A 56,384-nucleotide genomic window follows, 5' to 3' on the forward strand; every position below is an offset into this window, starting at 1 on the left:
AGCTAAGCGACTTCCATATCTCACAGGGGGCAACCCCCAACTACTTCCGGCGTTCTAGGGCTTAACTGCTGTGTTCGGCATGGGAACAGGTGTATCTCCTAGGCTATCGTCACTTAACTTTGAGTCATACATACTCAAAATTGAATATCTTTCAAATGTCACTTAAAATCTAATCACGCTTCGTATTCTCAGTTACTTTGGATAAGTCCTCGAGCTATTAGTATTAGTCCGCTACATGTGTCGCCACACTTCCACTTCTAACCTATCTACCTGATCATCTCTCAGGGCTCTTACTGATATAAAATCATGGGAAATCTCATCTTGAGGTGGGTTTCACACTTAGATGCTTTCAGCGTTTATCCCTTCCCTACATAGCTACCCAGCGATGCCTTTGGCAAGACAACTGGTACACCAGCGGTAAGTCCACTCTGGTCCTCTCGTACTAGGAGCAGATCCTCTCAAATTTCCTACGCCCGCGACGGATAGGGACCGAACTGTCTCACGACGTTCTGAACCCAGCTCGCGTGCCGCTTTAATGGGCGAACAGCCCAACCCTTGGGACCGACTACAGCCCCAGGATGCGACGAGCCGACATCGAGGTGCCAAACCTCCCCGTCGATGTGAACTCTTGGGGGAGATAAGCCTGTTATCCCCAGGGTAGCTTTTATCCGTTGAGCGATGGCCCTTCCATACGGAACCACCGGATCACTAAGCCCGACTTTCGTCCCTGCTCGAGTTGTAGCTCTCGCAGTCAAGCTCCCTTATACCTTTACACTCTGCGAATGATTTCCAACCATTCTGAGGGAACCTTTGGGCGCCTCCGTTACCTTTTAGGAGGCGACCGCCCCAGTCAAACTGCCCGTCAGACACTGTCTCCGATAGGGATCACCTATCCGGGTTAGAGTGGCCATAACACAAGGGTAGTATCCCAACATCGTCTCCTTCGAAACTGGCGTCCCGATCTCATAGACTCCTACCTATCCTGTACATGTGGTACAGACACTCAATATCAAACTGCAGTAAAGCTCCATGGGGTCTTTCCGTCCTGTCGCGGGTAACCTGCATCTTCACAGGTACTAAAATTTCACCGAGTCTCTCGTTGAGACAGTGCCCAAATCATTACGCCTTTCGTGCGGGTCGGAACTTACCCGACAAGGAATTTCGCTACCTTAGGACCGTTATAGTTACGGCCGCCGTTTACTGGGGCTTCAATTCATACCTTCGCTTGCGCTAAGCACTCCTCTTAACCTTCCAGCACCGGGCAGGCGTCACCCCCTATACATCATCTTACGATTTAGCAGAGAGCTGTGTTTTTGATAAACAGTTGCTTGGGCCTATTCACTGCGGCTGACGTAAAGTCAGCACCCCTTCTCCCGAAGTTACGGGGTCATTTTGCCGAGTTCCTTAACGAGAGTTCTCTCGCTCACCTGAGGCTACTCGCCTCGACTACCTGTGTCGGTTTGCGGTACGGGTAGAGTATGTTAAACGCTAGAAGCTTTTCTTGGCAGTGTGACGTCACTAACTTCGCTACTAAACTTCGCTCCCCATCACAGCTCAATGTTATAGAACTAAGCATTTAACTCAATTCACACCTCACTGCTTAGACAGACTCTTCCAATCGTCTGCTTTAGTTAGCCTACTGCGTCCCTCCATCACTACATACTCTAGTACAGGAATATCAACCTGTTGTCCATCGGATACACCTTTCGGTCTCTCCTTAGGTCCCGACTAACCCAGGGCGGACGAGCCTTCCCCTGGAAACCTTAGTCTTACGGTGGACAGGATTCTCACCTGTCTTTCGCTACTCATACCGGCATTCTCACTTCTATGCGTTCCAGCACTCCTCACGGTATACCTTCTTCACACATAGAACGCTCTCCTACCATACCTATAAAGGTATCCACAGCTTCGGTAAATTGTTTTAGCCCCGGTACATTTTCGGCGCAGGGTCACTCGACTAGTGAGCTATTACGCACTCTTTGAATGAATAGCTGCTTCTAAGCTAACATCCTAGTTGTCTGTGCAACCCCACATCCTTTTCCACTTAACAATTATTTTGGGACCTTAGCTGGTGGTCTGGGCTGTTTCCCTTTCGACTACGGATCTTAGCACTCGCAGTCTGACTGCCGACCATAATTCATTGGCATTCGGAGTTTATCTGAGATTGGTAATCCGGGATGGACCCCTCACCCAAACAGTGCTCTACCTCCAAGAATCTCTATGTCGACGCTAGCCCTAAAGCTATTTCGGAGAGAACCAGCTATCTCCAAGTTCGTTTGGAATTTCTCCGCTACCCACAAGTCATCCAAGCACTTTTCAACGTGCCCTGGTTCGGTCCTCCAGTGCGTCTTACCGCACCTTCAACCTGCTCATGGGTAGGTCACATGGTTTCGGGTCTACGACATAATACTAAGGCGCCCTATTCAGACTCGGTTTCCCTACGGCTCCGTCTCTTCAACTTAACCTCGCATCATATCGTAACTCGCCGGTTCATTCTACAAAAGGCACGCTCTCACCCATTAACGGGCTCGAACTTGTTGTAGGCACACGGTTTCAGGTTCTATTTCACTCCCCTCCCGGGGTGCTTTTCACCTTTCCCTCACGGTACTGGTTCACTATCGGTCACTAGGGAGTATTTAGGGTTGGGAGATGGTCCTCCCAGATTCCGACGAGATTTCACGTGTCTCGCCGTACTCAGGATACTGCTAGGTACAAAGACTATTTTAAATACGAGGCTATCACTCTCTTTGGCTGATCTTCCCAAATCATTCTTCTATAGTCTTTGAGTCCACATCGCAGTCCTACAACCCCGAAGAGTAAACTCTTCGGTTTGCCCTCCTGCCGTTTCGCTCGCCGCTACTAAGGCAATCGCTTTTGCTTTCTCTTCCTGCAGCTACTTAGATGTTTCAGTTCACTGCGTCTTCCTCCTCATATCCTTAACAGATATGGGTAACAGGCATTACCTGTTGGGTTCCCCCATTCGGAAATCCCTGGATCATCGCTTACTTACAGCTACCCAAGGCATATCGTCGTTTGTCACGTCCTTCTTCGGCTCCTAGTGCCAAGGCATCCACCGTGCGCCCTTATTAACTTAACCTTATTTTTCTGACCTTTCAGTCATAAACTCTTTATTAATACTACAGCGTTTTCGGTTTATTTTCTTGTTACTATTTGATATAGATATTCAATTTTCAATGTGCATGACTTGGTGATCTCTCACCAATGGAGCCTAGCGGGATCGAACCGCTGACCTCCTGCGTGCAAAGCAGGCGCTCTCCCAGCTGAGCTAAGGCCCCACAAGACCTCTCAAGACTAAACAAGACCAATGTGCATTCCTTATCCTTAGAAAGGAGGTGATCCAGCCGCACCTTCCGATACGGCTACCTTGTTACGACTTCACCCCAATCATCTATCCCACCTTAGGCGGCTGGCTCCAAATGGTTACCTCACCGACTTCGGGTGTTACAAACTCTCGTGGTGTGACGGGCGGTGTGTACAAGGCCCGGGAACGTATTCACCGCGGCGTGCTGATCCGCGATTACTAGCGATTCCGACTTCATGTAGGCGAGTTGCAGCCTACAATCCGAACTGAGATTGGCTTTAAGAGATTAGCTTGCCGTCACCGGCTTGCGACTCGTTGTACCAACCATTGTAGCACGTGTGTAGCCCAGGTCATAAGGGGCATGATGATTTGACGTCATCCCCACCTTCCTCCGGTTTATTACCGGCAGTCTCGCTAGAGTGCCCAACTGAATGATGGCAACTAACAATAGGGGTTGCGCTCGTTGCGGGACTTAACCCAACATCTCACGACACGAGCTGACGACAACCATGCACCACCTGTCACCTCTGTCCCGAAGGAAAACTCTATCTCTAGAGCGGTCAGAGGGATGTCAAGACCTGGTAAGGTTCTTCGCGTTGCTTCGAATTAAACCACATGCTCCACCGCTTGTGCGGGCCCCCGTCAATTCCTTTGAGTTTCAACCTTGCGGTCGTACTCCCCAGGCGGAGTGCTTAATGCGTTAGCTACGGCACTAAACCCCGGAAAGGGTCTAACACCTAGCACTCATCGTTTACGGCGTGGACTACCAGGGTATCTAATCCTGTTTGCTCCCCACGCTTTCGAGCCTCAGCGTCAGTTACAAGCCAGAGAGCCGCTTTCGCCACCGGTGTTCCTCCATATATCTACGCATTTCACCGCTACACATGGAATTCCACTCTCCCCTCTTGCACTCAAGTTAAACAGTTTCCAAAGCGTACTATGGTTAAGCCACAGCCTTTAACTTCAGACTTATCTAACCGCCTGCGCTCGCTTTACGCCCAATAAATCCGGACAACGCTCGGGACCTACGTATTACCGCGGCTGCTGGCACGTAGTTAGCCGTCCCTTTCTGGTAAGATACCGTCACAGTGTGAACTTTCCACTCTCACACTCGTTCTTCTCTTACAACAGAGCTTTACGATCCGAAAACCTTCTTCACTCACGCGGCGTTGCTCGGTCAGACTTCCGTCCATTGCCGAAGATTCCCTACTGCTGCCTCCCGTAGGAGTCTGGGCCGTGTCTCAGTCCCAGTGTGGCCGATCACCCTCTCAGGTCGGCTATGTATCGTCGCCTTGGTGAGCCGTTACCCCACCAACTAGCTAATACAACGCAGGTCCATCTGGTAGTGGTGCAATTGCACCTTTTAATTGACTATCATGCAATAATCAATATTATGCGGTATTAGCTATCGTTTCCAATAGTTATCCCCCGCTACCAGGCAGGTTACCTACGCGTTACTCACCCGTTCGCAACTCATCCAGAGAAGCAAGCTCCTCCTTCAGCGTTCTACTTGCATGTATTAGGCACGCCGCCAGCGTTCGTCCTGAGCCAGGATCAAACTCTCATTAAAAGTTTGAGTTCTCACTCATTTCTGTCACTGACAGATTTATTGTTTTTTCATTGTTCAGTACTACAACATCAGTTGTAGTGCCCTGCACATTGGTTCGTCTTGTTCAGTTTTCAAAGGTCTTTGCCTCTCACTTCTGTCGTGAGCGACAACTATATTAGTATATCACAGCTTCTTTTCCTTGTCAATAGCTTTTTCAAACTTTTTTCAACTTCTACTGCAACATACTCATAGTCCGTACGGGATTCGAACCCGTGTTACCGCCGTGAAAAGGCGGTGTCTTAACCCCTTGACCAACGGACCTGAGCTTTTCGACTCTTTCTATTATACCTACTTTTTCTCCCTTGTCAACAGATTTAACTAAATTTTTTCTAATATGGTGAAAAATCTTTTAACAGAATACTTAGTTCTTTTAACAGCCGACGCCTTCCTTTAAATCTTTCGTCAGCCACTGATCGCTCAAATAATTCTAAATCCTTTTTATTTAGACCCTTCTTATATTTTTTTAGCATCTCGTGTAGGGCATAGTATTCATCTAGCAAGAGTCCTCCATCTGTAATTCGGTGACTTATCTCACTGACTTCTTCATATACTTGTCGATCCAATTTTCTTTTTTGGCTCTCTTGTTTTCGTATTGCATCTAGTATTCTATTTCTAAACTTCGTTTTAAAGTAAGTATATATTTTTTTATCTTTCCTTTCCATCAACTCAGGATGTTCTTCTAACAATTCATATAAACAAAGCATGCCTTCTTGATCCCAATCTTCAACTTCCCACAAGTGTAGATAGTATTCTTTTCGACATTTATGAACAATTGCTTTTACTTCTTGATATTTTTTTCTAACATATTTCCTCCTTTTTCTACAATAAGTATATCAAAGCTTCATCAGAAATAATTCTATTCTATTTCTTTTGTCTATTTTTCCTCCTCTTGTGTCGTTTTTTATATTGAATTCTTTTTAAAAACTCTAAACTGCTATAAAAGACACAGCAAAACGACAGGAAATAATTTCCTGTCGTTTTTTAAATCATTTAAATTTAGCGGAATAAATCTACAATCGTATCCCAGACTGTTTGGGCTTTTTCTTTAATTTTAGCTTCTGAAATTGCACGCCCAGCTTCATCAACTATGTTTTGAGCCTTACTGCGTATATCAGTTAACAAACCATCTGTTTGTGACTCTACACTCGGAGTTTGATTTTTAATGTTTGCTGGTGCTATACCATTTAATTCATAAGCGTTTTGAACTGTGAATGTGCTACCTGGTGTATAAGGAAGAATCGTTTCAGATATATTCCTAAATATATGTGCAGCACCATTTGAAGTTGAACCAGATAGGTAGTGGCTCTCATCTGTTGTCGGGAAGCCAAGCCAATGGCTAATAACGACATCAGGTGTATATCCAATAACCCATTGGTCACTTGTATACTCTGGATTAAAAACCGTTTCTGTTGTTCCTGTTTTCCCAGCCATGACATAATTTTCTGGAGAAGAACTAATGCCTGTCCCGTTTGTGAAAGTTCCAAGCATCATGCTTGTCATCTTATCAGCTGTAGATTTATCCATTATTCGTTTTTGGGAATTCTTATGTGTAGCGATAACTTGCCCACTGGCATTCTCAATACGAGTGATAAAGTGAGCTTCTGGCATCAAGCCTTCATTTGCAAACGCTGCATAAGCCTGAGCCATCTGAAGTGGATTGGTTTCTACTCCACCACCCAAGGCTACACCTAATACTCTATCGACACTGCTCATGTTAAGTCCAAACTTTTCTCCAGCTTCGAAGGCCTTATCAATTCCAAGTTCTTTGACAGTTGCCACTGCTGGGAGATTTAAAGATTCAGCCAAGGCTTGATACATTGGAATTTCTGGAGCTGTCTTAATCCCTGCATAGTTGTCTACCTTATAATCACCGTACTGCATGGTATGATTGTCTAACTCTTTGTTGAGGGACCATCCAGCTTCAACTGCTGGAGTATAGACCACAAGTGGTTTAATAGTAGATCCTGGGCTCCTTTTTGATTGAGTTGCGTAGTTAAAATTTCGGAAACCAGTTTTATTGCTTCCAGCAACACGACCAATAACACCTCTAACTCCCCCCGTTTTTGGCTCTAATGCAACGCTTCCTGATTCAGCATGTGTTCCATCTTCAGCCGTAGGAAACAGAGTGGTGTCTTCATAGATAACCTGCATATTTGCTTGATAATTTTGATCTAGTTCTGTATAAATGCGATAGCCGTTATTAACAATTTCTTCTTCTGTTAAATGATATTTTTCAATCGCTTCATTAACTACTGCATCAAAATATGAAGGATAACGGTAGTCTGAAATTTTTCCTTCATATGCATCATGCAACTGAGAGGCCATATCAACCCCAGCCGCTTCCGCCTCCTTTTCTTTATCAATATAGCCGGCCGCAACCATATTTTGTAAGACTGTATCTCTACGATTAGTCGAAGCCTCAATTGAATTTAATGGATTATATATTTCCGGTCCTTTAAGCATCCCTGCCAAAGTTGCTGCTTGATCTAGAGTTAATTGTGATGCTGAAACCCCGAAGTATTTTTTACTTGCATCTTCAACCCCCCAAACTCCATTACCAAAGTATGCATTATTCAAATACATAGTTAGAATCTCGTCCTTGCTATATTTTTTGGTTAATTCCAAAGCTAAGAAGAATTCTTTCGCCTTCCTTTGAACAGTTTGATCTTGTGATAAATAAGCATTTTTAGCCAACTGCTGAGTGATGGTAGAGCCCCCACCTGAGCGACCAGCTGTTAGTATAGCCATGAAGAAACGAGCGTAGTTTATCCCATCATTTTTGTAAAAACTTCGGTCTTCCGTCGCAATAACTGCCTTTTGTAAATCTTCACTAATATCTGTAAGTTCAACATAGGTTCCTTTTTGACCAGATAAGGCTCCTGCTTCATTCTCCTCTCGGTCTAAAATCACTGTTCGAGTTTTCAATGCATTTTGTAAGTCAGTTACATTTGTTGATTTCGCCAAGGCGAATAGATAGACACCAACAAACAAACTGACACTAAGGCCCAGAATAAGTAAGATTTTTGTCAGATGGTAGCGACGCCAAAACTTGCGAATAGGACCAAATTGCCCAGCTTTCTTACGATTACCTCTCGACCGCCGCAAGTCACTCTGCTCACTTTCTTCTATTTCAATATCATTAATCTCAATGTCTTGAGTTTCAGTCTCTTGAATTTCAATATCCTCTTTCTTAAATAAAGAAAGAAATCTTTCAAATAAATTATCTAATTTCATGCGTTTATTTTATCATCTTCACTTTAGTATGACAAGAATTTAGCTAGTTCCCCTATCCAAATGATTTGATTTTTGTTACAATATCTGTATGAAATTTACCTTTATAATTCCAGATTCTTTACCTGAGATGACGGTTAAAACTTTCTTAGAAGAACAGTTACTTATTCCTAGAAAAATCCGCCATTTCCTAAGGACAAAAAAGAACATTCTTATCAATCAAAAAGAGGTTCACTGGCAACAAATCATCAAATCAGGAGATAAATGCCAATTAACTTTCGATGAAGAAGATTATCCAACAAAGGAAATCTCACTAGGAAATCCTGATCTCGTACAAGAAGTTTATCAAGATCAGCATTTAATTGTCGTTAACAAACCTGAGGGCATGAAAACTCACGGTAATCAACCGAATGAAATAGCCCTTCTCAATCATGTATCAGCTTATGTCGGTCAAACATGCTATGTTGTCCATCGTCTTGATATGGAAACCAGTGGCCTCGTTCTCTTTGCTAAAAATCCTTTTATCCTTCCTATTCTCAACCGTTTACTAGAGAAAAAAGAGATTTCTCGTGAGTATTTGGCTCTAGTCGAAGGGGCATTTAGAAGTAAGGAACTTGTTTTTCGAGATAAAATTGGTCGCGATCGCCACGATCGTAGAAAACGACTTGTTGATCCAAAAAACGGTCAATTCGCTGAAACGATTGTTGCTCGATTAAAGAAGTTTGAAGACGGTTCTTCACTCATTCGTTGTAGGCTAAAAACTGGACGGACACATCAAATTCGTGTACATCTTTCCCACCACAATCATCCTATCCTAGGCGACCCTCTATATCATCCAAAATCTAAAACACCTCGACTAATGTTACATGCATATAGGCTATCTTTTACTCATCCTTTAACTATGGAGAAATTAAAATTAAGTGCTTTATCCGACTCCTTCGAGGCAATATTAAAAACAAAGGATGACCGTTAATTCATCCTTTTTCTAAATTAAAAAAGCAAGGTATGAAACCTTGCTTTTTATGTCTCAAGAATTATTTAGCAATTTTAGCGAAGTATTCAAGAGTACGAACAAGTTGTGCAGTGTATGACATTTCGTTGTCGTACCATGATACAACTTTAACCAATTGTTTACCGTCAACGTCAAGAACTTTAGTTTGAGTTGCGTCGAACAATGAACCGTAAGACATACCTACGATATCTGAAGAAACGATTTGATCTTCAGTGTAACCGTATGATTCGTTAGCTGCTGCTTTCATAGCTGCGTTTACTTCATCAACAGTAACGTTCTTTTCAAGAACTGCTACCAATTCAGTAACTGATCCAGTTGCAGTTGGAACGCGTTGTGCAGATCCGTCAAGTTTACCGTTCAATTCTGGGATTACAAGACCGATAGCTTTAGCAGCACCAGTTGAGTTAGGAACGATGTTAGCCGCACCAGCGCGAGCACGACGAAGGTCACCACCACGGTGTGGTCCGTCAAGGATCATTTGGTCACCTGTGTAAGCGTGGATAGTTGTCATCAATCCTTCTACAACACCAAAGTTGTCTTGAAGAGCTTTAGCCATTGGCGCCAAACAGTTTGTAGTACATGAAGCACCTGAGATAACTGTTTCAGTACCGTCAAGAATGTCGTGGTTAGTGTTAAATACAACTGTTTTAACGTCGTTTCCACCAGGAGCAGTGATAACAACTTTCTTAGCTCCACCTTTAAGGTGTTTTTCAGCTGCATCTTTCTTAGCAAAGAAACCAGTTGCTTCAAGAACGATTTCTACACCGTCAGTAGCCCAGTCGATTTGTTCTGGATCACGTTCAGCAGAAACTTTAACGAATTTACCGTTAACTTCGAATCCGCCTTCTTTAACTTCTACAGTACCGTCGAAACGACCTTGAGTTGTGTCATATTTCAACAAGTGTGCAAGCATAACTGGATCTGTAAGGTCGTTGATGCGAGTAACTTCAACACCTTCTACGTTTTGGATACGACGGAAAGCAAGACGACCGATACGGCCGAAACCGTTAATACCAACTTTAACTACCATTAGTGATTTCCTCCTTATGAAAATCATGAAATTTTTATTGTGAAAAGAGTAACTTGAATCACTACAAATCACCTTTCAACGTTCTTATTATATAACTATTTGAGTTAAATTGCAAGCGCTGGCCTTGATTTTCTCTCTTGCTTTTCAATTTCTTTCATTTATTAAATCAGTCTTTTGTCTTGTTTGCAAATTCTCTATTTCCGAGAGATTACCTTCTTCAATGCCACTAACCTATGGGAAGAAAAATAATAAAAGAGACAGGATTTCTCCTGCCTCTAGGCTGATAAACGATTATTTACGACGTCCTGGACGTTCTGCATAGCCATAGTAAGCATCTGCCATGATTTCTTCCATGTCAGCTACCATTGGCAAGCGTGGGTTTGCAGGTGAACATTGGTCTTCATATGCGAGCAAGGCAATTTCATGCAAACTGTCTTTCCAAGCTTTTTCATCAATTCCTTGATCCTTGAAGTTCATCTTGATACCTACTGCAACACCAAGGTCGTAAACAGCTTTAGCGTATGCTTCAACTGCTTCTTCTGGAGTTGAGTGAGGCAAGCCAAGCATTTTCGCGATGTCTTGGAATTTCTCATCAGCTTTCCAGTAGTTGTATTTAGGCCATGTAGTAGTCTTAGATGGACGAGTTCCATTGTAACGGATAACGTATGGAAGCAAGATAGCATTTGTACGTCCGTGAACAGTGTGGTGAACCGCACCTATCTTGTGGGCCATTGAGTGGCTCATTCCAAGGAAGGCATTGGCGAAGGCCATACCTGCCATTGTAGACGCATTATGCATTTTCTCACGAGCTTCTGGATCAGCTGTTTTAACTGATTTTTCTAACCATTCAAATACAAGTTTGATTGATTGAAGGGCGATACCATCTGTGTAGTCGTTAGCGAAGTTTGAAGTGTAGGCTTCAGTTGCGTGAGTCAAGACGTCCATACCTGTATCAGCAGTGATGAAATCTGGAACTGATTCAACCAAAGCAGGGTCAACAATCGCAATTGTTGGTGTCAATGAGTAGTCAGCCAATGGGTATTTACGGTTGTTTTTCTTATCAGAAATAACAGCAAATGGTGTTACTTCTGAACCTGTACCTGAAGTTGTCGGGATACCGATGTACTTCGCTTTCTTACCAAGTGATGGGAAGCGGAAGGCACGTTTACGGATATCCATGAATTTTTGAACCAAGTCACGGAAGTCGACTTCTGGTTGTTCGTAGAAGAGCCACATAACTTTAGCCGCATCCATTGGTGAACCACCACCAAGAGCAATGATTGTATCTGGTTCAAATGCTCTCATAACCTCAGTACCACGTTCTACAGTTGTGATATCTGGATCTGGTTCAACATCTGAGAAGACTTGGACAGTTACACGGTTGTTACGAGCGTTCAATTGATCGATAACACGTTGAACAAAACCAAGTTTTTCGATCGATTTGTCAGTAACGATCATAACGCGTTCAATATCTTCACAGGTTTGAAGATATTGGATAGAATTGCGTTCGAAGTAAATTTTTGAAGGAACTTTAAACCACTGCATATTATTTCTACGTTTCCCTACTTTCTTGATGTTTAGAAGGTTAATAGCGCTCACGTTATCACCAACTGAATTGCGTCCGTATGAACCACATCCAAGTGTCAATGATGGGATGAAGGCATTGTAAACATCACCGATACCACCAAAAGTAGATGGAGAGTTCCAAATAATACGCATTGCTTTGATTTCTGTACCAAAGCGTTTAGCTAGGTCCTCGTCTTTTGTATGGATAGCTGCTGAGTGACCAAGACCATTGAACTCAACCATTTGACGAGCTTTCTTAAGTCCGTCTTCAGTATCTTCAGCTTTCAATACTGCGATGACTGGTGACAATTTTTCACGAGTCAAAGGCTCGTTTTCTCCAACTTCCTTACATTCTGCTGCAAGGATATTTGTTCCTTCTGGCACTGAGAAACCTGCTTGTTCTGCAATCCATGTTGCTGGTTTACCAACGATGTCAGCGTTCAATTTTGCTCCAGCACAGTTCTTGCTATTTGCTTTAGCACCAAAACAGAATTCTTCTAGGAGAGCTTTTTCTTTTTTGTTTACAAAGTAAGTGTGGTAAGATTTAAATTCTGCTACAAATTCATCATACACTTCTTTGTCAATGATAACTGCTTGCTCTGATGCACAGACCATACCATTGTCAAATGATTTAGACATAACGATGTCATGAGCTGCTTGACGAAGGTCAGCTGATTTTTCGATGTAGGCAGGAACGTTTCCGGCACCTACCCCAAGAGCTGGTTTACCACATGAGTAAGCTGCCTTAACCATGGCATTCCCACCAGTAGCAAGGATAGTTGCAATACCATCATGATTCATAAGAGCAGCTGTTGCTTCCATAGATGGTTCTGTAATCCATTGTACACAGTTTTCAGGAGCTCCAGCAGCAATCGCAGCATCACGAACAATTTGAGCAGCATGCGCAGAAGATTCTTGAGCAGACGGGTGGAAAGCAAAGACGATTGGATTACGCGTCTTCAATGAGATTAAAGCTTTAAAGATTGCTGTAGATGTTGGGTTTGTTGTAGGAGTAACTCCACAGATAACCCCAACAGGTTCTGCAATTTTAGTCAAGCCAGTAATTGGATCATCTTCGATAACTCCAACAGTTTTCACACCACGCATGTTGTTTACAACGTGTTCACAGGCAAACAAGTTCTTTGTAGCCTTATCTTCAAATACACCACGCTCAGTTTCTTCAATTGCGTGTTGAGCAAGAATTCCGTGTGCATCAAGTGCTGCAACAGATGCTTTAGCTACAATGTAGTCCACTTGCTCTTGATTTAATTTACGCATTTCTTCAAGTGCAACTAAACCTTTTTGTACCAAACCATCTACGTGCTTCTCTGCAGCAAGTTGTCTTTGTTCAGGGGTTACAGTTTTTTTATCAGCCATATTTTCCTCCATAGCTTTAAAGGAATTTATCCCTTTGTTAAATTTTTCACAATTTCATTATAACTCTTTTTTAGAATTTTGTAAATAGTTTCACATAGATTTTCATAAATTTTTTTAGGAGTTGGTTTTATTATGGGGGATTAAGTTTCTCTAAAACTATTTGGGCAATCAAAAAAGCTCCTTTAGAAAGAAGCTATTTTGATTGTTGGAATAGGCCTTGCTTGAAGTCACCTTCATAAACCAATTGTTGTTCAGTTGTTAATTTTCCTTTTCCCTCTGCCTGCCCATTCACAAAGTCACCCTCATACACCCAACCATCTTTGGATTGGTAAGTTCCCTTTCCGTTGAAGGCGCCATTGCTAAAATCTCCAGTATAGGTATCTCCATTAGGAAAAGTGAGTGTCCCTTGTCCATTCATTTTGCCACGGACCAGACTTCCATCGTATACGATTGTATCTCCGTCAAGTTTGAGAACAGCCTTTTTAGGTAGACTGCTGTATATAACAAAGATGGCACACAAGCCTATAACCACTACTGTTGCAATCTCTAAACGAGGGCGTGTTAGGTAAACACGATATTTTTCATAGAGTTTTTTTATATTATCCATTTTTAGTCTCATTTTCTAAACGAGCTAACCAAGCTTGGCAGCCAGTTAGTACTCGATTGTAAGTTTCTTCAAAATCACCTGTGTACCAAGGATCTGGAACACTTTCCTCAGCAAAAGGATATATCTTGTGTCGATAAGCGCTAGGACACATCTTAAGTAAATCAGAAACATTAGACTCATCCATTCCAAGAATATAGTCAAAATGTTCAAAATCATCTTTTGAGATTTGTTGCGAAGACTTGGTTACATCATAGTCGACACCATGTGTCTTGAAAATGCCTTGAGTCCCCTTGTGAATAGGGTTTCCATGTTCCCAAGATGATGTAGCCCTGCTTTCAATCTGGTAATGATCTGTTAAGGATTTCATGACAAATTCTGCCATGGGGCTACGACAAATATTGCCCAAACACACAAAGACAATTTTTTTCATTATTTTTCCTTTATATTTATAGAAAAACGGGAATGATTCCACCCCGTTTTAGTCTTCAATTGCACTACCCTCTTCGATCACTGCTCCCTCAGGAGTAATAGCTTCTTTGATTGGTAACACAGTTTTAATAGCTGCTAGTTCAAAAGTCAAGTATACACCATCAATATCCAATACAATTGTTTTATTTTCAATATCTACTTCATCAACTGTACCGTACAGCCCACCAATAGTAATAACTTCATAACCTTTTTCAAGCTTACTTAGACTCTCCATACGTTTTTCAGCTTGTTTACGTTGAGAACGTTGCATGAAAAACATCAAGGCTAGCATCCCTGCGAGCACTATAAAGAATGTAAAATTCCCGCCACCCATTATTTTTACTCCTTTGTATTTCAGATAGAACTACTATATCAAATTTTAACTGTTTTTACAAGATTGCACATTGTATTTATCAGAAGAAAAAATCAGAGCAAAGCCCTGATTTTTCTCATTACAAGTTTTTAACAATATTTACAAGATTCTCAACGGTAAAGCCGTATTCTGCTAAAACTTTTGGTGCTGGAGCGGATGCCCCAAAGCTATCGATACCAAGAACATAGCCATCAAGCCCAACATATTTATACCAGTTTTGGCTAGCACCCATCTCAATTGCTACGCGACGACGAACTGTATTTGGTAGGATTTCTTCTTTATAAGCTGCATCTTGAACATCAAAAACATCCGTTGAAGGCATACTTACCACGCGCACCTTACCACCTTGACCTGCTAATTCTTTAGCTGCAGAAACTGCAAGATTCACTTCTGAACCCGTTGCAATCAAGATAGTGTCAAAATCTGCTGCGTTTTCGTATACAACATAGGCTCCCTTAGCAACCTTGTTAAAGTCTGTTCCTTCTTCTACAGTCAAGTTTTGACGCGATAAAACCAAAGCTGTTGGTGTAGTTTTGCTTTTCGTAGCCAAATACCAAGCTGCTTGTGTTTCACGTGCATCTGCTGGACGGAAAACATTAAGGTTTGGAATAGCACGAAGACCTGCTAAATGTTCAATAGGTTCATGAGTTGGTCCATCTTCACCGACCGCAATAGAATCATGAGTAAGGACATAGGTTACAGGAAGACCTTGTAATGCTGACAAGCGTACAGCAGCTTTCAAGTAGTCAGAGAAGACAAAGAATGTTCCACCATAAACTCGAAGTCCACCATGGAGAGCCATCCCGTTCAAAACTGTACCCATGGCAAATTCACGAACACCGAATTGGATATTGCGATTCAAACGATTCGCATCGTCTTGAAGACCATCAGTCTTAATATAAGTCATATTTGAATGAGCAAGATCGGCAGAACCACCTAAAAAGTTTGGCATTTTTTCTGCTATAACATTCAAAGCATCTTGGCTAGAATTACGAGTTGCTTGAGAGAAATCATTTTCTAAGGCTGGGAAATCTTCTGGCTTCAATTCAACTGGATCACATCCATCAATGATTGCTTCCACTTCTGCTGCCAGTTCTGGGTAAGTTTCCTTATAAGCAGCAACAAGTTTTGTCCAAGTTTGGTATGCTTCAGTACCTCGGTCCGCCACATTTTCTTTGAAGTCTGCATAAACTTCCGCTGGGATTTCAAAAGGCTCATAGTCCCAACCAAGCGCTTGACGGGTTGCTGCAGTTTCATCAGCACCAAGAGGAGCACCGTGTACTCCATTTGTCCCTTGCTTATTAGGAGAACCATAACCAATGATTGTTTTAACTTCAATCAATGATGGTTTACCTGAAGCCTTAGCTTCATCGATAGCTGCTTGAATAGCTTCTAAGTCTGTCCCATCTTTTACTAAAACTGTATGCCAACCATAAGCATCGTAACGAGCGCGAACATTTTCTGTAAATGAATCTTTTGTTTCACCATCTAAGTTAATGTCATTTGAATCGTAGAGAACAATCAACTTGTCTAGTTTTTGCAAACCTGCGTATGAAGCTGCTTCACTTGATACACCTTCCATCAAGTCCCCATCTCCACAGATCACATAAGTATAATGATCAAAGATATTGTACCCTTCACGATTATATTTGGCTGCTAAGAAACGTTCTGCTTGTGCAAAACCTGTCGCAGTCGCAATTCCTTGTCCAAGAGGACCTGTAGTCGCATCGACTCCTGCTGTATGACCGAACTCTGGATGCCCTGGGGTTTTTGAGCCCCATTGACGGAAGTTCTTCACTTCATCCATGTTTACATCTTCAAATCCAGATAGGTGAAGAAGAGCATAGAGGAGCATTGATCCATGACCTGCTGAAAGAATAAAACGGTCACGGTTGATCCAGTTTGGCTGTGCTGGATTGATACGAAGATTTTTTGTAAAAAGATTGTAAGCCATCGGAGCTGCACCCATAACCACCCCTGGGTGACCTGAATTAGCTTTATTAATAGCGTCAATACCTAAGAAACGAATAGCATTAACAGATAGATTTGACATAGAATTTCCTTTCTATTTAAGGTGATAAGTTTATCACATACCCTATTCTACTATTATATGAAAAAACAGATAGAATAGCAATAATACAATTTACTATAAAATGGCTAGCCCGAAGAGCCTAACTCCTAGTAGCTTGATAGTAGGGCAATAACCTCTGATAAGCTTTTTCTAAATCTACTAGTAACGCTTCAATTCTAGTTTCAGAACTAATAGGAACATTGGTCTTAACTAATACTTTACGAATCCTACGACTATCCAGCTGACTCTGTAAGAAGTTTCTATTTTCTTCAGTAGCTTCTATTCTATAGCTCTCACCATTTTCCTGAACCCAATAATATACCCCTTGGGCCACTGGAATAGTCAATACCTTTGCTTGTTTCATTAATGAATTCTCATCCCTCTTCCTTTCAATAAAGCTGACTTCAAGGGAAATCCCAAAATTATTCGTATTTCCGTATAAACGGAGTGCTAGCATTGGCTCTGCAACTGATCCATCTGCCTGTAAATAGGCCCAAAAATGAGGGCGAAGACGTTGAGCTTGATTCATCCACTGACTTGTTGGATGCAAGTTCCAATCAGAATGCATTTCTTGAAAAAGTTTGGCTATTTGAGTAAATGTTTTTCGTGCCACCTGACCTTTTTTTCTTAGAGATAGCATTCTATCTTTGGCATCCCCAGCCTTCTCAGGACTCCGATACTGCTCTCCTTCGTGAATAAGATAATCCTTTATTTCTCTCATTTGCTTCCTTCTATATTAGAAAAATCAGGGAAACCCTGATTTTTATTTCTATTTTACTCTGTATCGACAACTACGTAACGGTTCGGTTCGTCACCTTCTGAATAACTAGTGAGTCCCTCCATACGTGAAATAATACGGTGGATAATTTTTCGTTCACTACTTGACATCGGATCTGTCATTTGACTACGCCCTTCTTCAAGAACTCGTGTCGCTAATTTTTGAGCATAACTCTGTAAAACTTCTGCACGATGCTCTACATAATCATTAACATTGATGGTGATGTAGAAAGTTTTTGAATAACGGTTATAAAGATAATTTTGTGCCAAAAGTTGAAGAGATTTCAAAACTTTACCATGGTATCCAATGATACGCCCTGGCTCATTTGTATCAATCTGCATATTGATTGAACGACGATTAGAAGTGCTTGAAATGGTCCCTTCAACATCCATATCATCAATGATTCCTTGAACATAACCAGTAACATCTTCAACGACGTGATCTATATCATAGGTTGCCTCTACCTGAATGCCAAGGTCCTCAAGATTAGAGTTCTCATCAGCTTCCGTAACTTGGTTAGCTTCTGATTGTTCTTCAACTTCTTCAGGTTGCAAATCTTTCAAAATTTCGATATGTCCAGTTTCTTCCAAAATAGTGCTAGCTTCTTTATCGTTTTTCAAAATTTCAGCCTTAACTTCGTCAGAAACCCCTTGACCTTCTTCTTCAATTTTCTTAATAGCTTCAACCACATGACCTAAGTCAACTGTTGCTTCACTCACTGTTTTAACGGGTTCATTTTGTTCATTGATTTCTTTTGGAACACCTTTGATAGCTTGCTGATTAGCTTTTACGACAGTTGTCTCACTGATTGGCTCAATATCAACCTGGGCTGGTTTCTTACCAAAGAGACCTAAAAAACCTTTTTTCTCTCTAGAAATAACTTTGATATGAGCTTTCATTCTAGGAATTTCTAATTCGTTTAATCCATTCTGGATTGCTTCTTCAACAGTTGAACCTGTAAATAATACCATTACTAGATTCCTCCTTACTTTTTCTTTTTCTGCGCTTTTTTCAAAGCTTTTCTTTTCTTAATTTCTAGATCTTTCTTAGCTTGAACCCCGGCTTCGCGTTCAGCAATAATCTTGAAAGGATTGTTCAAAATATAGGTTTGCAATACTTGGTAAGCATTTGAAACTGCCCAGTAAAGAGCAACACCACTTGGAGCAGATATTGCAAAAAAGAAGATTATAACAGGCATCCCATACATCATACCCGTCATGGCACCGTTTTTCTCAGGCAAGGATTTGTTAGAAAGCCAACTACTGAGGAAGGTAAATAGGGCAGCCAAAATAGGTAATACGAAAGTTGTATCAGCTCCACCTAGATTGAACCACAAGAAATGGCCAGTCTTCAAAAAATCTACGTTTGATAAAGCTTGGAAAAGAGCCAATAGAATTGGCATTTGAATCAAGAGTGGCCAAAATGATGCAGATTGCTTTATGCCTAATTCTTTAAATAGTTTACGTGTTTCCTGATCCAGCTTGGTACGACTTTCCATATCGCGACCCGGGTAACGCTCGCGTAATTCTTTTATAAGAGGTTGCGCCTCTTGCATTTTTCTGGATGCCACCATTTGTGTTTGAAAAACTGGTAATAGTATTGTTCTGATCAAGACTGTGAACAGAATAATCCCTAGACCAATACTTACATCAAATGACAAAAAACGAATGGTTTCAGCAAAAAAATAAACAAGTCTACTCCAAAAGTCTGTCGAATCAGCAGACACTTCACTAGTTGTACAAGCAGTCATTACCAACAAGGACAAACCTAACAAACTAGTCAATTGTAATTTCTTCTTCACTCTCATTTCCTTCCTGGTATATATTTGCTAATCTCAGTACATGTAGTAGGTTTTTCTCTAGCTCAGTGTAGTTCATTTCTTCTACACCTTTGCGGGCAATTACAACAAAATCAAGATTCTCGATTATCTGATCCTTATGTGTAATCAGAACATGACGAATTCTTCTTTTAATTTGGTTCCTCGTCACAGCATTTCCTAATTTTTTGCTGACAGATAAACCAACTCTAAAATGTTGCTCACTGTTTTCTAATCGGTAAACAACAAATTTACGATTAGCTACACTTTTCCCTTCTTGGAATATTGCATTAAAATCTTTCTCTTTTTTTACACGAAAGCTTTTTCTCAAAAATCCTACTCCATCTAATAAAACTACTACTATTATACCATAATTTTTCAAAAAGCCAATCATGGCAAGGTTTTAGACTACTTTGACTACAAAAAGTAACCATTTTAAAAAAATTAACCAGAATAAATGACATTTTCCTACTTTTTTTGAAAATACAAAACAAAAGCCACTCTTACGAGCGGCTTTTGTAGGAGATTATTATGAAAAAGTTTAGGATTTCTATTAAATAAAGTTAGGAGGTCTTTATTTAATGATTATAGTATACACGCTTATCCTTAAATTGACCTTAAACCATTTCACTTTTTTATTAATTTTTAAAACTATGAATTGGAGCTGGAATTTGACCTCCACGAGCAATGAAGTCAGCTGATGAAGCCCCATTGACTTTCATAACTGGAGCTGTACCCAGCAAGCCGCCAAACTCAATCATATCGCCTTCTTGGCCTTTTGGAATGATACGAACAGCCGTTGTTTTCATATTAATGACACCAATTGCTGCCTCGTCAGCGATCATAGCCGCAATGGTTTCGGCAGGTGTATCTTCAGGGATAGCAATCATATCCAAACCAACTGAACAGATAGCAGTCATAGCTTCTAATTTTTCAAGATTGAGAGAACCATTCTGCACTGCTGTTATCATACCCTCATCTTCTGAAACTGGGATAAAAGCACCTGACAGACCGCCAACTTGGTTGCAAGCCATCACTCCGCCTTTTTTTACTTGGTCATTTAAAAGAGCTAAAGCGGCAGTGGTCCCATGAGTCCCAACTGTTTCAAGCCCCATTTCTTCCAGAACTCGAGCTACAGAGTCCCCAACTGCTGGAGTCGGAGCTAAACTTAAATCAACAATACCAAAATCAACACCTAGTCTTTCGCTAGCCATCTGTCCAACTAATTGACCTATTCGAGTAATCTTGAAAGCTGTCTTCTTAACAGTCTCAGCTACTACATCAAAGCTTTGGCCACGAACTTTCTCTAAGGCACGTTTGACTACACCAGGACCTGACACACCGACATTAATAATAACATCAGCTTCGCCAACTCCATGAAAAGCTCCTGCCATAAAGGGATTGTCTTCAACTGCATTGGCAAAAACGACTAATTTAGCAACTCCCATATCAGAAAGATTAGCAGTTTCCTTAATGATTCGTCCCATATCAGCAACTGCGGTCATATTGATTCCAGACTTAGTTGATCCAATATTTACTGAAGAACAAACTTTATCAGTTTCAGCTAAAGCACGTGGAATCGAGTTTATGAGGATTTCATCACCTTTTTGATAGCCTTTTTGAACTAAGGCAGAAAAGCCTCCAATAAAATCAACACCAATTTCTTTTGCTGCTCTATCCAAAGCTTTGGCTAACGGTACATAGTCTGTTGCATCTGTAGCAGCACCAATTAGGGAGATTGGTGTTACTGATACACGTTTATTGACAATGGGTATACCTAACTCAGCAGAGATTTCATCACCGACAGCAACTAAATTAGCCGCCTTAGTAGTAATTTTTTTATATATTTTATCTGCAGCCTTATCAATATCTGGATCAATACAATCCAAGAGCGAAATACCCATGGTAATGGTACGAATATCGAAATTTTGCTCTTCAATCATTGCAATTGTTTCGGTAACTTGTCTAATATCCATAAACGCCTCCTAGATATTATACATAGCATCGAAAATTGCTGCACTTTGAATATTAATTTTAACATTCAAGGTCTGGCCAAAGGCTTCAAACTCATTTCTTAGTTGAGTAAAATCTTGTTTTTCATCACTGGATACTACAGCCATCATGGTAAAGAACTCATCCAAGACAGTTTGTGAAATATCATCAATATTTAATCCTAATTCAGCAATCTTAGTCGCAACACCTGCAACAATACCACCCTTATCTTTTCCGACAACAGTTATAATAGCTTTCATATTGTTCCTCCATCTTTGAAATCATCGAAAAATAACCATATCTAAATTTTTCTTTTTTCTCAGTATAGCACATTTACTTCAAAAAAACTTAAAAACGCCTGCTTACGAAATTGTTCTTAAGCTAAAAACAATTTCGTAAACAAGCGTCTACCCTATCATCTTATGATGAGTGTTCCCGCTAGGATATAAATCCTAGCGGTAGACCAGAGCTAGACTAAGAGCCACACGGCTCCATCATCATAACACTCAACAAAATTGATGATTTTATACTAATTCGATGATCGCCATTGGCGCTGCATCACCACGACGTGGTTCAGTCTTAAGGATACGAGTGTATCCACCGTTACGCTCAGCATAACGAGGTGCGATTTCTGAGAACAATTTTTGAAGTGCTGTAGTAGAAGTATACTTATCAGTTGCTTCATCATAGTTTTCAGATGCGATTTCATTACGTACAAAAGCAGCAGCTTGACGACGTGCATGCAAATCACCACGTTTACCTAGAGTAATCATTTTTTCAACAGTTTTACGGATTTCTTTAGCACGAGCTTCAGTTGTCACGATTGATTCATTGATCAAAAGGTCAGTTGTCAAATCGCGAAGCATTGCTTTACGTTGTGAGCTAGTGCGTCCTAGTTTACGGTAAGCCATGTATTCCTCCTTTATTTATCTTTTAATCCAAGACCCAAATCAATGAGTTTGAGTTTCACTTCTTCTAAACTCTTGCGTCCAAGATTTCTTACTTTCATCATCTCTGCTTCAGATTTTTCTGTCAAATCATGCACAGTATTGATACCAGCACGTTTCAAACAGTTATATGAACGCACAGACAAATCAAGTTCCTCAATCGTACGTTCCAAAATACGGTCGTCCGATTCAGTATCTGCTTCTTTCATCACTTCTGCTGACTTAGCAATTTCTGTAAGATTTGTAAACAAATCAAGATGTTCAGTCAAAATACGTGCTGAAAGCCCTAAAGCATCTTCTGGAATAATTGTTCCATTTGTCAAGATTTCAAGGGTTAATTTGTCGAAACCATCATTGCTTCCTACACGAGCAGGTTCAACTTGATAGTTGACTTTTGTAACTGGTGTATAAATAGAATCTACAGCAAGTGTTCCAACAGGTGCATTATCTCTCTTGTTTTCATCAGCAGGTACATATCCACGACCAATATTAACAGTCATAGTGGCTTTAAGCGATGAACCCTCACCGATTGTGAAAAGATAATGATCTGGATTTACGATTTCAATATCGCTATCAGTTAAAATATCCCCAGCTGTTACTTCAGCAGGTCCTTCAACATCAAGTTCAATGATCTTTTCGTCTTTTACATAAGATTTAACCGCAATTCCTTTAATGTTCAGAATGATTTGCATCACGTCTTCGCGAACACCTGGAATGGTATCAAATTCATGTAATACACCATCGATATCGATAGAGGTAACAGCCGCTCCTGGAAGAGAAGCAAGTAGTACACGACGAAGAGAGTTACCAAGTGTTGTACCGTATCCACGTTCTAGTGGTTCGATTACAAACTTGCCATAATCTTTATTTTCATCAATTTTTGTTATATTTGGTTTTTCAAACTCGATCATTTAGTTACTCCCTCTTAAACGAAAAGCAGTGTAAAGGTAATGATTATACACGGCGACGTTTTGGAGGACGAGCACCATTGTGTGGCACTGGAGTCACATCACGAATTGCTGTTACTTCAAGACCAGCGGCAGCAAGAGCACGAATAGCTGACTCACGACCAGAACCTGGACCTTTTACAGTAACTTCAACTGATTTAAGACCGTGTTCTTGTGCAGATTTAGCAGCAGCTTCTGAAGCCATTTGAGCAGCAAATGGTGTAGATTTACGAGAACCTTTGAAACCAAGAGCACCAGCTGATGACCAAGAAATTGCATTACCATGCACATCAGTAATCATAACAATAGTGTTATTAAATGTAGCGTGAATATGAGCAATACCAGATTCGATATTCTTCTTCACACGACGTTTACGTGTTGGTTTAGCCAAGACTTTTACCTCCTATATTATTTTTTCTTACCAGCAATCGCAACAGCTTTACCTTTACGAGTGCGAGCGTTGTTTTTAGTGTTTTGTCCACGGACAGGAAGTCCACGACGGTGACGGATTCCACGGTATGAACCGATTTCCATCAAACGTTTGATGTTCAAGTTCACTTCACGACGAAGGTCACCTTCAACTTTAATTGCATCCACTTCACGACGGATAGCATCTTCTTGATCAGATGTAAGATCACGAACACGAATATCTTCTGAAATTCCAGCAGCTGCTAAAATCTTTTGAGATGTTGCAAGTCCGATACCATAGACATAAGTCAATGAGATAACTACGCGTTTGTCATTTGGAATATCAACTCCAGCAATACGAGCCATGTTTTCTCCTTTCTATCTTATCCTTGACGTTGTTTGTGTTTTGGATTCGCTGGGCAAATTACCATAACACGACCATTACGACGAATTACTTTACAGTATTCGCAAATTGGTTTGACCGATGGTCTTACTTTCATTTCTTATCCCTCCAAGTTTTTCGATTATTTAAAGCGGTAAGTGATGCGTCCACGTGTCAAGTCGTATGGACTCATTTCAACAGTAACACGATCTCCCGCTAAAATACGAATATAGTTTTTACGAATTTTACCAGAAACTGTTGCTAAAATCTGATGTCCATTTTCAAGTTCAACCGTAAACATTGCATTCGGCATAGTATCAACTACTTTACCTTCAACTTCAATCACATCGTCTTTTGCCACGCAAAAGTACCTCCATAAATTTCGATTTGATGCCTCTAGACACAGAGACAACAATTATAAGTCAGACTAACTCAGTATAACATTTGTAGAGACATTTTGCAAGCATGAAAAACGCTTTTATTTCAATTTTGTCAATACTTTTTCGATATCTGCAAAGACTTCATCAATATCCTTGTTTCCTTGAATATCATGAACTAAACCTTTGTTGCGATAGTAAGCAATAATAGGTTCACCTTGAGCAATGTTCACATCTAAACGACGCTTAACAGTCTCTGGTTTATCATCTTCACGTTGGTAGTAATCTTCCTCTTTGTAATCAACTGGTGGGTTAAATACTTTGTGGAAAGTTTCTCCAGTGACACGGTGAATAATACGACCGCTCAAACGTTCCAAAAGGGAATCTGGGTTCACTTCAATATTAATAACCCCTTCAAGTTCAATACCAAGATCTGCTAAAATTTGATCCAACGCATGGGCTTGTTCAATAGTACGTGGGAACCCATCCAAAAGGAATCCTTTTTCCTTAATATCATCCTGAGCCAAACGTTCTTTGACGATACCATTTGTAACTTCATCTGGAACTAGCTCCCCTTTATCGATATAAGATTTAGCAAGAACACCCATTTCAGTTTGATTGGCCATAGCTGCACGGAACATATCCCCTGTAGAGATATGGGCAACGTTAAATTGTTCTACAATTTTTGCTGCTTGGGTACCTTTACCTGCCCCAGGTAATCCCATAATCAAAAGATTCATGATTCAATCTCCTTATTTTATTTTTAAGTAGAAGTACAAAGATTTTCTACTCTTACTTAAAAACAAAATAGAAGAGAGGAGTAAAAAATCTGACAAGGTCTTTGATTTTTACACTCCACTCTCTAAGTAATAGTGAATGAATATTTCTATTACATTTATTCTGTTCTATCCATGAAACCAACATATTTACGTTTCAATAGATATCCTTCTAACTGCTTAATTCCTTCAATACCTGTAGAGATAATGATTAGCAAACTTGTTCCCCCAAAAGCGACAACTTCTGAAAGACCAAATAAATCTTTAGCTACAATTGGTAAGATAGAAATAACACCAAGGAAAAGTGAACCTACTGTTGCAAGGCGACGAAGAAGTTTTGACATATACTCTTCTGTTCCTTTACCAGGACGGACACCGTGGATATAGGCTCCACTCTTTTGTAAGTTTTCTGCAGCTTTCTCTGGATTAATCTGTACGAAGGTATAGAAGAAAGTAAAGAGAATAATTAGCAGAGCATACAAAGCAATTCCTGTAGGTGCTGTTGTAGATAACATCTCTTGAGCAGTACGAACCCATTCCCAGTTTAGTCCAGTTGCACTTACAAACTGAAGTATTGCCGCTGGCGCTGCTGTAATGGAACTAGCAAAGATAACAGGAATAACTCCAGCTGGGTTTATCTTCAATGGAAGATATGAACTAGATGGTGCACCCTGTGCTACCTTTGTATATTGGATTGGGATTTTGTATTCAGCTTGTTGGACGTACGTTGTGAAATAGATAATCAACAAGACTGCAACAATTAAAATACCAACAAAGATTAGTGACGAAGTGAAACGATCGCTTGGTACATTGACAAAGTAATCAACATAGATACCTTTAATCATGTCAGGAATTGAAGCAACAATCCCGGCAAAGATGATCATTGACACACCGTTACCATATCCTTTATCTGTAATCTGCTCTCCCAACCAAGTTACTATCATACTTCCCGCAGTTAAAATGATACCAATCATAATAAACACTTGCGGAGTCAAGGCAGTAGTTAAAAGTTTAGCTCCTGAAAGAGCGTTAAATCCAGCAGTAATTCCGATAGATTGAACAAATGCAAGTACAAGCGCAATGTATCGAGTTGCTTGATTTAACTTTCTTCGACCAACTTCCCCTTGTTTCCCCCACTCTACAAACTTCGGTAATAAATCCATTTGTAGAAGTTGAACAACGATTGAAGCGGTAATGTAAGGACTAACACCAAGTGCAAAAACTGAGAAGTTTTTCATGGCATTACCTGACACCAAGCTTAACATGTTTAAGAAGGATAAACCGCTCAAAGCGTTTAAGCTATTGGCATTTACCCAAGGAACAGTGATACTAGTTCCGATACGAAATACAAGGACTATAAAAATTGTAAATAAAATTTTTGATCGCACTTGTTTAACTTTGAGTGCTTCTTTCAGTAATTTAAAAAACATAGGTCACCTCTCTTAGATGACTTCAACTGAACCACCTTTAGCAGTGATAGCTTCTTCAGCTGATTTAGAGAATTTAGCAGCTTTAACAGTCAACTTCTTAGTCAACTCACCGTTACCAAGAATCTTAATACCTGATTTTTCAGCTTTAACAATTCCTGATTCTACAAGTACCACTGGAGTTACTTCAGCACCGTCATCAAAGGCGTTCAATTGGTCAAGGTTAACAATTGCATATTCTTTAGCGTTGATGTTAGTGAATCCACGTTTTGGAAGACGACGGAACAATGGAGTTTGTCCACCCTCAAAACCAAGGCGAACTCCGCCACCGCTACGAGCTTTTTGACCTTTTTGACCACGACCAGATGTTTTACCGTTACCTGATGAAGTACCACGACCTACGCGGTTACGTGTTTTACGAGAACCTTCTGCAGGTTTCAATTCATGAAGTTTCATTTATATTTCTCCTCTTTTTGTAAAATGCTAGCGCCGATAAGAAAGAAAAGGTTGTCTCTCTTATCAACTCGCCTATACGTTTGTCATCTAAAATGACTATATCTAGTTTTAGGGGATGAGTAGATGCACATCCCCTAAATATTATTATTTTACTTCTTCAACTGTTACCAAGTGAGATACTGCAGTGATCATACCACGGATTGCAGCGTTATCTTCTTTAATAACAGAGCTGTTCAATTTGCCAAGTCCAAGTGCTACAACAGTTTTACGTTGTGATGGAATGCGTCCGATTGGAGACTTAGTCAAAGTAATTTTAATTTGAGCCATTTTATCCCCTTTCTTATGCCAAATCAGAAACTGAGATACCACGTAGGGCAGCAACTTCTTCAGCGCGTTTCAATTGTTTCAAACCTTCAACAGTTGCACGAACAATGTTGATTGGAGTGTTAGAGCCAAGTGATTTAGATGTAATATCAGCAACACCTGCTAATTCCACAACGGCACGAACCGCACCACCTGCGGCAACTCCAGAACCTTCTACAGCTGGTTTCAACAATACTTTAGCTCCACCGAATTCTGAAAGAACTTCATGTGGGATTGTTGTTCCAACCATAGGAACTTCGATCAAGTTTTTCTTAGCATCGTCTACTGCTTTACGGATTGCTTCTGGAACTTCTTGAGCTTTACCAGTACCAAATCCTACGCGACCATTGTGGTCACCAACAACTACAAGAGCTGCAAAACGTAGACGGCGTCCACCTTTAACAACTTTTGTAACACGGTTAACAGCAACTACGCGTTCTTCAAATTCAACTGCATTGTCTTTAAATGCCATTTTCTAGTGTCCTCCTATTAGAATTTCAATCCGTTTTCACGAGCTGCATCAGCCAAAGCTTTCACACGTCCGTGATATAGATATCCACCGCGGTCGAACACCACTTCTGAAATACCTTTAGCACTTGCACGTTCTGCAACGAGTTTACCGACAGCAACGGCTTGTTCAGTTTTAGTTCCTTTTGAAACTTCTTTGTCAAGAGTTGAAGCACTTGCGAGCGTTACACCCGCTACGTCATCAATAACTTGAGCGTAGATGCCTGTATTAGAACGGAATACGTTCAAACGTGGGCGATCAGCAGTTCCAGAGAGTTTTCCGCGAACGCGACGGTGGCGTTTCTGACGGAGTTTGTTTTTATCTGGTTTAGAAATCACAGTTTTCACCTCTTTAGTTTTAATTGTGTGCTATGCACAAAGTTGGAAAATACCAGGGTGGTTGAAAATCAACCACTCAAGATTATTTACCAGTTTTACCTTCTTTAAGACGAACATATTCGCCAACGTAACGGATACCTTTACCTTTGTATGGTTCTGGTGAACGAAGGCTACGTACGTAAGCAGCTGTTTGACCAACTACTTCTTTTGAAATTCCGCTGATAACGATAGTCGTTGGGTTTGGAAGTTCAAAAGTAATTCCTGCTGGAGCTTCAACTTCATCTGGATGTGATTTACCAACAGCCAAAACAAGTTTGTTTCCTTGAAGTTGAGCACGGTAACCAACCCCACGCATTTCAAGTTCTTTCTTGAATCCTTCTGAAACACCAATAACCATGTTGTTCAAAAGTGCACGAGTAGTTCCGTGGATAGTTTTCATTTCTTTTGAATCGTTTGGACGGTGAAGAGTTACTTCAGTACCTTCCACACGGATTTCAATATCTTTTGAGAACTCACGAGTAAGTTCTCCTTTAGGTCCTTTTACAGTTACAACGTTGTCATTGTTAGTGAGTTCAACACCAGCAGGCAACACGATAACTTTATTACCAATACGTGACATGTTTTTATTCTCCTGTTAAATTGTCAGGCCATAAAGGCCAGTTTTCACGGGGTTAAATCGATTTCTCGATTTAAAGGAACATTTAGATTTCAATTTCAAAGTGAATCGAGGCATCGCCTCTCAGGCATAACTTTGGGTTAAGCAAGAGACGATAACGAAGAGTCACAACGAAATCGGGAGCTAAATATTACCAAACGTAAGCGATAACCTCACCACCAACATTCTTTTGGCGAGCTTCTTTATCAGTAAGCAAACCTTCTGAAGTTGAAAGGATAGCAATTCCAAGACCGTTAAGTACTTTTGGAAGATCTTCACGTTTTTTGTAGACACGAAGTCCTGGTTTAGAAACACGTTTCAAGTTAGTGATAACTTTTTCACCGTTTGGTCCGTATTTAAGGAATACACGGATGATGCCTTGTTTGTCATCTTCGATGATTTCTACGTTCTTTACAAAACCTTCGCGTTTAAGGATTTCAGCAATCCCTTTTTTGATGTTTGATGCAGGTACTTCAAGTACTTCGTGTTTTGCTTGGTTAGCGTTACGAATACGAGTTAAGAAGTCTGCGATTGGATCAGTCATAACCATTTTATTTTTCTCCTCTTACTAGTAGTTTGCAAGTTGCACTTGCTAGTTAATGTTTGAGCTAGGCTCAGAAAGTTTTGATACTTGCAAACGAGAGCATACTCATTTGAACACGAGCTACAACCTGGGCAAAAAAGATAGATTTGTCTTGGAGCATCGATCCTGCACTAAATCTCCTATTTTTACTGGGGTTGTTACGCTCTTTGTATCATGATATTACCAAGATGCTTTTGTTACACCAGGGATTTGACCTTTATATGCCAATTCACGGAAGCAAACACGGCAAAGTTTAAACTTGCGGTAAACTGAGTGTGGACGTCCACAACGTTCACAGCGAGTGTATGCTTGAGTAGAGAACTTCGCTGGGCGTTTGTTCTTAGCAATCATAGATTTTTTAGCCATTAGTTATACCTCCTATATTATTTTGCAAAAGGCATTCCAAGGCCTGTAAGCAATGCACGTGACTCTTCGTCAGTGTTAGCAGTAGTTACGATAACGATGTCAAGACCGCGAGTTTTGTCAACGTCATCAAAGTTGATTTCTGGGAAAATCAATTGCTCTTTCACACCAAGTGTGTAGTTTCCGCGTCCGTCAAATGATTTTGTTGGTACACCGTGGAAGTCACGTACACGTGGAAGTGATACTGAAACCAATTTATCCAAGAATTCGTACATACGTTCACCACGAAGGGTAACTTTTGCACCGATCGCAACACCTTCACGAAGACGGAAGCCGGCGATAGATTTTTTAGCTTTAGTGATAAGTGGTTTTTGACCTGAGATAAGCGCCAATTCTTCAGCAGCTTTTTCAAGGCTTTTAGCGTTTGATACTGCTTCACCAACACCCATGTTCAAAACGATCTTATCCACTTTAGGAACAGCCATCACTGATGAGTAGTTAAATTGTTCTGTCAAAGCAGGAACTACTTCATTAAGATATTTTTCTTTTAAACGATTTGCCATTATACTTCTCCTTTCCTTCGTGATTAATCAAGCACTTCGCCTGATTTTTTGTTGTAGCGAACTTTTTTACCGTCTACAAATTTGTAACCAACACGACCAGCTACACCATTTTTGTCCAAAACTTGAACGTTTGATACGTGGATAGCCGCTTCCTTCTCGATGATACCACCTTGAGGAAGTTCGTTAGTTGGACGTTGGTGTTTCTTAACGATGTTAACACCCTCAACGATAACTTTGTTTACTTTTGGAAGGGCAGTAAGGACAACAGCTTCTGTTCCCTTATCTTTACCAGCGATTACGCGAACTTTGTCGCCTTTTTTTACAAACATTTTTTTCTCCTTTTATTCTTACGCCCAATGGGCACCCTGGCTAGGCCAGGGGACTGTGTTTGTTTTTATTGATTAAAGTACTTCTGGAGCAAGTGACACGATCTTCATGAAGCCACCTTCACGCAATTCACGTGCAACTGGGCCAAAGATACGTGTTCCGCGAGGAGTTTTGTCGTCACGGATGATAACTGCTGCGTTTTCGTCAAATTTGATGTATGAACCATCAGCACGACGAGCACCTGATTTAGTACGAACGATAACTGCTTTAACAACGTCACCTTTTTTAACCGCACCACCAGGAGTAGCTTGTTTTACAGATGCCACAATAACATCACCGATGTTTGCAAATTTACGTCCTGAACCACCAAGAACTTTGATAGTCAAGATTTCGCGAGCACCGCTGTTGTCTGCGACTTTCAAACGAGTTTCTGTTTGAATCATTTCAGTTTTCTCCTTTCAGGTTTGATTAGATGATTACCGCTTCTTCAACAACTTCTACAAGACGGAAGCGTTTTGTAGCTGAAAGCGGGCGAGTTTCCATGATACGTACGATATCGCCTTCTTTGGCAACATTGTTTTCATCATGTGCTTTGTATTTTTTAGAGTAGTTAATACGTTTACCATAGACTGGGTGGTTACGTTTTGTTTCAACTACAACTGTGATTGTCTTGTCCATTTTGTCAGATACAACACGTCCAACAAGAACTTTACGATTATTGCGTTCCATTGAAATTTCTCCTTCCCTAGTCTATTATTTCGCTTCAGATTGAACTGTTTTGATACGAGCGATTTGTTTTTTAACTTCTTTCAAGCGAGCTGTTTGTTCTAATTGACCAGTAGCAGCTTGGAAACGAAGTTCAAACAATTCTTTTTTCAATTCGTTTTCGCGCTTCGCGAGTTCTTCTTGAGAAAGACCACGAAGTTCTTTAACAAATTCTTTTACTTCATTAAGTTTCATGCCTTCTCCTTATTCTGCTTCACGTTTTACGAATTTACATTTAACTGGCAATTTGTGGCTTGCAAGACGAAGCGCTTCGCGAGCGATCTCTTCAGATACACCAGCAACTTCAAACATTACTTTACCACGTTTAACTGGTGCTACCCAACCTTCAGGTGCCCCTTTACCAGATCCCATACGAACCCCGATAGCTTTAGCTGTGTATGATTTGTGTGGGAAGATTTTAATCCAAACTTTACCACCACGTTTCATGTAACGAGTCATGGCGATACGAGCAGCCTCGATTTGGCGGTTAGTGATCCAGTGGCTAGTTGTAGCTTGAAGACCGTATTCACCAAATGCTACTTCTTTTCCACCTTTTGCTTCACCGCGCATTTTACCACGGAATTCACGACGGTGTTTAACACGTTTAGGTACTAACATTGGTTATTTACCTCCTTTAGTGTTTTTACGAGCTGGAAGAACTTCACCACGATAGATCCATACTTTAACACCAAGTTTACCGTATGTAGTGTCTGCTTCTTCCCAAGCGTAATCGATATCTGCACGAAGTGTGTGAAGTGGAACAGTTCCTTCAGAGTATCCTTCAGCACGGGCGATATCTGCACCGTTCAAACGACCTGATACTTGAGTTTTAATTCCTTTAGCTCCAGCACGCATTGCACGTTGGATTGCTTGTTTTTGTGCACGACGGAAAGCAACACGTTGCTCCAATTGACGAGCAATACCCTCACCAACAAGGTGAGCATCCAAATCAGGTTGTTTGATTTCGATGATGTTGATGTGTACTTGTTTACCAGTCAATTTGTTAAGTTTTGCACGGAGTGCATCAACGTTAGCACCACCTTTACCGATAACCATACCTGGTTTAGCAGTGTGAAGTGAAACGTTAACTTTGTTTACTGCACGTTCGATTTCAATAGTTGAAACTGCTGCGTCAGCTAGTTCTTTTTGAACGAATTTACGGATTGCAAGATCTTCATGAAGGTAATCCGCGTATTCTTTTTCAGCATACCATTTGGCATCCCAATCACGGATGATGCCGACACGCATACCAATTGGATGTACTTTTTGACCCACGATTTTACCTCCTTATTTTTCTGCAACAGCTACAGTGATGTGAGCTGTACGTTTGTTGATTGGTGAAGCTGAACCTTTCGCACGTGGACGGAAACGTTTCATAGTTGGTCCTTCATTTGCGAATGCTTCAGATACTACCAAGTTAGCTTTATCCAAACCAAAGTTGTTTTCAGCGTTAGCTACAGCTGAGTTCAAAACTTTCAAGATGATTTCAGCAGCTTTGTTTGGAGTGAATGTCAAAATTGCGATTGCATCGGCTACACTTTTACCACGGATGTTGTCAAGAACAAGACGTGATTTACGAGGTGAAACACGTACTGTGCGAGCCATTGCTTTAGCTGAAGTAATTTCTGCCATTTATGTTCTCCTTATTTTCTACGTGTCTTCTTGTCGTCTGCGGCGTGACCTTTGTAAGTACGAGTTGGTGCAAATTCACCAAGCTTGTGACCTACCATGTCTTCTTGGATGTAAACAGGTACGTGTTTACGTCCATCATAAACTGCGATAGTGTAACCAATGAAACTTGGGAAGATCGTTGAACGACGTGACCAAGTTTTGATAACTTTTTTCTTTTCGTCGTTAGCTTGAGCTTCAACTTTTTTCATCAAATGCTCATCGACGAAAGGTCCTTTTTTAAGACTGCGTCCCATTTTTGTTTTTTCTCCTTTAAATATAGTACCACAGCGGCTTGCGCTCTCAACGAGCGCTACCGAGCTGGCGGATTATCTAGCGCTTAAGCGACTAGTTTTAAATTATTTCTCGTTGCGACGACGAACGATAAGTTTGTCAGATTTCGCTTTCTTGTTACGAGTTTTAAGACCAAGAGCAGGTTTGCCCCATGGAGTTGATGGTGCTTTACGACCAACTGGTGCTTTACCTTCACCACCACCGTGTGGGTGATCGTTAGGGTTCATTACAGAACCACGAACTGTTGGGCGGATACCTTTCCAACGGCTACGTCCTGCTTTACCAAGGTTTACAAGTCCATGTTGTTCGTTTCCGACAACACCAACTGTAGCTCGACAAGTTCCAAGAATCATGCGAACTTCACCTGATTGAAGACGAACAAGAACGTATTTACCTTCTTGACCCAATACTTGAGCAGAAGCTCCAGCAGCACGTACCAATTCTCCACCACGACCTGGTTTCAATTCGATGTTGTGGATCAAAGTACCAACTGGGATGTTAGCAAGTGGAAGAGCGTTTCCGACTTTGATATCTGCTTCTGGACCTGAAACGATACGTTGACCTACTTCAAGACCTTTTGGAGCGATGATGTATGCTTTCACTCCGTCAGTGTAGTGTACAAGAGCGATGTTTGCAGAACGGTTTGGATCGTACTCGATAGTTTTAACAACTGCTTCAACGTTGTCTTTGTTACGTTTAAAGTCAACCAAACGGTAGAAACGTTTGTGCCCACCACCTTGGTGACGAACTGTGATACGACCGTTGTTGTTACGACCAGCCTTGCTCTTCAATGCAACAAGCAATGATTTTTCAGGAGTGCTTGTTGTGATTTCAGCGAAATCCAAAGAAGTCATATTACGGCGACCGTTTGTTGTTGGTTTATAAACACGAATTCCCACGATATTTCCTCCTTAGATTATTCAGCTTCAGCTGCAAACAACTCGATTGCTTTTGAATCAGCTGTAAGAGTGATGATAGCTTTTTTAGTTTTGTTAGTAAAACCAGTGTAACGTCCAACACGTTTAGCTTTAGGTTTTACGTTGATTGTGTTAACATTTGCAACTTTAACACCTTCGAAAGCAGCTTCAACAGCTTGCTTGATCAAAAGTTTGTGTGCACGAGTGTCAACTTCAAATACATATTTCCCTGCTTCAAGTTGAGCCATTGAGCTTTCAGTGATAACAGGTTTTTTGATAACATCATACAAATTCATTATGCAAGAACCTCCTCGATTTTAGAGATAGCTGCTTGAGTAACAAGAAGTTTGTCACTATTTGCGATGTCAAGAACACTTGCAGTTGTAGCAGTCGCAACTTTCACGTTTGGAAGGTTACGAGCTGAGAGAGCTGCGAATTCGTTTCCTTCTTCAAGAATAACAAGGACTTTAGAATCGATGCTCAAAGCTGCAAGAACTTTTGCAAATTCAGCAGTTTTTGGAGCTGTAAATTCAAGAGAATCAACGGCTACAAATTTGTTTTCAGCAACTTTTTCTGAGTAAACAGATTTAAGTGCAAGGCGACGAACTTTTTGAGGAAGTTTGTACGCATAGCTACGTGGAGTTGGTCCGAAGACGATTCCACCACCACGCCATTGTGGAGAGCGGATAGAACCTTGACGAGCACGTCCAGTTCCTTTTTGACGCCATGGTTTGCGTCCGCCACCTGAAACAGCTGAGCGGTTTTTAACTGCGTGAGTTCCTTGACGAAGGCTAGCACGTTGGCTGATGATCACATCAAACACAACAGATTGGTTTGGTTCGATACCAAAGATTGCATCGTTAAGAACAACTTCGCCCGCTTGTTTACCAGTTTGGTCGAATAATGTTACATTTGCCATTTTGACTGTATTCCCCTTTCCTTATTATTTACCAGCTTTAACTGCTGACTTGATAGTGATAAGAGATTTCTTAGCACCTGGTACGTTACCTTTGATAAGGATAACGTTCTTTTCTGGAACAACTTGTACAACCTCAAGGTTTTGAATTGTTACGCGGTCACCACCCATACGTCCTGCAAGGTTTTTACCTTTGAATACGCGGTTAGGTGCAACAGGTCCCATAGAACCTGGACGACGGTGGTAACGAGAACCGTGAGCCATAGGTCCACGTGATTGTCCGTGGCGTTTGATAACACCTTGGAAACCTTTACCTTTAGATGTACCAGTTACATCAACAATGTCTCCAGCTGCGAAAGTTTCAACTGTGATTTCAGCACCAACTTCCAAGCCTTCAACGTTTTTGAATTCACGAATGAAGCGCTTAGGAGCCGTGTTAGCTTTTGCTACATGTCCTTTAGCAGGTTTGTTGCTCAATACTTCGCGTTTGTCATCGAAACCAACTTGGATAGCGTTGTAACCATCTGTTTCAACAGTTTTAACTTGAAGAACAACGTTTGGAGTTGCTTCGATAACTGTTACAGGGATCAATTCGCCAGCTTCAGTGAAGATTTGAGTCATTCCCACTTTTTTCCCTAAGATTCCTTTTGTCATGAGAAAATAGTTCCTTTTCTATATTTTTTATTCAAAAAGTTTTTAACGAGCGTTTTTTATGCTCAAGGTATCAAGCTTTAAATTAAAGTTTGATTTCTACGTTTACACCACTTGGAAGATCCAATTTCATCAAAGCGTCAACTGTTTTTTGAGTTGGGTTGATGATATCGATCAAACGTTTGTGTGTACGCATTTCAAATTGTTCGCGAGAGTCTTTATATTTGTGAGTCGCACGAATAATTGTGTAGAGGCTACGTTCAGTTGGAAGTGGGATTGGACCTGCAACTTCTGCACCTGTGCGAGTAGCTGATTCTACGATTTTAGCAGCCGCTGTGTCAAGCGTACGGTGTTCGTAAGCTTTCAAACGGATACGGATTTTTTTGTTTGCCATCTTTTTCTCCTTTTCGTCTATTTAAGATAATAGGCTAGCTCCACAAGAAAACCGACGCGCGTTGCGTGGCAATGCAACCGAGCGTGTCGCAACCTCTTGCATCAAAGCTAAGGCTGTAATTTACAGCACCATAATAGAATAACACAAAGCCCCTGCGATTGCAAGGGATTTGACAGGATTTTTTTAATTTTTCGAATGAAACTGTTTTCTTATCGCTCCTTATCTCAAAAAAGCATGAATGAAGAGCAAATTTTTATTTTTTCTTCTATATAATATTCATAATATTCGTTTTGATCTGAAATTTATCATTTGATTGATTTATCAAGATATCCGCTTTTGACTCGGTTTCTTTATAGTATTGCAGATACTGTTCTCGTCTCATTTGCTGACTAGCCAATATAAAGGATGCATCGCCATTTCTCACAGTCGTATCTCGAGCTAGACGCCTCTTTAATTCTGTCTCTTCATTCGTGTAAAAACAGACAGTTTTGTCAAAGAGTTCCTTTGGTAGAAAACCCACAGACATCCCTTCTACTATCAGAATTGGTTTAGAACCAGACAAGATTTCACTAGCTTTCCAAGGTTCTTCGATTGTCAAGACATCCATACCCGCCTGTAAGGCTAGGATGTCTCTCTGCAAACTTGCCAGTTCATGCGCCACTGGCAGACAGGCTGTCACCTTTTGATCAGTTGCTTGCTTTGGTACTACCAGGTGACGTTCTGAGGTGATATAGGGATCTGTTTCTAGCAAATTTACTGTAGTAGAATCTAGGGCTTGATATAATTCCTGAGCAAAAGTTGATTTCCCTGAAGCTCCATGGCCGTAGATACCCAGCGTTTTTACTTTTCCAGACTCTATTTCTGATACTAGTCTTTCAATTAAGTCTTTTTTCTTCATTCTCTCTTCACCTGTTCATAGCTTTGCTTCCCATCATTAAGCTTGTCCCAAATAACTACTTTTCCACTTTGCAGAGATTTTTGTACATCGATAATTCGTTGATTGGACGAGCCTCGGAATTGAAGCATGAGATTACGCTTGCTTTTATCATACCGTCCATCAACCAAGATATCAATCATTGACAAGAGCTCCAGTTTATCAGGTGTCTCCAACATCATCTCTTCCCATGTGTATCCCGTCCATGACCAGATATCTTTTTCTGGCAATTCTTTCCGTATACGTTTCACGAGAGGCAAGAGGATTCCTGTATTTATGAAGGGTTCTCCTCCTAATAAAGTCAAGCCTTGAACATAGGGTTGGGCTAAGTCTGCCATGATTTGTTCTTCCAATTCTGGTGTATAAGGTATGCCTGCATTAAAGGACCAGGTCGCTACGTTGTAACAGCCCTCACAGTGGAACATACAGCCTGCTACGTAAAGGGAGTTGCGCACTCCCTCTCCATCGACAAAGTTAAAGGCCTTGTAGTCGATAATTCGACCTTGACTGAGCTCTTCACTTTTCCACTCGCCTGGTTTTGGTGTATTCCATGTCATGCTGTCTACTCCAAGTCTATCCAATAGCGCTCCGTTCCGTTTCGAACATCCTCCAACTCCCCACCATTAGCTAAGATAACAGCTCGGCTTGCTGGATTTTCTGTGCTACAGGTCACTAAAGCTCGTTTGATATTCTTTTCCTTGGCAATTTGTAGACCTTGTTGGAGGGACTCTTTGGCGTAGCCCTTGCCTCTTTCAGACGGTCGGATGGAATAACCAATGTGACCACCTTCTTCCAATAAGAAGTCTCTAAGACGCAATCTCAGATTGAGAAAACCTACGGCTTGTCTATCTCTCGAAAAAGCAACTAACTGAATATCAGGCACCCACCCTTCAGGCAAATTAATCCCCATTTCATGATTCTGATTACTTTCCAACCACTCTTCATAAATAAAATTCTCAGCATCCCAAAATCCGCCATCGTGGGCTGATTGAGTCTGTTCAAACTCTGCCATCATCTCTAAAACTGTTTCTTTATCTGCTAATCTTGGTCTGCGTAGTATCATTTTTACCTCCAATTAAGAGAAAAGCGAGAGGCAACTCTCACTTTTTCTTGTTTTTGTTTAAAAACTGTTCTCTAAGGCTAGCTACTCGGTCTTTTTTATTGCCTCCACCTTTCGAATGCTTTTCGTGGAATCGTTGGACCAAGGCCTTGCCTTTATCATCTAATTGATATTTTCCCATGCTATTTCTTTCTAATTTCTTACTTCATGTCCTGCCGTTTTAATAGTAGAACCGTTCATATGTTTGACACGCGCAGCAATTTCCTTGTGGCGTCCATTAACCATTGGACGTGCTTGTGGATTTCCAAGATAACCACAAGTTCGTTTAACAACGTCTACTGTTTTAGGATCATTATTACCACAGTTAGGACAAGCAAATCCTCTCTCAGTCGGTTCAAAATCTCCTTCAAAATCACACTTGTAGCAACGGTCAATCGGAGTATTAGTTCCTAAATAACCTACACGGTCATAAGCATAGTCCCACACAGCTTCCAAAGCCTTTGGATTTTGTTGGAGAACTGGGTACTCGCAGTAGTGGATAAAGCCACCAGATGCACCCGCTTCTGGGTAGACTTTCTCAAAGTCCAATTTTTCAAAAGGTGTTGGATTTTTGCGGACATCATAATGGAAGGAATTTGTGTAGTATTCTTTATCTGTAATATCTGGAATAGAGCCGAATTTCTCCGTATCCAAGCGACAGAAACGGTCTGTCAAACTTTCAGATGGTGTCGAATAGATAGAGAAGTGATAACCGTATTGGTCAGACCACTCTTCCACCCGACGTTTCATGTCGCGAATGATATCCAGTGTAAATTCTTTGGCTTCTGGATTGCTTTCCCAACGATTGCCAAAGAAAACGGTCGCCACTTCGTACAAGCCGATATAGCCTAGAGAGATGGTCGCACGACGATTCTTAAAGAGTTGGTCAACACTTTCTTCCTTCCCAAGTCGACGTCCGAAGGCTCCGTATTGATAAAGAATTGGTGCGTTAGCCGGAATAGCTTCCTTGGTTCGCTCTACACGATAAACAAGAGCATCTTCCGCGATATTCATACGCTCGTTGAAGATTTCCCAGAACTTATCCATGTCACCTTCGGACTCAAGAGCGATACGAGGAAGATTGACTGTCACGACCCCTAGGTTCATACGGCCAGAATTAACCTCTACTCCATTCTCATCCTTCCAACCTTGAAGGAATGAACGACAGCCCATCGGAACCTTGAAAGAGCCTGTTAACTCGACAATCTTATCATAAGATAAAACGTCTGGATACATCCGTTTGGTTGCACACTCAAGAGCCAACTGCTTGATATCGTAGTTAGGTGAACCCTCTTCCAAGTTAAGTCCTCTTTTTAGGGTGAAGATGAGTTTAGGGAAGATAGCTGTACGGTGTTCTGAGCCAAGACCCTTGATTCGAATGTTCAAAATTGCCTTTTGAATTTCACGTTCAAAACGATTGATTCCTAGACCGAAACCAAGAGAGGTAAATGGTGTTTGCCCATTTGAAGTGAAGAGGGTATTGATTTCATACTCCAAAGATTGCATGGCATCATAGATGTCCTTTTGCGTTTTCTTCCAGGCGTATTCCTCACGCTTGTCAGGCAGAACCCATTCCTCCGCATCCTTGAGGTGCTTTTGATGATTCTTCTCTGCATAAGGAGCCAAGACTTCATCAATACGGTCTGCTGAACAGCCTCCATACTGACTTGATGCAACGTTGGCGATGATTTGCGAAATCTGTGCTGTCGCAGTTTGGATAGATTTAGGACTCTCTACCTCAGCATTTCCAATCTTAAAACCATTTTCCAACATGCCCTTGAAATCAATCAAACAGCAGTTGGTCATTGAAGTATAAGGACTATAGTCCAAATCATGATAGTGGATATCCCCTTTTTGATGGGCATTAGCCACATGTTTAGGAAGCATTTGAAGTCCAATAGACTTCCCAACAATCCCCGCAGTCAAGTCACGTTGCGTGTTAAAAACATTACTATCCTTATTGGCATTTTCATTGACAACCGCCTGATCTTTACTGAGAAGCTTATGAATGCTGAAGTTGATATCTGTCGCTTTTGAGCGCTCAAAATCCCTCTGAGTCCGATAGGTGATATACTCCTCTGCCAAAGCATATTCTCTAGCCTCTAGCAATTCATGTTCTACGATATTTTGAATTTCATATATTTTAACGTCTTTGGGAAAACGGCTATGAATCTCAGCAACAATCCGTTCAACCAAGCCATTCAAACGCTTTTCTACCAAAGGAGTGACATCCATAACCTTTTCTGCAGCCTTACGAAGTGCCTTTTCTATTTTTTCTACATCAAAGACTACTCGTCTCCCGTCTCGCTTTTCTACAAATAAAGTCGGACTAGGAGCAGTTTTTTCTTCCAATACAATCATATCCAGACTCTTTTCTAAAATGTAATATCTAAGAAGTATTATATCACTAAAAAAATAAAAATCAATATCTTGTGTGTTTTTTTGAAAAAATGATTTTTTTACACAAGATATTGATTATTTTATTTTAATTTATAAAGTTTGAAATCTGCAAGATCACTCTGAACCTGCTGATAATTTTGAGCTAACAACTGCTCCACTTCTTTCCAAAGATTCAATTTTGTATTGACTACAATCATCTTCGGCTTATTTTCACGCAGATCATTAAGCAGTATCGTCTGATTCTCAGCTAGACTTGTATGTAGATTCGGGGCCAATAAATGACTGGCTGATAGACGCTCGCTAGACTGATACATATCAATCTGATTGTCCCAAATATAAATAGAATCACTTTCCTTAGTTTGTTCTTTCACTATTGATTCTATACGTCCACGTTCTTGATAAAGATCTTGATGGAGGACATATCGACCAACAATGGGGGCAGCCACTAAATAAATGAGGGCAAAAATCGGTAAATAGACATTAATTCTAAGAAAGTCTCCCAGCAGAGTCGATTCTCTTCTATGTCTTCTACGGCGATCAGCTCCCTTTAATTCCTTCTCCCCGATTCTTGCTAATAAGAGGATTGTCATAAAGGGCAGATACACTACTAAACGACTCCCATGAATCGGTTCTGTAGAGAATATCAATAAACCAACCAGGAGTATTAACGCAATACCTGCAAAGATAGCAAAATATTCTATTTCAACTGGCTTAGACTGGAAAAATCCAGTAAAAACAAGTACTACGGCACCAAGGGAAAGCGTTAGTAAGCCGTAAAAGAGAAGGTTATCTAATAAAGCAGGGTTTGAAAATACATTCAAACTATCTACTGGATAGAGAATTTGACCAATGGCATTCCCAAAACTTCCCTTATACACTGTATAATAGCCAATTGGGTAGAATAAAAGTGAAAATCCAAGCCCAGCAGCAAAAAATTGATAAAGACCATGACTTAAGCGACGACGAACAATATTGAAGGCTGATAAAGCCAAAAATAGGATCAAAGAATACAAAGCGGCTGGCAAAGGAGCTAAGAAAAATGCTAGAGCCATGCTCATCCCAATTCGTAAAAAAACTTTGTCATTATTGGAATCTACCATATAAGCTAGAGCCAAATCAAGCCCATAAAACAAGAATGGCAAGGCCAAAATAGTTGCATAGCCCCCACCAAAACTCAAACCTCCTGCAAGAAGGTAGAATCCTATCAACAATTGATGAACCTGTTTATCTATCTTAGATATAGCTGTTGCTGCTCTGAAAAGGAAGATTCCCGAACCCAGCAAAGCCAACCAGTAGAAGGCAGCAAATACTATACTGCCTTTAACAATGAACTGGAGCAAGTAATATAACAAACCTTCACTTCCAAAAAAGTTTGTGTAAATATCCCCACCTTGATGCAAAGCCCAGCCAATATATGAGTCAGCTGAATGTTGCAGACTTGTTACCCCTAATAGCACTGGAGTAATTGCTGACAAAAGGGTAACCAAGGTAGTCCAGATAATAATTCTTAAAAATGGAATCGGAGATAATTGTTGAGAATTTTCCTCTAATCCTTCCACTTCTTCTCCTTGATAATCCTCCACTTCTGTCCAAGACGGTGTCAGAGCATCTTCTAAGTTATCATTTACATTCATTCTCTCTCTCCTACAATCTGATTTGTTCTAGTATATCAAAAACTCTAGTGCTTGTCAGCTTGTGGTTGACACTTGTTCAACTTGTCACATAAATAAACAAAACGTTCAATCTCATAAAAACGATGGTAGGAAGCCTTTTTATAAATGTCTAAAAAAGTTTTTTCTTCTATCGTTAACATCCCTTTCCCCCTATACTCTCTATTCGAAAAATAAGGAAAAATCTATCAAAAAACTGAATCCCCAAAGAGAATTCAGTTTTTTTAAATTAGTCAACTTTCTTTTCTAAGTTTTTAGAAATACTTCGATTTTTCCCCTCCAGATACACCATAAGAATGGAAATATCTGCTGGGTTTACACCTGAAATACGGCTAGCTTGGCCAATGGTTTCTGGATTGATGAGCTTGAACTTCTGACGAGCTTCAGTCGCGATAGAGTCAATATCATCCCAGTCAATATTCGCTGGAATCCGTTTTTCTTCCATGCGTTTCATCTTGGCAACCTGATCCATGGCTTTTGAGATATAGCCTTCGTACTTGATTTCTGTTTCAATCAATTCGATAATCTTGTCATCTAACTCTTCAGCAGCAGGTCCGATGAAAGCCACCACATCTTGGTAAGAGACTTCTGGGCGACGAAGGAATTCCTTGGCTGTCACCGCATCTGTCAAGGGCTTGAAGCCCATCTCCTCAACCTTAGCATTTGTTTCCTTGACTGGCTTGAGTTTGATGCTGTCTAAACGCTTCATTTCATTTTCAAATTGATTTTTCTTGATTTCAAAACGAGCCCAACGTTCATCGTCAACAAGCCCAATCTCGCGCCCCATCTCAGTCAAACGCATATCGGCATTGTCATGACGGAGAATGAGGCGGTATTCTGCACGACTGGTCAAGAGACGGTAAGGTTCAATGGTCCCCTTGGTCACCAAGTCATCAATCATCACTCCGATATAACCGTCGCTTCGTTTTAGAATTAACTCAGGCTTACCTTGGATTTTCAGCGCTGCGTTGATACCCGCGATAATCCCTTGACCTGCTGCCTCTTCGTAACCAGATGTACCATTTGTTTGACCAGCTGTGAAAAGTCCTGAGATTTTCTTGGTTTCCAGAGTTGCACGCAACTGATGAGGCAAAACCATGTCATACTCAATAGCATAACCAGTTCGCATCATCTCTGCATTTTCCAAACCTTTGATAGAATGAACCAAGTCACGTTGGACATCCTCAGGAAGACTTGTTGAAAGCCCTTGGACATAAACTTCTTCTGTGTTTCGTCCTTCTGGCTCTAGGAAGAGTTGGTGGCGTTCCTTGTCTGCAAAACGCACAATCTTGTCCTCAATCGACGGACAGTAACGAGGTCCCACTCCCTTAACCACACCTGTAAACATAGGCGCACGATGGAGGTTATTCTGGATAATCTCATGACTGGTACCATTGGTGTAGGTCAACCAGCACGGCACTTGGTCTTTGACATAATCTTCATCACGTGAAGTGTAAGAGAAGTGATTTGGCGCCTCGTCCCCTGGCTGAATCTCTGTCACATCATAGTTGATAGAGGAAGCCTTGACGCGCGGTGGAGTTCCTGTCTTGAAACGACCGATTTCAAGTCCAAGTTCCTTGAGATTATCAGCTAGATTAATAGAAGCTAGACTGTGGTTTGGCCCTGATGAGTACTTGAGATCTCCGATGATGATTTCCCCACGGAGGGCTGTCCCTGTGGTTACGATAACGGCCTTGGCAGCATACTCTTGATGGGTAGCTGTACGAACACCGACAACCTTGCCATCTTCCACCAAAATCTCATCAATCATGGTTTGACGAAGGGTTAGATTTTCTTGATTTTCAACCGTCTTGCGCATTTCCTTAGAGTAAAGTTCCTTATCAGCCTGCGCACGAAGGGCACGGACAGCTGGCCCCTTCCCAGTGTTAAGCATCTTCATCTGGATGTAAGTCTTGTCAATGGTCTTAGCCATTTCGCCACCAAGGGCATCTACCTCACGCACGACAATCCCCTTGGCAGAACCACCAATAGACGGATTACATGGCATGAAAGCCAACATTTCAATGTTAATAGTCGCAAGCAAGACCTTGCAACCCATACGGCTAGCTGCTAAGGAAGCCTCGACCCCAGCGTGTCCTGCACCGATAACAATAATATCGTATTCTTCCGTAAAATTATAAGTCATTTTCTCTCCTATTCCTCAAAATGAATGTGTCTTAGTTGGCCGTCCCAAGCTGGCAGGGCTGTTTTTAAAAAGGCTGGAACTAGTTGGAAATCCTCAAGCTTGTCCAAGTCAATCCACTCACAGGGCTGCCTTTTCTCATCTTCCTGCATGGTCAATGGGGCATCCTCTAGCAGGTTCACCAGATAATGAAACTCGATGTTGTGATAGGAAACACCGTCCTGTTCAAAACGATTTTCAACCACAAAAGCTAGCTGCAAAGCCTCTGCTTTGACACCAAGTTCTTCCTTTACTTCGCGAACTACCGCATCTTCCGTTCTTTCATTGACTTGAATAGCGCCGCCAATGGTGTAATACTGGTCCTTATCTTGGGTGACTAGGAGCTTGCGGTTTTGAAGAATCAAAGCTGTCGCCCGAACGCCAAAAACCGTATTCCCCACTTTTGTCCGAAAGTCTTGTTGAGTCATTTTGTCCTTTCCTTTAAACGACACAAAAACAGTCAAAACTCGTAAGAAGTGCAGGACAAAAAGACCTGCAACATCCATGAGCTTTGACCATCATTTCTATTGCTTTTATTATTGTAGCAAATTGAGAACATTTGTCAATCTAAATGTACTGACAAACCTTGCCATCGCGGTAGGCATTATCAATCAAACCACCACCAAGACATTCTTCACCATCATAAAAGACAACTGCCTGTCCTGGTGTAATGGCGCGCTGTGGCTCCGCAAAGATGACCTCTGCCTTATCCCCTTTGACATGAACAGTCACCTTGGAGTCAGGCTGACGGTAGCGGAATTTAGCTGTACATTCTAGCGTAAACTCTTCTGGCATCTCACGAGTAAAGTGGACCTGACTGGCTTCTAAGCTAGTTGACATAAGCGAGTCATGGTAGAATCCTTGACCTACATAGAGAATGTTCTGACTCAGATCTTTGCCGACAACGAACCAAGGAGCATTGTCCCCGCCGTGTTGTCCACCGATCCCGAGTCCACCACGCTGACCAATCGTATAGTACATCAGACCAGCATGCTCACCCATATCGCGACCATCCACAGTCATCATTCGACCAGGCTGAGCTGGCAAGTAGTTGCTGAGAAATTCTTTAAAGTTCTTTTCTCCGATAAAGCAAATCCCTGTCGAGTCTTTCTTCTTAGCAGTCGCGAGGCCTGCTTCTTCTGCTAGTCTGCGAACTTCAGGCTTTTCCAAATGTCCCAATGGGAACATAGTCTTTTGTAATTGTTCTTGTGAAAGTTGGCTGAGGAAATAGGTCTGATCCTTGCCATTGTCCACGCCACGAAGCATGTGAACAATGCCATCCTCATCACGCGACACACGGGCATAGTGCCCAGTTGCCACATAGTCTGCTCCCAAGGTCATCGCATAGTCCAAAAAGGCCTTAAACTTGATTTCCTTGTTACACATCACGTCTGGATTTGGCGTGCGTCCTGCACGGTATTCCGCTAGGAAGTACTCAAAAACGCGGTCCCAGTACTCTTTTTCAAAATTGACAGAGTAGTAAGGAATGCCAAGTTGGTCTGCCACTGCAGCCACATCCTTGTAATCTTCGGTCGCCGTACAGACGCCGTTTTCATCTGTGTCATCCCAGTTCTTCATGAAGATACCGATCACATCGTAGCCCTGCTCCTTGAGAAGAAGAGCCGTCACCGACGAATCGACACCACCACTCATCCCCACGACAACACGTGTTTTAGAGTTATCACTCATGGTAGTTCTCCCATCTATTCGTTTATTCACGATTGAAGGTCGTGTTTGCTATCACGATTGAAGGTCGTTTGAGCAGTTTTCATTATAACATGCTTAAATAGAGAAGACAAGAAAGAGGCTGATAATCTATCAAGATCTTCCATAAATGCATGAAGATAGGATACAAAAGAAATTAATTCATCCCTAAATCTCTATTCTCTTTAAAAACTTATTTTTAAAATCAACTAAAAATGATATACTGTTATAAGGAGGAATACGCACATGATTCCTTACATATACCATCATCCATGTGCGTAAAACGATTGTGAACAACTACAAAGACATACTAAAATCAAAAAATACCATTTTTACTATTATAGTTGTTGCAGGTTTTGGACTTTTGGCAGGCTTAGTCATTCATCAAGAACGTGTTCAAGCAGAGAGAGGAAACATTGCTCTCATCAAACAACAACAAAATCAACAAGATGTTGAACAAGTAAAAAACGCTATTAAAGACTTTAATATCGATTCTGAAACCATTATAGAAGATTGGAAAAAAATTCAAGAATTAAAACCAACTACTGATGAAGGCAAAAAGACATTAGCAGACTTTCTCGCTTCTACTGCCGATAAAGTCACAAATCATTATAGTGAAAAAGCTTTGAAATTAGATATAAAGGATTCTGATAGCCAGTTTCAGGATAAACAAAAACTTGAAGCAGCCATCACTTCCTTACAAAAAATACTAGGAATCATTACAAACATTAACTCTGCTAACGGACAAACTTCTATTGAAGAAAAGACAAAACCAATTCAAGAACTCATCTCTAAATTCAAAAAACAAGTTGAAACCTTGACTAAAAAAGAAGAGCAAAAGGAAACAGAAACGACTAGTAGCGTTCAGGGAGTAGAAGCCAACAATTCAGAAGATAGAAACTACACTCCAACCTACACTGAATCATCTGGAAGTATCAATAATTCCCAGGCACCTGCAGTTGAGCACTATTCTTCTGATAGTGCTAGTAATGCAGGAAATCAAGCTGCTGATTCTTCTGGTTCTCAAGCAGAGTCTAATAGCCATAGTGATTAGGTTGAAATTCACGATACAAACAGTTCATCTTGCTAATTCAGGTGGAACCATTCAGTAAAAGCGCCAGACTTAATACTTTTGTCATCACTAATGTTTAAAGATTATCTTTTATCAAATAAAAGTACAAAAAAGAGCCTTTCAAGGCTCTTTTTTTTATTTCTTAATACCAACCGTTGTTAAGCCAGAAGTTCTTAGCAGCTGTCCATGAACCGTAACGTCCTGCAACATAAGCATCTGCTACACGTTCTTGGTTTTCAGCTGAGTAGTCACCGTTTAAGTATGAATCTGTCAATTGGTAACGTCCGATGTAACGTCCGTTTGTAGCTGTGTAGCTACCGCCTGATTCTTTTTGAGCAATCCATTCTTTAGCTTCTGCTTCTGATCCGCTTACAGTCGCAGCTGGGGCTGGAGTGCTCTCTGCTGCTGGAGTTGGTGTTGCAGCTGCTGGGGCAGAAGTTTCTTCTACAGCTGGAGTTTCTTCTACAGCAGCTGGGGCTGGAGCTTCAGTAGTAGCAGATGCATCAGTTGTAGCAGGTGCTGCTGGTTTTGTCGTCGCTGGTGTTGCAGCAACTACTGGAGCTTCACCGTCGATAACCAATACTTGGTCAACATAGATGAGGTGAATGTTTTTAATGTTGTTCAATTTAGCTAATTTTTCAACTGTTGTGTTGTGAGTTTCAGCAATCTCTGAAAGAGTATCTCCAGGTTTAACAATATAAGTTTTTGATTCTTGTGCAAAAGTTAATGATGGTGCAAGAAAAGCAAGTACAACTGCTAATCCAGCAAATTTAGTTCTAATATTTGATTTCATTTAAAAAAGTTTCTCCTTCTTTCTTATAATTCTATGATACCCTAGAAATATTACTATTTCTTAACATTTTTGTGTAGAAATGTTACAAGACTGTTTTTTATTTACCCCTAAAAGACATTTTTTGTCACAAAAGGCCCTAATTTACACCATTTAAGTAGGAAAAAGATATTTCGTGATGGATTCAAGCCAAGGAAAGCAATCTTTGATATAATAGAAGCAAGAATTTTTTTAAGGGGAAACAGATGCAATCACTTCGTTTTCAATCTGTCTTTGATATTATTGGTCCTGTAATGATTGGGCCGTCTAGTAGTCACACGGCAGGAGCTGTTCGTATCGGAAAAATCGTCTCTTCTATCTTTGATGATACTCCGACCGAAGTCGAATTCCAGCTTTTTAACTCTTTTGCAAAAACCTATCGTGGACACGGAACAGACCTTGCCCTTGTAGCTGGTATTTTGGGAATGGATACGGATGATCCTGAAATTCCAAACAGCTTAGAGATTGCTCATAAGCGTGGAATCAAGATTGTTTGGACGATTCAAAAGGATAGTAACGCCCCTCACCCTAACACCACTAAAATTACTGTAAAAAATGCTCATAAGAGCATTAGTGTTACTGGTATTTCAATCGGTGGTGGCAATATCCAGGTGACAGAATTAAATGGTTTTGCCGTATCTCTCAACATGAACACCCCTACCATCATCATCGTTCATCAAGATGTTCCAGGTATGATTGCTCATGTGACAGAAGCTCTTTCTCGCTTTGGTATCAACATCGCTCAAATGAATGTAACTCGAGAAAAAGCTGGTGAGAAAGCAATTATGATTATCGAAGTTGATAGTCGCAACTGTGAAGAATCTATCGAAGAAATTCGTAAAATTCCTCATTTACACAATGTCAATTTCTTTCAATAGGAGAAAATATGTTTTACTCTATCAAAGAATTAGTTGAACAAGCCGAACTAGATTTCCAAGGCAATGTTGCTGAGCTCATGATTACTACTGAGTATGAGCTAACTGGACGAGAGAGAGAGGAAGTTCTTCTACTCATGAAACGTAACCTTGAAGTCATGAAAGCTTCTGTCGAGCTTGGTCTCAGCGAAAACAAATCCCGTAGTGGTTTAACCGGAGGAGATGCAGCCAAGCTCGATCACTATATCAAACAAGGAAAGACCCTGTCAGACTTGACAGTTTTATCTGCCGCTCGTAATGCCATTGCAGTTAATGAACACAATGCCAAGATGGGACTCGTTTGTGCAACACCTACTGCAGGAAGTGCAGGATGCCTCCCAGCAGTTCTAACTTCTGCCATTGAAAAGTTAGATTTAACACACGAACAACAACTCGATTTTCTATTTGCAGCTGGGGCTTTTGGACTTGTCATTGCTAACAATGCCTCCATTTCCGGAGCTGAAGGAGGATGCCAAGCTGAAGTCGGTTCTGCTTCAGCCATGAGTGCTGCTGCTCTTACCTTAGCCGCTGGTGGAACTCCTTACCAAGCTAGCCAGGCGATTGCCTTTGTTATTAAAAACATGTTGGGCCTTATCTGTGACCCCGTTGCAGGATTAGTTGAAGTACCATGTGTCAAGAGAAACGCTATGGGGGCAAGCTTTGCCTTTATTGCAGCTGACATGGCCCTAGCAGGTATTGAATCAAAAATTCCAGTTGATGAAGTCATTGATGCCATGTATCAAGTTGGCTCTAGTCTCCCAACTGCCTTCCGTGAGACTGCAGAGGGAGGACTTGCTGCTACCCCTACAGGCCGACGCCTTCAAAAAGAAATCTTCGGCGACTAATTTCAAGACTACTAGGAGAATCTATGCCATCTCTATCAGCCATCTTTTTTGATTTGGACGGAACACTTGTTGATAGCTCTATCGGCATTCATAATGGTTTCACTTATGCATTTAACCAACTTGGTGTCCCTAGTCCGGACGCCAAGACTATCAGAGGTTTTATGGGACCTCCACTTGAAACAAGCTTTGCTAGTTGTTTACCACAGAATCAGATCGAACTAGCTGTCCAGCTTTATCGTTTCTACTATAAGGATAAGGGAGTTTACGAAGCTAAGCTTTTCCCAAACATAGAAAGTATACTTTCAGAATTATCCAAGGATTATCCCCTCTATATAACAACCACCAAAAACACTCCAATAGCAGAAAATATGGTTCGTAATTTTGGTATTGACCACTTCTTTGACGGCATCTATGGTTCAAGTCCTCAGGCTTTACATAAGGCAGATGTCATTCGCCAAGCTCTCCAAACTCATAACCTAGACCCAGATAGGGTCGTCATTATAGGAGATACCAAATATGATATGATTGGAGCCCAGGAAACAGGGATAAAAACATTGGCCGTAACCTGGGGATTCGGTGAAGAAGAAGAGTTGATGAGCTACCAACCTGATTGGGTTGCCCATCAGTCAACAGATCTTTTATCTCATCTTCAGAAGAAAAACTAATAAAAAGACTCCCAAATGAAGATTTGGGAGTCTTTTAGACTTGTTTACCAGAATTAAGAGACTAGTAAATAAGATATAACAACAGAGCTTAGTTACCTTTATTTATTGTCTGTCTCTTCAAAAGGTGAAGCTTCGATAACTTCTTCAACTCGAACTTCTTGAGCCTCACTGATTGCAGGAGTTGCTTCTTCCTTTGTCGGCATAGCCAAAAGTACAAGAAGAACAATGCTACCCAGTGGAACGAATAAAATAAAGATAAGTGCCCAGTGGAAACCAGCGTCTCGAAGGCGACGGACCATCAAAGCAAGTGACGGCAAGAGAAGTGCTAGTCCTATGACCATATAGATAATAGCAGTTCCACCCAAACCTATAAGAGCCCCCTCATCCTGTGGGTTAGATATAGCATTTCCGTATGCGAAGAAGAAAGGAATATACAAAATCATATTTCCTAACCAAATCCACCAGTAGTCGGAACGTGTTGAACGGCCTGCAAAATCAACATAGCCTTTAAAGAAATTTTTATAAGCGTTAATCATCATAGACTCCCTATATATTTTTTATTTAGTATCAGTTTATCACACATAGTCACTATTGACAAGTCTGTCCAAAATTGAGAATAGATAAAGCGACTACATAGGATAATACTCACATAAAAACTGCACTCTTTTTAAGAATGCAGTTCAGTTTAATCAACATGTGTCGTTTCGTTAGCAAAGCTAATAATAGCTCTCTTCAATTCAGCTCCTCGCAAAGCTCGGAATTCCTCAATTTTTTGATCGATTTTGTCTAGAGGCATAACATTAACCTTACCAACAAAAATCTTATCCATAACTTGGTTTTCAACTAACTCAGTAGATACAAGCAACTCTTCATAAAGCTTCTCACCTGGGCGAATACCTACTTCTACGATTGGAATTTCATTTTCAGTATGGCCACTGAGTAGAACCATTTTCTTAGCCAAATCGTAAATGCGTACTGGTTTGCCCATATCAAGGATAAAGACTTCTCCATCCTTTGCATAAGCGCCCGCATGAATTACCAAGCGACTAGCTTCTGGAATGGTCATAAAGTAACGAGTCATTCGGAAATCCGTCACCGTTACAGGCCCACCTTCAGCAATCTGACGCTCAAAGACAGGAATTACACTACCCCGACTACCAAGTACATTCCCGAAACGCACCGCACAATAGGTTGATTTGCTACGCTGGTTAAATCCAGTAACAATCAACTCTGCAACACGTTTGGTGGCTCCCATTACGTTTGGTGGATTGACGGCCTTATCAGTTGAAATCATGACCATTTTTGGCACTTTCGCTGCATCAACTGCCTTGGCAACATTGTATGTTCCAAGGATATTATTTTTAAAGGCTTCTTTTGGATTACGCTCCATCATAGGAACATGTTTGTGGGCTGCGGCATGGTAGACAATGGCTGGTTCATACTGTTCAAAAACTTGAAGCAAGCGCTCATAATCTTGAATATCCGCAATGATAGGAACATAATTAATTCCTTGGAAACTACGAATTAATTCATGATAAATCAAATAAATGGAGTTTTCTCCATGTCCAAGCAAGACAACTCGCTCCGGACTGAAACGACTAACCTGACGGCAGATTTCCGAACCGATTGAGCCCCCTGCGCCAGTAACTAAAATCGTCTTGCCGTGTATCTCATCTCCGATACGTGACTCATCTAAACGAATCTCCTGTCTTCCCAACAAGTCTGCAAGGTCCAGTTTTTGGAAACTACTAACAGACGGATGAAGGCCCTGTACGACAGATTCGACTTTGGGCATCTTGAAACATTTAATATTAAGCTGGTTACACATCTGCAAAATACGTTCGTACTCAGATGGATCCAAGGAAGGAATCGCAACAATCACTTTTTCAACCCTGTAACGTTTAGCAAGTTCAGGGAGCTCATTGTAAGAACCTAATACCGGAATCTTCCCAAGTTTCTGGCCTTTTTTCTTTTCATCATTATCTAAAATCCCAACTAGTTCAAGGTCACTAGTAGGATGTTGGTAGCTGTTCATAAAGAGCGCGCCACCATCACCAGCACCAATCAAGAAGGTACGACGGTGTTCTCCAGCTCCATTTCCCTTTTTACGTCTTGAGTAAATCAACTGCCAAGTGATACGAGGAAGTAGAATCAAGAAAGTTGTTAATAGGATAAAAAGTACGATAAAGCGGATAGAAAAGAGCGGCAAGAAAGCATAGCAGATAACATAAGATAAGATACTACTGATAGTTACTCCGAAGAAAATCTTCATGAAATCTGTTATTTTGCTATATCGACTAATACTAGCATTAAGCCCCCAGAATCCAATCATCAGTTGGTAGAAAAGGAAGGTTAGACCTGTATAAATGACATAGTCTACCGGGGCTGGATTAATCAAGCCATAAAATAGAATATAGGAAACAATAATTGATAAGACCATACTGGCAATATCAAAAAATCCCCAAAAAATTTGTTTCTGTTGTTTATTTAATACTTCAACCAGATCAATTACATAATCTGTCATTTTTTTATTCATGTGAATGGTATCCTCCTATACAGAGAAAATGTTTAATTGAGCATGAGATAAGGAGTCTTAATTTAAATACTGAATTTCAGATTTATAACTTTTTCTCCATTTAAAACCTTTAATCAACCCAACTATTGTGCCTATGCCGTAGGCAAAATGGATTGAAAACAACATAAATGGCATTAAGAGCAATGCTACATTTTTATGTTTCAATAAGGTAAGTATAGTCAATGAAATTACAAATAGGCTATAAACTGCTACTAGAAACATTAAAAAGAATGGAGAAAAAGGTAGTAATATAGTACTGACAATAATACTTAACACAAAAGCAAAGGGAACATAATGAAAAATAGATAGACATTTTGGTTTAACATGAGTTGTCAATCCAATCCATAGACCATTTGAATACTTTTGGTGGAGCATCTTTTTAAATGTGGGTCGAATATATTGATAAGATAAAACGTTAGGACTAAATCTTATCTTATATCCGTGATTTCTGATACGATAATGAAGTTCATTGTCTTCTGTTCTTCCAAGCTGTTCATCGACTAGACCAGCTTTCTCAAAAACTTCTCGTCGGTACATACCATGAAAAATTGAAGAAACATATCTGTCTTGAGAGCTGTTTCGATAATCTGCGATGCTACTTCCAAACATATTTTCTTCAACGATATGTAAAGCTTCTGACCATTTCCCTTCGCCTTCAACAATCGTCGGTCTAGGGCCACCACAGATATATTCTCCCTGATTGATTAGCTCAACATTATTCCTCACAAAATTCTCTGTGACTTTGGAGTGCGCATCAATCTTCAAAATAAGGTCTCCATTAGAATTCTTAATCCCTAAATTAAAGCCACTTGCTTGATTCTTTTTAGGGTTATCATACAATCTAATTGACCTAAATTCAGTATTCTCAGAGATAAATCGCTGAATAATATCGGTTGTATTATCTGTGGATATTGCATTAATAAATAGAATTTCAATATTTTCTTTATTATATGTCTGTCTTTTTAAATCTTCAATTAAGCCCGGTAAATATTTTTCTTCATTATAAGCACTAATCACAATAGAGACGATTAAATTATCGATTTGTTGAATCACTTACAGTCTCCTAAATATTTTCTTTCACTATTTTATCACAATTTCCCTGACTTTCCTATTTTTATTTGAATCCCAGAAAAAAACTAGTAAAGCTAATCTAGTTTTTGGGAGTAGCTGAATCCTTTCATAGCATAGCTTTTTGTCCCTTAACTTGACATCTATAGGAAAAAAACTTAAAATAAGCTGTTATTAAAATCGTCTTATCGAGGTTCACATGAAAAAACGATCACTCTTTTTTATTCTAGGAATTATCTTAATCGGAGCGGTCTTAAGAGCTCCTTTTACAGCCCTACCGACTATTTTAGGAGATATTGCTCAAGGTTTAGGAGTAGAAGTCAGTTCCCTTGGGGTTTTGACTAGCCTTCCTCTCTTGATGTTTGCCCTCTTCTCCTCTTTTGCGACCCGTTTGGCTCAAAAGATTGGGCTCGAGCTTCTTTTTACATATAGCCTGATACTCTTGACTCTCGGGTCAGTGATTCGTATCTTTAATCTGCCACTTCTCTATCTAGGAACTCTACTTATCGGGGCAAGTATTGCCATCTTTAACGTGCTCCTTCCTAGTGTTATTCAGGCAAATCACCCACAAAAGATTGGCTTTCTGACAACAATCTATGTGACCTCTATGGGGATTGCAACGGCTCTTGCTTCCTATCTTTCTGTACCCATTACTCAAGCAAGCTCTTGGAAAGGCTTGATCCTCTGCCTATCCTTGGTCTGCCTACTAACTTTAGTGGTCTGGTTGCCCAACCATCGTCACAATCATTTTCTAAAAGGAAGTGAGAAAAAACAAAAGAAAGAGAATATCTTAAAAAACAAGCAAGTTTGGGCTATTATTGTATTCGGTGGACTTCAGTCCTTACTCTTCTATACCAGCATGACCTGGTTACCTACCATTGCAATCAGCGCTGGCTTATCTCACACAGATGCCGGTCTTTTAGCTTCGATCTTTTCTCTGACTAGTATCCCCTTTTCGATGACTATTCCAAGTTTAACGACTCGTTTGCCCAATCGTCACCGTCAAATCATGCTGACAGTCATCTCTATCGCTGGATTGCTTGGAATTGCCATGCTCTTATACCCGAGCAAGAGTTTCCTCTACTGGTTAGTAGCGCATCTCTTGATTGGTACTGCCTGTAGCGCTCTTTTCCCTTATCTCATGGTTTGCTTCTCCATCAAAACAAGCTCGCCTGAAAAGACGGCCCAATTGTCTGGACTTGCCCAGACCGGCGGCTACATTTTGGCAGCTGTCGGCCCAGCCCTCTTTGGTTACAGCTTTGACATGTTCCATTCCTGGATCCCAGCTGTATTGGCTCTTCTAGTTATTGATATCATCATGACAATCTCCCTATTTATGGTAGATCGAGCAGATAAAATCCTCTAAAAAGGTTTTAGAATTTATCACAGATAAACACACTTTTCAAGCCAGACTGAGTCTGGTTTTTTTGGATCTTAACAACATTTTACAAAGTATAGATTTACCAAGCATACTACTCTTACTATGCGCAAAAATGATATAATAAAGCTAGGAAAACTTCGGTTACAATTTATTAGGAGTAGCACTGTTTGGGTACATAAAAGGTTATTACTTTCGGAATTGATAGTTGAAGCGATGCTAAAGTTGAAATTATAAACGTCTACATTTATAATTGTTTTAACACCATTAAGAAATTTTGATTAGATAAAAAATCTCGATTAACCAAGGACCATCGAATCATATAAGGAGAAATTTGTATGCTAGCAAAAGCAGGGGACGTCTATTGTGTTTACAATTTCCATCTAAAAAAATACACAGCTTGTCAGATAACCAAGATAGAAGAGGGGGAGAAAAAGCCGCAGGCTGTCCTACTGTCTTTAGACTGGTCGGGAAAACAACCTCTTAGAGAAGAAGAACTATCTTCTTTGAAACCACTCTATATAGATTTTATGTACTGGGAAAGAAACTTACATCTCAGTAATGTTGATATTCATGTACCGTCACATTATATTTTTATTGGTAATACAACACCATTAACAACCGAAAGCACAAACACATATGCTATGTTTTGGGGGAATGGTTACGATATTTATAGGCAACTGAAATGGCAAGAAATACCAAAAGAAAAAAGAGATTTATTTAAGAAAGCAGATAAAAGCAAGGAAAAAGTTTCATTTACAGGAAATGAGTG

At 40.7% G+C, this 56,384-nt stretch carries 64 protein-coding genes, 2 tRNA genes and 3 rRNA genes (1 of these 69 running past the window's edge); 7 read left to right on the top strand and 62 right to left on the bottom strand.

Annotation, left to right across the window (positions count from 1 at the left end; genetic code table 11):
• Nucleotide 1 precedes the first annotated feature (1 nt).
• From rrf to pbp2a, 7 genes are all read right to left on the bottom strand, one after another.
• A 5S ribosomal RNA gene (rrf, locus tag BQ2679_RS00295) occupies nt 2-117 on the bottom strand.
• Nucleotides 118-197: 80 nt separating this feature from the next.
• Nucleotides 198-3,097 (bottom strand): 23S ribosomal RNA (locus BQ2679_RS00300).
• A gap of 126 nt (nt 3,098-3,223) precedes the next feature.
• Nucleotides 3,224-3,296, bottom strand: a tRNA-Ala gene (locus BQ2679_RS00305).
• Nucleotides 3,297-3,346: 50 nt separating this feature from the next.
• A 16S ribosomal RNA gene (locus BQ2679_RS00310) occupies nt 3,347-4,892 on the bottom strand.
• The 16S, 23S and 5S rRNA genes sit together here with 2 tRNA genes alongside, the layout of an rRNA operon.
• A 228-nt stretch (nt 4,893-5,120) precedes the next feature.
• Nucleotides 5,121-5,192: transfer RNA gene (locus BQ2679_RS00315), tRNA-Glu, on the bottom strand.
• A gap of 68 nt (nt 5,193-5,260) precedes the next feature.
• The gene (locus BQ2679_RS00320; protein ID WP_244491688.1) at nt 5,261-5,668 is read right to left on the bottom strand and encodes a sigma-70 family RNA polymerase sigma factor; all 408 of its coding nucleotides are present in this window, start codon (nt 5,666-5,668) and stop codon (nt 5,261-5,263) included.
• Nucleotides 5,669-5,927: 259 nt separating this feature from the next.
• On the bottom strand, nt 5,928-8,165 hold the full coding sequence (gene pbp2a / locus BQ2679_RS00325; protein WP_075565021.1) for a penicillin-binding protein PBP2A: 2,238 nt from the start codon (nt 8,163-8,165) through the stop codon (nt 5,928-5,930).
• Between the two features lie 88 nt (nt 8,166-8,253).
• Here pbp2a and BQ2679_RS00330 point away from each other — a divergent pair, with 88 nt between their 5' ends.
• Nucleotides 8,254-9,135, top strand: coding sequence for an RluA family pseudouridine synthase (locus BQ2679_RS00330; RefSeq protein ID WP_075565024.1), 882 nt, complete (start codon nt 8,254-8,256; stop codon nt 9,133-9,135).
• Between the two features lie 61 nt (nt 9,136-9,196).
• Here BQ2679_RS00330 and gap read toward each other — a convergent pair whose 3' ends face one another.
• The 51 genes from gap to mnmA all read right to left on the bottom strand — a co-directional run bounded on the left by gap (nt 9,197) and on the right by mnmA (nt 46,251).
• Entirely contained in the window at nt 9,197-10,204 is a 1,008-nt protein-coding gene (gene gap / locus BQ2679_RS00335; RefSeq protein ID WP_075565026.1) for a type I glyceraldehyde-3-phosphate dehydrogenase, read from the bottom strand.
• Nucleotides 10,205-10,495: 291 nt separating this feature from the next.
• On the bottom strand, nt 10,496-13,147 hold the full coding sequence (gene adhE / locus BQ2679_RS00340) for a bifunctional acetaldehyde-CoA/alcohol dehydrogenase (RefSeq protein WP_075565028.1): 2,652 nt from the start codon (nt 13,145-13,147) through the stop codon (nt 10,496-10,498).
• A gap of 193 nt (nt 13,148-13,340) precedes the next feature.
• Nucleotides 13,341-13,754: an MORN repeat-containing protein gene (locus tag BQ2679_RS00345; RefSeq protein ID WP_075565030.1), complete on the bottom strand. Its 414-nt coding sequence runs from the start codon at nt 13,752-13,754 to the stop codon at nt 13,341-13,343.
• Entirely contained in the window at nt 13,747-14,184 is a 438-nt protein-coding gene (locus tag BQ2679_RS00350) for a low molecular weight protein-tyrosine-phosphatase (RefSeq protein WP_075565036.1), read from the bottom strand. Before BQ2679_RS00350 ends, BQ2679_RS00345 begins: the two co-directional genes overlap by 8 nt.
• Before the next feature lie 48 nt (nt 14,185-14,232).
• Nucleotides 14,233-14,556, bottom strand: a complete 324-nt coding sequence (gene yajC, locus BQ2679_RS00355) for a preprotein translocase subunit YajC (RefSeq protein WP_075565038.1) — start codon at nt 14,554-14,556, stop codon at nt 14,233-14,235.
• A 118-nt stretch (nt 14,557-14,674) separates the two neighbouring features.
• Nucleotides 14,675-16,648, bottom strand: coding sequence for a transketolase (gene tkt, locus BQ2679_RS00360; protein WP_075565041.1), 1,974 nt, complete (start codon nt 16,646-16,648; stop codon nt 14,675-14,677).
• A 118-nt stretch (nt 16,649-16,766) separates the two neighbouring features.
• Nucleotides 16,767-17,387: a ribonuclease P gene (locus BQ2679_RS00365; RefSeq protein WP_075565043.1), complete on the bottom strand. Its 621-nt coding sequence runs from the start codon at nt 17,385-17,387 to the stop codon at nt 16,767-16,769.
• A 53-nt stretch (nt 17,388-17,440) separates the two neighbouring features.
• Nucleotides 17,441-18,415: an RNA-binding cell elongation regulator Jag/EloR gene (gene jag / locus BQ2679_RS00370; protein WP_075565045.1), complete on the bottom strand. Its 975-nt coding sequence runs from the start codon at nt 18,413-18,415 to the stop codon at nt 17,441-17,443.
• Nucleotides 18,416-18,429: 14 nt separating this feature from the next.
• Nucleotides 18,430-19,245 carry a YidC/Oxa1 family membrane protein insertase gene (locus tag BQ2679_RS00375; RefSeq protein WP_167350212.1) on the bottom strand — a complete coding sequence of 272 codons (816 nt, stop codon included), beginning with the start codon at nt 19,243-19,245 and terminating at the stop codon, nt 18,430-18,432.
• Complete coding sequence (gene rnpA, locus BQ2679_RS00380) at nt 19,220-19,591, bottom strand: ribonuclease P protein component (protein WP_075565262.1); 372 nt, start codon at nt 19,589-19,591, stop codon at nt 19,220-19,222. Before rnpA ends, BQ2679_RS00375 begins: the two co-directional genes overlap by 26 nt.
• A gap of 307 nt (nt 19,592-19,898) precedes the next feature.
• Entirely contained in the window at nt 19,899-21,236 is a 1,338-nt protein-coding gene (locus BQ2679_RS00385) for a PFL family protein (RefSeq protein WP_075565050.1), read from the bottom strand.
• Between the two features lie 9 nt (nt 21,237-21,245).
• A complete protein-coding gene (locus BQ2679_RS00390; protein ID WP_024054117.1) occupies nt 21,246-21,512 on the bottom strand; it encodes an ACT domain-containing protein in 267 nt (88 codons plus the stop codon).
• 264 nt (nt 21,513-21,776) lie between these two features.
• A complete protein-coding gene (gene rplQ / locus BQ2679_RS00395; protein ID WP_000331493.1) occupies nt 21,777-22,163 on the bottom strand; it encodes a 50S ribosomal protein L17 in 387 nt (128 codons plus the stop codon).
• Between the two features lie 11 nt (nt 22,164-22,174).
• Nucleotides 22,175-23,110 (bottom strand): DNA-directed RNA polymerase subunit alpha, encoded by a 936-nt coding sequence (locus tag BQ2679_RS00400; protein ID WP_075565052.1) that lies wholly within the window; start codon nt 23,108-23,110, stop codon nt 22,175-22,177.
• Between the two features lie 43 nt (nt 23,111-23,153).
• The gene (rpsK, locus tag BQ2679_RS00405) at nt 23,154-23,537 is read right to left on the bottom strand and encodes a 30S ribosomal protein S11 (protein WP_001118386.1); all 384 of its coding nucleotides are present in this window, start codon (nt 23,535-23,537) and stop codon (nt 23,154-23,156) included.
• Between the two features lie 17 nt (nt 23,538-23,554).
• On the bottom strand, nt 23,555-23,920 hold the full coding sequence (gene rpsM, locus BQ2679_RS00410) for a 30S ribosomal protein S13 (protein WP_075565054.1): 366 nt from the start codon (nt 23,918-23,920) through the stop codon (nt 23,555-23,557).
• 17 nt (nt 23,921-23,937) lie between these two features.
• Nucleotides 23,938-24,054: a 50S ribosomal protein L36 gene (gene rpmJ / locus BQ2679_RS00415; RefSeq protein ID WP_001808836.1), complete on the bottom strand. Its 117-nt coding sequence runs from the start codon at nt 24,052-24,054 to the stop codon at nt 23,938-23,940.
• A 24-nt stretch (nt 24,055-24,078) separates the two neighbouring features.
• Nucleotides 24,079-24,297, bottom strand: a complete 219-nt coding sequence (gene infA / locus BQ2679_RS00420) for a translation initiation factor IF-1 (RefSeq protein ID WP_001029883.1) — start codon at nt 24,295-24,297, stop codon at nt 24,079-24,081.
• A gap of 117 nt (nt 24,298-24,414) precedes the next feature.
• On the bottom strand, nt 24,415-25,053 hold the full coding sequence (locus BQ2679_RS00425; RefSeq protein WP_075565056.1) for an adenylate kinase: 639 nt from the start codon (nt 25,051-25,053) through the stop codon (nt 24,415-24,417).
• A gap of 155 nt (nt 25,054-25,208) precedes the next feature.
• Entirely contained in the window at nt 25,209-26,519 is a 1,311-nt protein-coding gene (gene secY, locus BQ2679_RS00430) for a preprotein translocase subunit SecY (protein WP_075565058.1), read from the bottom strand.
• Between the two features lie 12 nt (nt 26,520-26,531).
• Nucleotides 26,532-26,972 (bottom strand): 50S ribosomal protein L15, encoded by a 441-nt coding sequence (gene rplO / locus BQ2679_RS00435; RefSeq protein WP_006154715.1) that lies wholly within the window; start codon nt 26,970-26,972, stop codon nt 26,532-26,534.
• Nucleotides 26,973-27,116: 144 nt separating this feature from the next.
• Nucleotides 27,117-27,299: a 50S ribosomal protein L30 gene (rpmD, locus tag BQ2679_RS00440; RefSeq protein WP_006154793.1), complete on the bottom strand. Its 183-nt coding sequence runs from the start codon at nt 27,297-27,299 to the stop codon at nt 27,117-27,119.
• A 13-nt stretch (nt 27,300-27,312) separates the two neighbouring features.
• Nucleotides 27,313-27,807, bottom strand: coding sequence for a 30S ribosomal protein S5 (gene rpsE, locus BQ2679_RS00445; protein ID WP_000874196.1), 495 nt, complete (start codon nt 27,805-27,807; stop codon nt 27,313-27,315).
• Between the two features lie 17 nt (nt 27,808-27,824).
• Entirely contained in the window at nt 27,825-28,181 is a 357-nt protein-coding gene (gene rplR / locus BQ2679_RS00450; protein WP_004251098.1) for a 50S ribosomal protein L18, read from the bottom strand.
• Between the two features lie 82 nt (nt 28,182-28,263).
• Nucleotides 28,264-28,800, bottom strand: coding sequence for a 50S ribosomal protein L6 (gene rplF / locus BQ2679_RS00455; RefSeq protein ID WP_075565061.1), 537 nt, complete (start codon nt 28,798-28,800; stop codon nt 28,264-28,266).
• A gap of 187 nt (nt 28,801-28,987) precedes the next feature.
• Nucleotides 28,988-29,386: a 30S ribosomal protein S8 gene (gene rpsH, locus BQ2679_RS00460; protein ID WP_000245504.1), complete on the bottom strand. Its 399-nt coding sequence runs from the start codon at nt 29,384-29,386 to the stop codon at nt 28,988-28,990.
• Between the two features lie 213 nt (nt 29,387-29,599).
• On the bottom strand, nt 29,600-29,785 hold the full coding sequence (locus tag BQ2679_RS00465; RefSeq protein ID WP_001085699.1) for a type Z 30S ribosomal protein S14: 186 nt from the start codon (nt 29,783-29,785) through the stop codon (nt 29,600-29,602).
• 17 nt (nt 29,786-29,802) lie between these two features.
• Nucleotides 29,803-30,345 carry a 50S ribosomal protein L5 gene (gene rplE, locus BQ2679_RS00470; protein ID WP_000013542.1) on the bottom strand — a complete coding sequence of 181 codons (543 nt, stop codon included), beginning with the start codon at nt 30,343-30,345 and terminating at the stop codon, nt 29,803-29,805.
• 23 nt (nt 30,346-30,368) lie between these two features.
• Nucleotides 30,369-30,674: a 50S ribosomal protein L24 gene (gene rplX / locus BQ2679_RS00475; RefSeq protein WP_000497691.1), complete on the bottom strand. Its 306-nt coding sequence runs from the start codon at nt 30,672-30,674 to the stop codon at nt 30,369-30,371.
• A 72-nt stretch (nt 30,675-30,746) separates the two neighbouring features.
• Nucleotides 30,747-31,115, bottom strand: coding sequence for a 50S ribosomal protein L14 (rplN, locus tag BQ2679_RS00480; protein ID WP_002928796.1), 369 nt, complete (start codon nt 31,113-31,115; stop codon nt 30,747-30,749).
• A gap of 25 nt (nt 31,116-31,140) precedes the next feature.
• A complete protein-coding gene (gene rpsQ / locus BQ2679_RS00485; RefSeq protein ID WP_000440801.1) occupies nt 31,141-31,401 on the bottom strand; it encodes a 30S ribosomal protein S17 in 261 nt (86 codons plus the stop codon).
• Between the two features lie 24 nt (nt 31,402-31,425).
• Nucleotides 31,426-31,632: a 50S ribosomal protein L29 gene (gene rpmC / locus BQ2679_RS00490; RefSeq protein ID WP_000772918.1), complete on the bottom strand. Its 207-nt coding sequence runs from the start codon at nt 31,630-31,632 to the stop codon at nt 31,426-31,428.
• Between the two features lie 9 nt (nt 31,633-31,641).
• Nucleotides 31,642-32,055 (bottom strand): 50S ribosomal protein L16, encoded by a 414-nt coding sequence (rplP, locus tag BQ2679_RS00495; protein WP_000960948.1) that lies wholly within the window; start codon nt 32,053-32,055, stop codon nt 31,642-31,644.
• Between the two features lie 3 nt (nt 32,056-32,058).
• Nucleotides 32,059-32,712 carry a 30S ribosomal protein S3 gene (rpsC, locus tag BQ2679_RS00500; RefSeq protein WP_000529936.1) on the bottom strand — a complete coding sequence of 218 codons (654 nt, stop codon included), beginning with the start codon at nt 32,710-32,712 and terminating at the stop codon, nt 32,059-32,061.
• A 12-nt stretch (nt 32,713-32,724) separates the two neighbouring features.
• The gene (rplV, locus tag BQ2679_RS00505) at nt 32,725-33,069 is read right to left on the bottom strand and encodes a 50S ribosomal protein L22 (RefSeq protein ID WP_000818137.1); all 345 of its coding nucleotides are present in this window, start codon (nt 33,067-33,069) and stop codon (nt 32,725-32,727) included.
• A gap of 11 nt (nt 33,070-33,080) precedes the next feature.
• A complete protein-coding gene (gene rpsS, locus BQ2679_RS00510; protein WP_000533766.1) occupies nt 33,081-33,362 on the bottom strand; it encodes a 30S ribosomal protein S19 in 282 nt (93 codons plus the stop codon).
• Nucleotides 33,363-33,464: 102 nt separating this feature from the next.
• Complete coding sequence (rplB, locus tag BQ2679_RS00515) at nt 33,465-34,298, bottom strand: 50S ribosomal protein L2 (RefSeq protein WP_000512910.1); 834 nt, start codon at nt 34,296-34,298, stop codon at nt 33,465-33,467.
• Nucleotides 34,299-34,315: 17 nt separating this feature from the next.
• Nucleotides 34,316-34,612, bottom strand: a complete 297-nt coding sequence (locus BQ2679_RS00520; RefSeq protein WP_001055347.1) for a 50S ribosomal protein L23 — start codon at nt 34,610-34,612, stop codon at nt 34,316-34,318.
• Nucleotides 34,612-35,235: a 50S ribosomal protein L4 gene (gene rplD, locus BQ2679_RS00525; RefSeq protein ID WP_000024549.1), complete on the bottom strand. Its 624-nt coding sequence runs from the start codon at nt 35,233-35,235 to the stop codon at nt 34,612-34,614. The genes BQ2679_RS00520 and rplD overlap by 1 nt, the downstream gene beginning before the upstream one ends.
• A gap of 24 nt (nt 35,236-35,259) precedes the next feature.
• A complete protein-coding gene (gene rplC / locus BQ2679_RS00530; RefSeq protein WP_004251088.1) occupies nt 35,260-35,886 on the bottom strand; it encodes a 50S ribosomal protein L3 in 627 nt (208 codons plus the stop codon).
• 82 nt (nt 35,887-35,968) lie between these two features.
• A complete protein-coding gene (gene rpsJ, locus BQ2679_RS00535) occupies nt 35,969-36,277 on the bottom strand; it encodes a 30S ribosomal protein S10 (RefSeq protein WP_001284511.1) in 309 nt (102 codons plus the stop codon).
• Nucleotides 36,278-36,542: 265 nt separating this feature from the next.
• Nucleotides 36,543-37,175, bottom strand: coding sequence for a uridine kinase family protein (locus BQ2679_RS00540; RefSeq protein WP_075565063.1), 633 nt, complete (start codon nt 37,173-37,175; stop codon nt 36,543-36,545).
• Complete coding sequence (nrdG, locus tag BQ2679_RS00545) at nt 37,172-37,768, bottom strand: anaerobic ribonucleoside-triphosphate reductase activating protein (protein WP_075565065.1); 597 nt, start codon at nt 37,766-37,768, stop codon at nt 37,172-37,174. Before nrdG ends, BQ2679_RS00540 begins: the two co-directional genes overlap by 4 nt.
• A 5-nt stretch (nt 37,769-37,773) precedes the next feature.
• Nucleotides 37,774-38,274, bottom strand: coding sequence for a GNAT family N-acetyltransferase (locus BQ2679_RS00550; RefSeq protein WP_075565068.1), 501 nt, complete (start codon nt 38,272-38,274; stop codon nt 37,774-37,776).
• Nucleotides 38,275-38,311: 37 nt separating this feature from the next.
• On the bottom strand, nt 38,312-38,452 hold the full coding sequence (locus tag BQ2679_RS10540) for a hypothetical protein (RefSeq protein ID WP_000521609.1): 141 nt from the start codon (nt 38,450-38,452) through the stop codon (nt 38,312-38,314).
• 11 nt (nt 38,453-38,463) lie between these two features.
• Nucleotides 38,464-40,671, bottom strand: coding sequence for an anaerobic ribonucleoside-triphosphate reductase (gene nrdD, locus BQ2679_RS00555; RefSeq protein ID WP_075565070.1), 2,208 nt, complete (start codon nt 40,669-40,671; stop codon nt 38,464-38,466).
• Between the two features lie 119 nt (nt 40,672-40,790).
• Entirely contained in the window at nt 40,791-42,344 is a 1,554-nt protein-coding gene (locus BQ2679_RS00560; protein WP_075565072.1) for a damage-inducible protein CinA, read from the bottom strand.
• Between the two features lie 44 nt (nt 42,345-42,388).
• Nucleotides 42,389-42,523 (bottom strand): hypothetical protein, encoded by a 135-nt coding sequence (locus tag BQ2679_RS11125; protein WP_262362246.1) that lies wholly within the window; start codon nt 42,521-42,523, stop codon nt 42,389-42,391.
• 86 nt (nt 42,524-42,609) lie between these two features.
• Nucleotides 42,610-44,526, bottom strand: coding sequence for a tRNA uridine-5-carboxymethylaminomethyl(34) synthesis enzyme MnmG (gene mnmG / locus BQ2679_RS00565; protein WP_075565075.1), 1,917 nt, complete (start codon nt 44,524-44,526; stop codon nt 42,610-42,612).
• A gap of 8 nt (nt 44,527-44,534) precedes the next feature.
• On the bottom strand, nt 44,535-44,990 hold the full coding sequence (locus tag BQ2679_RS00570) for an NUDIX hydrolase (RefSeq protein WP_075565077.1): 456 nt from the start codon (nt 44,988-44,990) through the stop codon (nt 44,535-44,537).
• A gap of 139 nt (nt 44,991-45,129) precedes the next feature.
• Nucleotides 45,130-46,251, bottom strand: a complete 1,122-nt coding sequence (gene mnmA, locus BQ2679_RS00575) for a tRNA 2-thiouridine(34) synthase MnmA (protein WP_075565079.1) — start codon at nt 46,249-46,251, stop codon at nt 45,130-45,132.
• Between the two features lie 304 nt (nt 46,252-46,555).
• On the opposite strand from mnmA, the gene BQ2679_RS00580 reads away from it, so the two are divergent.
• A complete protein-coding gene (locus BQ2679_RS00580; protein ID WP_075565081.1) occupies nt 46,556-47,320 on the top strand; it encodes a hypothetical protein in 765 nt (254 codons plus the stop codon).
• Between the two features lie 160 nt (nt 47,321-47,480).
• Here BQ2679_RS00580 and apf read toward each other — a convergent pair whose 3' ends face one another.
• Entirely contained in the window at nt 47,481-48,131 is a 651-nt protein-coding gene (apf, locus tag BQ2679_RS00585; protein WP_075565082.1) for an aggregation-promoting factor, read from the bottom strand.
• A gap of 242 nt (nt 48,132-48,373) precedes the next feature.
• Here apf and sdaAB point away from each other — a divergent pair, with 242 nt between their 5' ends.
• The 3 genes from sdaAB to BQ2679_RS00600 are packed head-to-tail and all read left to right on the top strand — an operon-like array spanning nt 48,374 to nt 50,591.
• Entirely contained in the window at nt 48,374-49,045 is a 672-nt protein-coding gene (gene sdaAB, locus BQ2679_RS00590; RefSeq protein WP_075565084.1) for an L-serine ammonia-lyase, iron-sulfur-dependent subunit beta, read from the top strand.
• Nucleotides 49,046-49,053: 8 nt separating this feature from the next.
• The gene (gene sdaAA / locus BQ2679_RS00595; protein WP_075565086.1) at nt 49,054-49,926 is read left to right on the top strand and encodes an L-serine ammonia-lyase, iron-sulfur-dependent, subunit alpha; all 873 of its coding nucleotides are present in this window, start codon (nt 49,054-49,056) and stop codon (nt 49,924-49,926) included.
• A gap of 23 nt (nt 49,927-49,949) precedes the next feature.
• Entirely contained in the window at nt 49,950-50,591 is a 642-nt protein-coding gene (locus BQ2679_RS00600; protein ID WP_075565088.1) for an HAD hydrolase-like protein, read from the top strand.
• Between the two features lie 98 nt (nt 50,592-50,689).
• Here BQ2679_RS00600 and BQ2679_RS00605 read toward each other — a convergent pair whose 3' ends face one another.
• From BQ2679_RS00605 to BQ2679_RS00615, 3 genes are all read right to left on the bottom strand, one after another.
• Complete coding sequence (locus BQ2679_RS00605; RefSeq protein ID WP_075565090.1) at nt 50,690-51,127, bottom strand: DUF805 domain-containing protein; 438 nt, start codon at nt 51,125-51,127, stop codon at nt 50,690-50,692.
• Nucleotides 51,128-51,276: 149 nt separating this feature from the next.
• Complete coding sequence (locus BQ2679_RS00610) at nt 51,277-53,127, bottom strand: polysaccharide biosynthesis protein (protein WP_075565092.1); 1,851 nt, start codon at nt 53,125-53,127, stop codon at nt 51,277-51,279.
• Nucleotides 53,128-53,184: 57 nt separating this feature from the next.
• On the bottom strand, nt 53,185-54,219 hold the full coding sequence (locus BQ2679_RS00615) for a glycosyltransferase family 2 protein (RefSeq protein WP_075565094.1): 1,035 nt from the start codon (nt 54,217-54,219) through the stop codon (nt 53,185-53,187).
• 214 nt (nt 54,220-54,433) lie between these two features.
• Here BQ2679_RS00615 and BQ2679_RS00620 point away from each other — a divergent pair, with 214 nt between their 5' ends.
• Nucleotides 54,434-55,600: a CynX/NimT family MFS transporter gene (locus BQ2679_RS00620; protein WP_075565096.1), complete on the top strand. Its 1,167-nt coding sequence runs from the start codon at nt 54,434-54,436 to the stop codon at nt 55,598-55,600.
• A 350-nt stretch (nt 55,601-55,950) separates the two neighbouring features.
• Nucleotides 55,951-56,384 carry the 5' portion of a gliding motility protein gene (locus BQ2679_RS00625; RefSeq protein ID WP_075565099.1) on the top strand. 1,063 nt of this gene lie beyond the right edge of the window, so 434 of the gene's 1,497 nt are visible here — the first part of the coding sequence; the start codon lies at nt 55,951-55,953; its stop codon lies beyond the right edge, outside the window.

Origin of the sequence: Streptococcus timonensis, from assembly GCF_900095845.1 — a bacterium.
In the GTDB taxonomy this organism is placed as follows: Bacteria; Bacillota; Bacilli; order Lactobacillales; family Streptococcaceae; genus Streptococcus; species Streptococcus timonensis.

What these genes read in the sequence shown, in the direction of transcription:
- rplP (WP_000960948.1), bottom strand. Translation starts at nt 32,055, where the DNA reads ATGTTAGTACCTAAACGTGTTAAACACCGTCGTGAATTCCGTGGTAAA.
- rpsQ (WP_000440801.1), bottom strand. Translation starts at nt 31,401, where the DNA reads ATGGAACGCAATAATCGTAAAGTTCTTGTTGGACGTGTTGTATCTGAC.
- BQ2679_RS00465 (WP_001085699.1), bottom strand. Translation starts at nt 29,785, where the DNA reads ATGGCTAAAAAATCTATGATTGCTAAGAACAAACGCCCAGCGAAGTTC.
- rplD (WP_000024549.1), bottom strand. Translation starts at nt 35,235, where the DNA reads ATGGCAAATGTAACATTATTCGACCAAACTGGTAAACAAGCGGGCGAA.
- rpsJ (WP_001284511.1), bottom strand. Translation starts at nt 36,277, where the DNA reads ATGGCAAACAAAAAAATCCGTATCCGTTTGAAAGCTTACGAACACCGT.
- BQ2679_RS00390 (WP_024054117.1), bottom strand. Translation starts at nt 21,512, where the DNA reads ATGAAAGCTATTATAACTGTTGTCGGAAAAGATAAGGGTGGTATTGTT.
- sdaAA (WP_075565086.1), top strand. Translation starts at nt 49,054, where the DNA reads ATGTTTTACTCTATCAAAGAATTAGTTGAACAAGCCGAACTAGATTTC.
- BQ2679_RS00330 (WP_075565024.1), top strand. Translation starts at nt 8,254, where the DNA reads ATGAAATTTACCTTTATAATTCCAGATTCTTTACCTGAGATGACGGTT.
- nrdG (WP_075565065.1), bottom strand. Translation starts at nt 37,768, where the DNA reads ATGACATGGAATACACCAAAACCAGGCGAGTGGAAAAGTGAAGAGCTC.
- rpmD (WP_006154793.1), bottom strand. Translation starts at nt 27,299, where the DNA reads ATGGCTCAAATTAAAATTACTTTGACTAAGTCTCCAATCGGACGCATT.
- tkt (WP_075565041.1), bottom strand. Translation starts at nt 16,648, where the DNA reads ATGTCAAATCTATCTGTTAATGCTATTCGTTTCTTAGGTATTGACGCT.
- BQ2679_RS00620 (WP_075565096.1), top strand. Translation starts at nt 54,434, where the DNA reads ATGAAAAAACGATCACTCTTTTTTATTCTAGGAATTATCTTAATCGGA.
- BQ2679_RS00605 (WP_075565090.1), bottom strand. Translation starts at nt 51,127, where the DNA reads ATGATTAACGCTTATAAAAATTTCTTTAAAGGCTATGTTGATTTTGCA.
- BQ2679_RS00425 (WP_075565056.1), bottom strand. Translation starts at nt 25,053, where the DNA reads ATGAATCTTTTGATTATGGGATTACCTGGGGCAGGTAAAGGTACCCAA.
- gap (WP_075565026.1), bottom strand. Translation starts at nt 10,204, where the DNA reads ATGGTAGTTAAAGTTGGTATTAACGGTTTCGGCCGTATCGGTCGTCTT.
- rplQ (WP_000331493.1), bottom strand. Translation starts at nt 22,163, where the DNA reads ATGGCTTACCGTAAACTAGGACGCACTAGCTCACAACGTAAAGCAATG.
- adhE (WP_075565028.1), bottom strand. Translation starts at nt 13,147, where the DNA reads ATGGCTGATAAAAAAACTGTAACCCCTGAACAAAGACAACTTGCTGCA.
- pbp2a (WP_075565021.1), bottom strand. Translation starts at nt 8,165, where the DNA reads ATGAAATTAGATAATTTATTTGAAAGATTTCTTTCTTTATTTAAGAAA.
- rpsH (WP_000245504.1), bottom strand. Translation starts at nt 29,386, where the DNA reads ATGGTTATGACTGATCCAATCGCAGACTTCTTAACTCGTATTCGTAAC.
- rplE (WP_000013542.1), bottom strand. Translation starts at nt 30,345, where the DNA reads ATGGCAAATCGTTTAAAAGAAAAATATCTTAATGAAGTAGTTCCTGCT.
- BQ2679_RS00350 (WP_075565036.1), bottom strand. Translation starts at nt 14,184, where the DNA reads ATGAAAAAAATTGTCTTTGTGTGTTTGGGCAATATTTGTCGTAGCCCC.
- BQ2679_RS00540 (WP_075565063.1), bottom strand. Translation starts at nt 37,175, where the DNA reads ATGAAGAAAAAAGACTTAATTGAAAGACTAGTATCAGAAATAGAGTCT.
- BQ2679_RS00550 (WP_075565068.1), bottom strand. Translation starts at nt 38,274, where the DNA reads ATGATACTACGCAGACCAAGATTAGCAGATAAAGAAACAGTTTTAGAG.
- mnmA (WP_075565079.1), bottom strand. Translation starts at nt 46,251, where the DNA reads ATGAGTGATAACTCTAAAACACGTGTTGTCGTGGGGATGAGTGGTGGT.
- rpsM (WP_075565054.1), bottom strand. Translation starts at nt 23,920, where the DNA reads ATGGCTCGTATTGCTGGAGTTGATATTCCAAATGACAAACGCGTAGTT.
- BQ2679_RS00560 (WP_075565072.1), bottom strand. Translation starts at nt 42,344, where the DNA reads ATGAATGTAAATGATAACTTAGAAGATGCTCTGACACCGTCTTGGACA.
- secY (WP_075565058.1), bottom strand. Translation starts at nt 26,519, where the DNA reads ATGTTTTTTAAATTACTGAAAGAAGCACTCAAAGTTAAACAAGTGCGA.
- rplN (WP_002928796.1), bottom strand. Translation starts at nt 31,115, where the DNA reads ATGATTCAAACAGAAACTCGTTTGAAAGTCGCAGACAACAGCGGTGCT.
- BQ2679_RS10540 (WP_000521609.1), bottom strand. Translation starts at nt 38,452, where the DNA reads ATGGGAAAATATCAATTAGATGATAAAGGCAAGGCCTTGGTCCAACGA.
- sdaAB (WP_075565084.1), top strand. Translation starts at nt 48,374, where the DNA reads ATGCAATCACTTCGTTTTCAATCTGTCTTTGATATTATTGGTCCTGTA.
- rpsS (WP_000533766.1), bottom strand. Translation starts at nt 33,362, where the DNA reads ATGGGACGCAGTCTTAAAAAAGGACCTTTCGTCGATGAGCATTTGATG.
- BQ2679_RS00570 (WP_075565077.1), bottom strand. Translation starts at nt 44,990, where the DNA reads ATGACTCAACAAGACTTTCGGACAAAAGTGGGGAATACGGTTTTTGGC.
- jag (WP_075565045.1), bottom strand. Translation starts at nt 18,415, where the DNA reads ATGGTATTATTTACAGGTTCAACTGTTGAAGAAGCAATCCAGAATGGA.
- rplX (WP_000497691.1), bottom strand. Translation starts at nt 30,674, where the DNA reads ATGTTTGTAAAAAAAGGCGACAAAGTTCGCGTAATCGCTGGTAAAGAT.
- rpmJ (WP_001808836.1), bottom strand. Translation starts at nt 24,054, where the DNA reads ATGAAAGTAAGACCATCGGTCAAACCAATTTGCGAATACTGTAAAGTA.
- nrdD (WP_075565070.1), bottom strand. Translation starts at nt 40,671, where the DNA reads ATGATTGTATTGGAAGAAAAAACTGCTCCTAGTCCGACTTTATTTGTA.
- rplO (WP_006154715.1), bottom strand. Translation starts at nt 26,972, where the DNA reads ATGAAACTTCATGAATTGAAACCTGCAGAAGGTTCTCGTAAAACACGT.
- rplV (WP_000818137.1), bottom strand. Translation starts at nt 33,069, where the DNA reads ATGGCAGAAATTACTTCAGCTAAAGCAATGGCTCGCACAGTACGTGTT.
- BQ2679_RS00365 (WP_075565043.1), bottom strand. Translation starts at nt 17,387, where the DNA reads ATGAGAGAAATAAAGGATTATCTTATTCACGAAGGAGAGCAGTATCGG.
- apf (WP_075565082.1), bottom strand. Translation starts at nt 48,131, where the DNA reads ATGAAATCAAATATTAGAACTAAATTTGCTGGATTAGCAGTTGTACTT.
- mnmG (WP_075565075.1), bottom strand. Translation starts at nt 44,526, where the DNA reads ATGACTTATAATTTTACGGAAGAATACGATATTATTGTTATCGGTGCA.
- BQ2679_RS00520 (WP_001055347.1), bottom strand. Translation starts at nt 34,612, where the DNA reads ATGAATTTGTATGATGTTATCAAAAAACCTGTTATCACTGAAAGCTCA.
- rplC (WP_004251088.1), bottom strand. Translation starts at nt 35,886, where the DNA reads ATGACAAAAGGAATCTTAGGGAAAAAAGTGGGAATGACTCAAATCTTC.
- BQ2679_RS11125 (WP_262362246.1), bottom strand. Translation starts at nt 42,523, where the DNA reads ATGTTAACGATAGAAGAAAAAACTTTTTTAGACATTTATAAAAAGGCT.
- rpmC (WP_000772918.1), bottom strand. Translation starts at nt 31,632, where the DNA reads ATGAAACTTAATGAAGTAAAAGAATTTGTTAAAGAACTTCGTGGTCTT.
- BQ2679_RS00600 (WP_075565088.1), top strand. Translation starts at nt 49,950, where the DNA reads ATGCCATCTCTATCAGCCATCTTTTTTGATTTGGACGGAACACTTGTT.
- BQ2679_RS00610 (WP_075565092.1), bottom strand. Translation starts at nt 53,127, where the DNA reads ATGAATAAAAAAATGACAGATTATGTAATTGATCTGGTTGAAGTATTA.
- BQ2679_RS00400 (WP_075565052.1), bottom strand. Translation starts at nt 23,110, where the DNA reads ATGATCGAGTTTGAAAAACCAAATATAACAAAAATTGATGAAAATAAA.
- BQ2679_RS00345 (WP_075565030.1), bottom strand. Translation starts at nt 13,754, where the DNA reads ATGGATAATATAAAAAAACTCTATGAAAAATATCGTGTTTACCTAACA.
- rpsE (WP_000874196.1), bottom strand. Translation starts at nt 27,807, where the DNA reads ATGGCATTTAAAGACAATGCAGTTGAATTTGAAGAACGCGTAGTTGCT.
- yajC (WP_075565038.1), bottom strand. Translation starts at nt 14,556, where the DNA reads ATGGGTGGCGGGAATTTTACATTCTTTATAGTGCTCGCAGGGATGCTA.
- BQ2679_RS00385 (WP_075565050.1), bottom strand. Translation starts at nt 21,236, where the DNA reads ATGGATATTAGACAAGTTACCGAAACAATTGCAATGATTGAAGAGCAA.
- rplF (WP_075565061.1), bottom strand. Translation starts at nt 28,800, where the DNA reads ATGTCACGTATTGGTAATAAAGTTATCGTGTTGCCTGCTGGTGTTGAA.